Genomic DNA, 53,746 nt, shown 5'->3' with positions numbered 1-53,746 from the left:
GTTGGTGTGTTCTCCCTGTTCACCGTTCAGGTTGCCCTTTTGCTGGGCGAGCTCCGGGCAGCTCTGCGAGTTGAACGCCTGGGCGATCAGCCTGCTCGAGTTCGCCGTGGAGGGCGTGTGCATGGAGAAGTTCTCCAGCTTGTTCCCGTTCTGCTTGTTCGTCATGTCGCCGGTGACGGTCGCCATGGCGAAGGATGCCCCGAAGTGGAGCGTCCGGCCGGGGCGGACCTCGAACTTGTGCGTCATGGTTTCGCTCGCGGTCTTCGTCCAGGACTTGGAGAACGTCGCGCGGAAGGCGGCGGTGAAACTGGCGCGCGCTCCGACGAGGACGGTGTCCGTGGCGCCGACGTGCGCGGTGTTCTGGCCGGTGGCTGTCGCGCTGTACTGCGAGCTGGCCTTGCTCGTGCTGGACGAATTGGCCTTGGAGCTGTGCGGCGACCAGGTCTGGTGCGTACTTTCGGTCGCGTTCTGCTTGGTCGCCGAACCGGTCACCTGGGCGGTGTCGTCCATGGTGACCGAGGCGGTGTTGTTGATGGTCCCCTCGAACATGGCACTGCCGGAGATCTCGCCGCCGATGTTGTCGGTGGAGGACGAGGTCAGGGACGCCTCCTTGGTGACGATGATCGGGTCGTCCGTGCAGTTCTCCACGGCATTGCCCACCGACACCACGGCGGTGTTGTACTCCTTCTTCTCCTTCAGTTCGAAGACGCACGGCGACGGCTTGCCCTGTGGCGTCCGGCATTCCTGGAGGACCTTTCGGTAGTCCTTGATCGGCTTGCGCTTGCTGTCGTAGGCGCGGGCCTCGGGCAGTGACGGCAGTTCCACGGTGTCGCTGCTGATGGGGCCTGCGTGTGCCGGCGGGGCCAGCATGGTGAGGCTCAGGCAGGTGAGTGCTGCGAGGACGAGGCCGCGGCGGGCGGAGCGGGCCGCGGGTGGGTTCGATGTGGACACAGGGATCTCCAGTGGTAGTACGGGGGGAGGGGGCGGACCACCCGGGCGACCGGCACGAATCCCGTCACCGGAGATTCCCGTCGCCGTGGTCCTTGACCAACAGCACCTTAAACACGGTCTGTTGTGCTCTGCACCCGTAGGTGGCGATTATCCGCATTTTTAGTGCATTGGCGTGAGTTACGGTGGGGCCGGGCCGCAACGACCCGGCCCCACACGTCACTTCAGCCGCACGTATCCCAGCACCCGCCGTAGCTGTCCCAGTGCTCGTTCGGGTCCGACGGAACCGTCTTCTCCGCGATGACGCACATGTCCTCACCGCGATCGAAGTACCAGAGAGCTTCGTCCTCGGACACGCCACGCCTGGGGCTCTGCGGATCACACGGCGCCATGGCGATCACGTTTCGATGGACGGGGGCCGGCCGGGCGTGCGGCGCCGCGACGGCCTCACCTGTGAGGGCCGCCGAGGCGAGTGCCACGGAGGCCATGACTGCGAAGAAGGCACGCATTCGCGTTGGTCCTTTCGGAAGTTGGGCGGGGCAGGGCGAACAGGCGACGAGTGACCGTCTCTGTAGGCGGCCCCGCAAGGGAAGGAACGTTTCCGCAGCGAGCGTCACCCGCGGCCTGATGAGCCGCCAACTCTGCTTGCCGTTCGGGTAATTCGACGGTCCCGCAGTTCGCTTGCGGATGCGGCATCGTGAAAGTCGGCGCTAAATGAGGTCAAGGCCCGGGCAACTGCCCGCCGTTCATCCGACCAAGGAGCGACCATGCGCCTTTGCGCTGCCCTCACACTCGGCATAGCCCTTTCCGCCACCCTGCCATCGGCCGCTCATGCGGACACAGGGGAGAAGGCGCCCGTTCCCGCCTGCTCCACCCACAAGGCACCCCTGAAGGTCGAAGAGGAGAACAAGTCCTGGTATTCGCCGAACGGACAAGTGGCGCTCACCCTGACAGATGACAACTCCCTTGTTCTCAAGGGCCCTGACGGAAAGGAGGTGTTCAGCACGACGAGACAGGCCGACTCGAACCAGAACGGCTACGCTGAACTCACCCCACAGGGCGAGCTGACGACCTACTACTACGACGCCGTCGTCGGCGGTCTTGTTCGGGTATGGCACTCGGAGTCCGGTCACGCGATGTACAAGGACGCGGCTCTCCAGATCTGCGACGACTCCACGATGCGCATCGTCAGCGGCCCCAACCTGCTGTGGTCAGCCCCTTAGCCGCCCAGGCGGGCAGAAGCGCGCTTTCGTCACACCCTTCCGTCGCGCATGCGCGCATTCGGCTCCAACTGCTTTCCCCACAACCCGAAAAGGAGAAAAACGTGGACCCTCGCAAACTCGCTGCGATTGTCGCCCCCGTCATGCTGACAGCCGGAATCCTCGGTGCGTCAGTGGTGGCGGCCCCCAACTCCGGGGCGGTGGACCCGGCGCCCGGGGACACCTCGGCAAGCGCATCACCGAGCATCACCTATTCCCTCGCCCCGTCACCGATCAAGGCAGAGGCGGAACCGGCGGCCACTCCGACGGTGAGCCAGCCCTCGGTCTCGCAGAAGAACCCGTGTGACTCCAGCACGGGCGGCCAACCGCAGTCACCCGCGTGCAAGATGAAGAGCGGGGTCGAGGAACGCCTCAAGGCATGCCCGCCCGCCGCGACGGCGTCACCCTCGCCCGCGCTGCCGGCCGGGGGCGACACCGGGGCCAATCAGCCTCCCCGCTCGGATCTCCCCGCTTCCCCACGCGCCGCGGGAGACCCGCACATCTCCTCGTGCATGGACCAAGTGGCGGGAACCCAGGGGGCGCACACCCATCAGAAGGCCTTCCAGGACGGCCTTGAGTCCAAGGTGACGGGCTTCCAGGAAGCTCAGAAGGAACGCGACGCTCCGTTCAGCGCCGTGGTGTCGGACGTCTGCTCCATCCCCCTGTCGCTGCTTGCGAATGTCCCGTCCGACGTCACTCGTTTCGACCCGAAGGGGAAACTCTGCTGACCGTGCCGCAAGAACCGAGCCAGTTCGTGCATGCAGTGGCCGGCACTTCGGTGCCGTGAATGAAAGCGAGAGAGAAATGAGACAGAGAATGAGCCGTCGTGTGCTCCTGGCGGTCGGCGTGGTGATGGCCTGCCTGCCGGCAACTGCCGTCCAAGCGGCGGCCGCGGAACCGACGCCCCCGAAACTGGAAGAGAAGGAAGTGGCGGTACCGGTCGTCAATGGGTCCTTCAGCCAGCCCCGGGCCGAGCGCACAAGCAGCGCCAAGAGCTGGGAGCAGCTCTACGGAAGCGCGGAGAAGAAGCCGTGGTACTGGGGTGGCTCCGACCCGAATTCCGCGGCCGGTGTGATCGTCGCGGCCGGTGCGGACCGAGCGGGCCGCAGCGACAACAAGCAGGCCGTGCGGGTCGATGCGCTGCTCACCGCGGACGGCAAGGATCTCGAGGCGGGCAAGCATCTGAAGACGCGGCTGTGGGATGTGCGCAAGGGGTCCCGAGTGACCGTGCGCTTCGATTACTCGCCCACGATCGACAAGGCCTGCCCTGCGCCCGTAGCGGGAGCGGCCCCGCAGCGAAAGAAGCTCCGGCTGCAGATGCGCATCGACCGTGAGGTCGCGTGGGACGAGCAGGTCGACGAACCGACTTTCGTGGTCAAGGACTCGAACGGCACCAAAGTCGATGTGGGGAGGGCCAACTGGAAGACGGTCACTCACGAGTTCGAGGCCAAGAACGACCACCCTGAAGTGGCCTTCGCCCTGCCCGACGTGCAGATCAGTGAGAGCAACAAGTCGGCGGTGGCGCTGCCGTGCCACCCCATGATCGCCGCCGTGTCGGCACGCCAGCGACCCATTCAGGTCGACAAGAGCCGGCGCAAGACCGATCTGCCGCCCGCCAGGTCCTTCAAGGGCAATGACCCTTCCGGGACCAACAACGAAGCACTGGCGAAGTGCGGAGCGGACACCGGAGGCAACTGCAAATTCACCCTCAACCAGCGGTACTCCTACGGTTACTACGACCGGCCGAGGCCGGTCGGCGAGGTCTACGAGAACTGCACGTTCGGTGAGAACAGCGCCTCGGCCGCCCTGCGGGACAGGAGGAAGGTCGTCTACCGCGAGCGTTCCTTCGACAGTGCCACTCAGTCGGCGAACACACAGTTCCTCGACTCCGGTTCGCACGACGGACTGACCGCCACGGACCTGAGCCATGACGTCTCACACGCCGCGCCCAAGGAGCCGGGCGCCCAGCTGGACGCCGACCAGAAAGCCGCAGGGCAGGCGGCCGTGCACTTCGCGGCGGCCTACGAGAAGGTACGTGACCAGCCGTGGCAGTGGTCGCGCTCGGCGGAACGCGAGATCGACGTCGTCACCCCCAAGAGCCACGCGAGTTGGGTGGAGGTGTCCGCCGCCCGCGAACGGGCTGACGGCCACTACACCGTCACCAGCACGAGCACGGGCACGGGTGAGGAGACCGTCTACCGGCAGTTCATCACCTACGACGGCCCCTCCCGCATCACCTCCGACCGCGTCTTCCAGCGCCACGGCACGCTCTCACCCACGGAGATCGAGCGCTGCAAGACCCACCGGCCGCTGCCCTACACCCCGGCCGAGGAGCCGGTGGTGCCCTACGACCCGAAGGACAGGGACGTGGAGGATGAGTCCCTCACTCCGGGGACGGCTGTCGGTAACCGGATGCTGCCCGCCAAGAAGTGATCCCGGCCGTCGCACCCAGGAAACCCAACCCCCCGGCGCCCGCCCCACGAACACGTGGACGGGCGCCGGGTACCAGGACACGCTCGACATGATCCTCACCCACCACGCGTCCGCCTCCGTGACGGAGCCGACCCGGGTCAGGCCGGAAGGTGCTCCTCGATCGCGGCGACGAGCTCCGGGGAGTCGGGCTCGGTCTGCGGCGAGAAGCGGGCCACGACGTCACCGGACGGACTGATGACGAACTTCTCGAAGTTCCAACGGATGTCGCCGGTGTGGCCCTCCGCGTCCGCCGAGCCGACGAGCTTCGCGTACAGCGGATGGCGGCCCTCGCCGTTGACGTCGACCTTCTCCGTCATCGGGAAGGTCACGCCGTACGTCGCCGAGCAGAACTCGGCGATCTCCTGGGACGTGCCGGGCTCCTGGCCCATGAACTGGTTGCAGGGCACGCCGAGCACGCTGAAGCCGCGCGCCGCGTACTGCTCGTGGAGCCGTTCGAGACCCGCGTACTGCGGAGTGAGTCCGCACTTGGAGGCGACATTGACGACCAGGACGGCCTTGCCCTCGTACTGACGCAGGTCGGCGGGGCCGCCCTGCAGCGCGCCGATTTCTTCTTCGTAGACAGACATAGTGACCGACCCTACGCCCCGCGGTGCAGCCTGCCCCGGGCGACCAGCTCGACCGTGACGGCCACGGCGACCGACTGGACCGCCATCAGGGCGATCAGTACGAAGAGCTGCACCGCTCCGGCGAGCACCGGGGAGGCGCCGCCGAGCAGCATGCCGACGAAAGCGCCGGGCAGGGTGACGAGGCCGACGGTGCGGGTCTGGTCGAGTCCGGGCAGCAGCGCGTCCGACGCGGCCGGGCGGACGATCTCCAGGCGGGCCTCACGGTCGGCGAGGCCGAGGGCGATGCCGGCCTCGAACTCGCCGAACCGGGTGCGCAGTTCGTCGAGGGAGCGGCGGCCCGCCAGGACCGTCGCGGTCAGCGCCCCGCCGATGAGGATGCCCGTCACGGGGATCATCGCGACACCCCGTACGGGAACCAGCCCCGCCAGCGCGAGCCCGGTCACCACCGGCACGACGGGGCCCGCGATCGGCAGTGCCGCCCACACCCACGTGCCGTTGGGCGTGATGCGGCGCCCCGCGGTGCGCACGGCGACGGCGGTCATGAGGAGCAGGAAGCCGAACAGCGCCGGTGTGTGGTGCACGACCCAGCCGATCGCCAGGGAGACGGCGGCCAGCTGGGCGGTGGCGCGCACCCCGGCGATCACGATCTCGCGGCCCCTGCGGCGCGATCCGTCGGGGGCGAGCCGGACGACGGCCGCCGTCGTCGCGGCCACCAGGAGCAGTACGAGCAGAGCCACGGCGAGCGCGGTGTTGACCGGCAGCAGGGCCTGGGCGGCGAGGTTGCGCACGGCCTCACCCTAGGGTGCGGGGGCCGTCTCCCCGGCGCGCCGGGGCCATGGCTTTGCCGCGCGTCTGCGCCCAGGCACTCGTACAGGCCGGTGGCTGCTGTGCGAGGGGGCTCGACCTGCGACGATGTGACGGGTAAGACGTCGCGGAAACAGAAGGGCTGAACTCATGGCGCAGCAGGTGCGGGGCGTGGTCGCCCGCGCGAAGGGCGAGCCGGTGCGGATCGAGACGGTCATCGTTCCGGATCCGGGGCCGGGAGAGGCCGTGGTGAAGATCCAGGCGTGCGGTGTCTGCCACACCGACCTGCACTACCGCGAGGGCGGGATCAACGACGACTTCCCGTTCCTGCTCGGCCACGAGGCGGCGGGCGTCGTCGAGTCGGTCGGCGACGGCGTCACGGAGGTCGCGCCCGGCGACTTCGTGATCCTCAACTGGCGTGCGGTGTGCGGCCAGTGCCGCGCGTGTCTGCGCGGCCGCCCCCAGTACTGCTTCGACACGCACAACGCGAAGCAGAAGATGACGCTCACCGACGGCACCGAGCTCTCGCCCGCGCTCGGCATCGGCGCCTTCGCCGAGAAGACCCTGGTCGCCGCCGGGCAGTGCACCAAGGTCGACCCGGCCGCCTCGCCCGCCGCGGCCGGCCTCCTCGGCTGCGGAGTGATGGCAGGCATCGGCGCCGCCATCAACACCGGCAACGTCGGCCGGGGCGACTCGGTCGCGGTCATCGGCTGCGGTGGCGTCGGCAACGCCGCGGTCGTCGGCGCCCGTCTCGCGGGCGCCGCGCGGATCATCGCGGTGGACATCGACGACAAGAAGCTGGAGACGGCGAAGGGCCTCGGCGCCACGCACACCGTCAACTCCCGCTCCGCCGATCCCGTCGAGGCCGTGCGCGAGCTGACCGGGGGCAACGGCGCCGACGTCGTCATCGAGGCGGTCGGCCGCCCGGAAACGTACGAGCAGGCCTTCTACGCCCGCGACCTGGCAGGCACGGTCGTCCTGGTCGGCGTCCCGACCCCGGAAATGAAAATCGAGCTTCCGCTGCTCGACGTCTTCGGGCGCGGCGGCGCGCTCAAGTCGAGCTGGTACGGCGACTGCCTGCCGTCCCGCGATTTCCCGATGCTCATCGACCTGTACCAGCAGGGGCGCCTTGACCTGGACGCGTTCGTCACGGAGACCATCGCGCTCGAAGACGTGGAGAAGGCCTTCGAGCGCATGCACCACGGCGACGTCCTCCGCTCGGTGGTGGAGTTCTGATGGCGGCCGAGGCCACGAGCGACGCGTCCGGCGTGCGCATCGACCACCTCGTCACGTCCGGGACCTTCTCCCTGGACGGCGGCACCTGGGAGGTCGACAACAACGTATGGATCGTGGGTGACGACCGCGAGTGCCTCGTCATCGACGCCGCGCACGACGCGGACGCCATCGCGGCGGTGGTGGGGGAGCGCAGGCTCGTCGCGATCGTCTGCACGCACGCCCACGACGACCACATCGACGCGGCCCCCGCGCTCGCCGCCCGCACGGGTGCGCCCATCCTGCTGCACCCGGCCGACGCGGAGCTGTGGAAGCAGACACACCCCGACCGCGCCCCGGACGGCGAACTCGGTGACGGGCAGGAACTTGCGGTGGCCGGCACGGTCCTGAAGGTGCTGCACACGCCCGGCCACTGCCACGGCGCGGTCAGCCTGCACGCCCCCGGGCTCGGCACCGTCTTCACCGGCGACACGCTCTTCGCCGGCGGTCCCGGCGCGACGGGCCGCTCCTTCAGCGACTTCCCCACGATCGTCGAGTCCATCAGGGAACGGCTGCTGACGCTGCCGCCGGTGACGGTGGTCCGGACCGGGCACGGCGACAGCACCACGATCGGCGACGAGGCGCCGCACCTTCAGGAGTGGATCGCCAGGGGGCACTGACCGGTCGACCCGATTGACCTGCACCTCATGACACCTCATGGCCTCGCGTGGTTCGCCGCGCGGGGCCATGAGGCGTACTGGCCCTGTTCCGAGATCTCGGTTAAGTTAGGCAAGGCTTACCTAATGGAGGTTGAGGATGGGTGTCCGTCAGAGCAGCACGACCGTGCCCACGGCGGCGGCACGCGCTCGTTCCGTGCTCGCCAGCGCGTGGTCCTGCGCGGTGACCACAGAGATCGGCAGGGACGAACTCGTGGGCGCGCACAGCGTCACCGACGACGGCAGGATCCGGCTGTCACCGCCCGACGACAGCGCGCTCGCCGCCGCCCTGATCTGCGCGCCCCGCGGCGAACCGGCCACCCTGCTGGAGTTCGCCGACGTCGCGCCGGTGCCGCTCAGGGACCGGATCCGGGCCCGGCTCCGGCTGTCCGGGTCGTTGGCGTACGACGGGCAGGATCTGATCCTCGAGCCGACCAGCGCCGTGCTGCACGACTCCACGGGGGAGCGGCTGGGCATCGAGCCCGACGAACTCGCCCTGACCGTGCCCGACCCGCTCACCGAGGCGGAGCCGCGCCTGCTCACCCATCTCGCCGACGCCCACCCGGACGCCGTCGAGCAACTCACCCGCCTCATCAGCCCCGACAGCCTCCAGGGAGTGGTGCGGGTACGCCCCCTCGCCATCGACCGGCACGGCATCTCCCTGCGCCTCGAACGCGCCCGCGGGCAGGCGGACGTCCGCCTGCCGTTCCACCGGCTCGTCGAGGACGTCACGCAGGTGACGGAGTGCATGCACGCCCTCCTGATGAAGGCGCGCCTCTCAACCGCGCGGCGCGGACGGACCGTCGGGGGCTGACCGCATCGACCGCAGGGCCAGCACCAGTACCCCGATGTCGTCGAGGAAAATGGGGTCCGGCAACAGGTCGGTGGGCAGCACGAGATAGGCGACAGCGGCCCAGAAGACCCACTGCCGCTCGACGGGAAGCCCGGCTCTGCGCAGGGCGCGCCGGGTCCGGACGAGGCGTACGAGCAGTACGACGGCGACGGCGAGGGTCGCGGCGACCAGAAGGGCGGCGCCGACGAGAAGTGCGGTCAGGTCCGTGCTCATACTCATCTACGTTAGCCAGACCGAAGCCCTACGTCCGGTTTCCGCGCCCGCGGCGGTGGCGGCCTTCGGTGCTCACTGGCCGCCGCCGCGGATCATCACGATCAACCGCCCGTGGGTCTCCGCGTCGGCCGCCGCCACAAGACCGTGGCCCCCCGCTCCGACCGGAGCGCCGTCGACCCCGGTGACCACGCAGCCCGCGGCCCGGCACAGGGCGATGCCGGCGGCGAAGTGCACGCTCCCCGACAGGTCGCCGCCGTCGGTGACGTACGCCGCCCGCTTGCCGGCCGCCACCCAGGCCAGGGCCAGGGTCGTGGAGACGACCCTGGGCCGGAACCGTTCGACGAACTCGGGGTGGGCGAGCAGATCCACGCCCCGGAACCCGGGCGCGCCGGGGAACGGCGGATCCAGATTGACGTCCACCAGCCGGGTGGCTGCCGTCGGCGCCAGCGGCGCATCGCTTCCCTCGTGCCGCACCCCGGCGGTCTCGCCGTCGGTGAAGAACACCTCACCGCTGAACGGGTCGGCCACCGCCGCGGGCCCGTCGCGCAGCGCCACGTTGACGGCCACCAGCATGGCGCCGACGGCGTAGTTCAAGGTGCCGCACAGGGGATCCACCAGCCATTGGCGCGCGGTGTCGGCGGCACCCCGCTGCCCGCCCTCCTCGCCGAGCATCGCGTCATCGGGGCGGGCGGCACGGATCACGCCGAGGATCTCCTTCTCGGCCGTGACGTCGGCGGCGGTGGCGAAGTCTCCGGCGCCCTTGTCGATACGGGCGAGGTGGCGGCCGTACATGGCACGCACCACGTCCGCGCCCGCACGCGCGGCGGCTATCGCGATGTCCGTGTCGTTGTCGGCCGAGTCCGCGGATGAGTTGTTCGCGTAAGAGTTGATCACGTGCGGGAGGCTACCGGGGCGCGTACGCCCACGCGTTGGGGGCGAAGCGGACCCGTGCCGAACCTGTCGAGCGTGGGCGAACAACGCGGCGAACCCCTCCATTGTGGGAGATCTCATGATCATTGAGAGGTGCGGTCCCGGGCCGCAGCGGCTTTACTCACGTCATGACCGAAACGAATGGACTGCTGGCCGGCAAGGCCGTAATGATCACGGGTGCGTCGAGCGGGATCGGTGAGGCGGCGGCCCGCCTGTTCGCCGCCGAGGGGGCGGCGGTCCTGCTGATGGCCCGCCGCGAGGACGTACTGCGCAAACTCGCCCAGGAGATCAACGACTCCGGCGGCCGGGCGGCGGTCAGCGCGGGCGACGTCGCGGTCGCCGAGGACGTACAGCGTGCCGTCGACGCGACGCGCGAGCACTTCGGCGCTCTGGACGCGGCGTTCAACAACGCGGGTTACGCGGGCGAGGAACTGGCGCCGCTCCACGCGCTCGACCAGGCCGTCTTCGACCGCACGATGGACGTCAACGTACGCGGCACCTGGAACTGCCTGCGTTCACAGATCCCCGTGATGCTCGAAGCGGGGAAGGGTGCGATCGTCAACACGGCGAGCACCGCGGCCATGGTGGCCACCGGCGCCCCCGTGCCCTACGTCGCCGCGAAGCACGCGGTACTCGGCATGACCAGGGCCGCCGCGGCCGAGTACGCCGCGCACGACATCCGCATCAACACGCTCGTCGTCGGAACCACCCGCACGGAGATGATCAGCCAGGTGGTCGAGACGCGACCGGAGCTGGAAAAGGCCTTCGTCGCCCGCCAGATGCAGAAGCGCATGGCCGAGCCGGTCGAGATCGCCCAGGCGGCACTGTGGCTGTGCAGCGACCGCGCCTCGTTCTCCACGGGGTCGGCGCTCGCGGTGGACGGTGGCCTGACGTCCAACTGACGGGAGGCAGGCCCCTGTTGTTCTGCTTACGCAGTGCAACGGGGGCCTTTTCGCTCGCCGCCGCTCTACTGCCGGCTGTCGCCACTGTGTCCGCTCGGCCGACTAGGAATCGGAGTTCGGGGCACTCGGAGTTGCGTCACGCAATACGGGAATTCGATCTCAGGAATTCGATCTCCGAGAGGTGTGGTCATGTCGGCTTACGGCAGTTCGTCAGCGGCTTCTTCCGGTTCGCGGACTAATGGTCTTGCGGTAGCCGGTCTTGTCTGCGGCATCGTCGGCTTCTTCTTCCTCAGCTTCATCCTCGGTCCGCTCGCGATCGTCTTCGGTGTCGTCGCCCTGCGTCAGAAGGCGGGCAGCGGAGGCATGGCGAAGGCGTCCGTCATTCTGGGCGTCATCGACGTGGTCCTGTTCATCGTGCTGCTGGCCGTCGCCGCCTCCGGTGGGTTCAACTGGTACATCGGCGGGTGATCGCGCGTAACGAAAGACGAGTTGCGGGGGCGCGGTGAGCGGTTTGTCGCTGGAGCGCCGTGCATGACGCTCCGTCACAGCGGTAGCACGCACACCGCGACCGGCGCCGCGAACGGCTTCCCCGTGCGGCGGAGTTCACCGCTCCGCCCGTCGACGTGGAAGACGCTCACCGAATTCGACTTCTGATTCGCGGTGAACAGGAGTCGCTCGGACGGGGAGAGCGCCAGGTGCCGGGGGAAGTCCCCGCCGACGGAGACCGTGTCCAGGAACCGCAGCCCGGCGCCGTCCCGCTCGATCGCGTACCGGGCGATGCTGTTGTGCCCCCGATTGGCGAGGTAGGCGAAGCGTCCCTCGCGCGTCACCACGAACTGGGCCGGGTAGTTGGTGCCCTCGTCCGCACCCGTTGGCTGCGGCTCGCCAGGTGAGAGGCGGCCGGTGACGGGGTCGTACGCGCAGACCACGACCGTGTTGTCCAGCTCGTTGGCGAGGTAGGCGAAGCGGCCCGAGGGGTGGAAGGTGAGATGGCGCGGGCCCGCGCCCGGGCGCAGACTCGCGTGCGAGACGCGGCCGAGGGTGCCCGCCTTGTCGTCGAGGCGGTAGGTGTAGACGGTGTCGTTGCCGAGGTCGACGGCGAGGACGTGCCGGGCGTCCGGGGACGTACTGATCTGGTGGGCGTGCGCCCCCTGCTGGCTGGGGCCGGGCGACGGAGTGGAGTGCGTGACCAGATCGGTCCGTTCCCCCAGCGCGCCGGAGGCTCCGATGGGGTGGACGGCCACACTGCCGGAGGCGTAGTTGGCGCTGAGCAGCCAGCGCCCGCCCGGGTGCACGGAGAGGTGACAAGGGCCCGCGCCGCCGGTGTCGCGGGTGCCGAGTACCCGGTGCTCGCCGGTGGGGGAGAGCGCGACCGCTGTCACGCCGCCCTTCTCGCGCTCGTCGACGGCGTAGAGGGTGCGGCCCGAGGGGTGCAGCGCCAGGTATGAGGGGTCGGGGACGCCGGTGAGCGTGCCGGTGCCGGTGATCCGACCCGTCGTCTCGTCGTACGTCGCCAGGCCGATACCCCGTCCGCCGCCCTCCTGCGAGGTGTACGTCCCCAGGAACAACTGCCGCTCGCGACGCGGGCGGTGCGCGACGGAGGAGGCGGCGGCCCGGTGGGTGGGGGCAGGTCGCTCGCTGCCCCTCGAAGCCGACGAGGCGCAGCCCGACACGGAAGACACCGCGCCGACGGCCACCGCACTCATCAGCGCGCCGATGACCCGCCGCCGCCCCGGGCTGCCCCCGGAATCCGTTGCCGACCCTGATCCGCTGTTCATACCTACACCTCGTGTGTCGGTGGTGACGGATGTGGCAGACACAGTGTCCCGTACGCGTTGGAGCGGACAAGAGGTATGACCGCTCGTGTTCGATGCGCGGCAGACGGGGCGCGGCTCATGGCACAGGCCCGGGCGAGCCGTGAAGGTCCACCTGAGCCTCAGCCCAACCCTCACCCTAAAGCTGAGGTTGAGGCGGCTATCGACCCCGGCAAAGACAGGCTCTGCCCCTGCGGGGCACAGGTGTAGCCCGAGCGGCCGACTGGCGAGGTGGTCCCGCAGGTCACCGTGGAAGAGTTCCGGGCATGACCGAAGCGTATCTGTACATGGCAAACCCCCGGATCACGGTCCTCGGCGTCCAGCCCGGGCACCCGCCGTTCCGCATCGTGGAGATCGACGGAGAGGTCGTCGGCAAGGCGAAGACCGTCACCGACGTCCTGGACGCGGCCGCCATGGCGGGCATCACCGTGCACGACCTGGACGACCCTGACGCGGTGCGCTGGGTGGGCGGCGACCAGTTCACCTGGCGGGCGGTCGGGGACCGGGCACCGGGCCGGGCCGAGGAACCGCTCGCGGACCCGGGAGGCGCGGCCGGCTGACCCGGCGGGCCGGGCCTCGCCGGGACGAGCCGGGCCCCGCCGGGACGAGCCGGATGGAAGTCAGGGCGGGGAACTCAGGGCGCGGACATCAGGGCCGCCCGCTCGCGCCCACCTCCTCCCCGGCAGGAACACGCCCCGGCGGTGTGCCGTCGCCGAACGGCCGCCCGCCCAGCTCCTCCCGGTGGTGCGGTGTCAGCCACCCGGAGAGGTCCGGGCCCAGGGGCACGACGGCGGTCGGGTTGATGCCCGTGTGCACCTGGTAGTAGTGCCGCTTGATGTGGTCGAAGTCGATGGTGTCGCCGAAACCCGGGGTCTGGAAGAGATCCCGGGCGTACGCCCACAGCACCGGGTCCTCCGCCAGCTTGTGGCGGTTGCACTTGAAGTGGCCGTGGTAGACGGCGTCGAACCGCACCAGTGTGCTGAACAGGCGGATGTCCGCTTCGGTGAGGGTGTCCCCGACCAGATAGCGACGGGTCGCCAAGCGCTCGGAGGTTAGCTCCAGACGGCGGAACACATCGCGGTACGCCGCTTCGTACGTCGACTGGTCCGGGGCGAAGCCCGCCCGGTACACGCCGTTGTTGACGTCGCGGAAGATACCCTCCATGACGGTGTCGATCTCGTCGCGCAGCGGCTCGGGGTACAGATCGGGCGCGCCCTCGCGGTGCAGGGCCGTCCACTCCGTGGCGAGGTCGAGCGTGATCTGCTGGAAGTCGTTCGTGACCAGTTTGCCGCTGGGCACGTCCACGATCGCGGGCACGCTGACCCCGCCGGGGTAGCCGCTCTCACGCGCCTCGTACGCCTCGCTCAGGAAGCGGATGCCGAGGACCGGGTCGCGGTCGTCCGGATCCAGCGTGAACCGCCAGCTCCGGTCGTCCTGGATGGGGTCGGTGACGCCCAGTGAGAGGGCGCCCTCCAGACCGAGCAGCCGCCGCGCGACGAGCGCCCGGCCCGCCCAGGGGCAGGCCCGGCTCACCACCAGCCGGTAGCGCCCCTCCTCGACGGGCCAGCCGTCCCGGCCGTCCGCGGTGATGCGGTCCGCGAAGTGGCTCTTGGACCGCTTGAACTCCTTGTGGCCGTACGAGGCGTTGCCCTGGTCCTCGCTCATGACTGGCTCCCTTCGCGGGCGCACGAGCGAGTCATCGGCACCCGCTCGGCATGGGTGCCCCCGGCGGTGGCGCGCGGGGGCGGGGGCGGTGCGAGGTCGTAGATCCGGTCGATCAGGGCCGCTTCGTTGCCCGCGAGGCCCGCGCGGCGCAGCGCTTCGTCGGCTTCCGCGATCGGACCCGCAAGCAGCGTCGCCGCGGCCACGGGGGAGACCGACGCGGAGTCGGAGAGTGCGGCGCGCGCCGTGTGCAGCAGGCGCAAGCAGGCCTGGGCGGCGAGCAGTTCCTCGGACGTCGTGCCGGTCATGTCGAGCGACTCCTCTGCGCTGGGTGACGTACGGCATCGTGAGATGCCACCTCCACTCTCGCGCACGGGTCTGACAACGGCGCCCTACGCGGCCGGGGCGCGGCGGGTCAGCCGCAGCGTGAGGCCGTCCGGCATCAGGGTGAGACGCTCGGCGACGCGCAGCCGGTAGCCCGGATCGGCGTGCAGGTCGTAGCGGCGCAGCAGCAGGCCGAGCACCAAGGTCGCCTCGTGCAGCGCGAACTGACGTCCGATGCAGGCCCGGGCGCCGGTGCCGAACGGCTTGAAGACATGGGCGGGCCTGGCGCGTACGGCCGAAGGGGCGAACCGGTCGGGGTCGAACTCCTCGGGGCGCTCTCCCCACGCCGCCGGATCGCGGTGCAGCATCGTCGCGAGGACAAGCGCCCACGCGCCGCGGCGCATCGGATGGACGCCCCCGAGGACGGTGTCCTCGCGGGCCTCGCGGGCGAACCCCGGAGCGGTCGGCCACAGTCGCAGCGACTCGTCGAGGACCCGCCGCAGATAGCGCAACTTGGCGACCTGCTCGTACGCGGGTTCGTCCTCGGCGCCCCAGACCTCGTCGACCTCGGCCCGCGCGCGGGAGAGCACTTCCCGGTTGCGGGAGAGGTAGTGCAGCGCGAACGACAGGGCACCGGACGTCGTCTCGTGCCCGGCGACCAGGAACGTGATGACCTGGCGGCGGATGTTCTCCGCGGTGAGCCGCTCCCCGGTGTCGGGGTGGGCGACCTCCAGCATGCGGTCGAGCAGATCGCCCTGGCCGCCCCGCCCGGGCGCGGCACGGCGGGCGGCGACCACCGCGTCGACGGTGCGGTTGAGGTACGCCATGTCGGCGTCGTTGCGCCGGTCGGCGCCGCGCAGCAGCAGCGGGGACAGCAGGGGCGGGACCACGTTGCGCCGCTGCGCGTAGGAGAGGGTGCCGACCATCGCCGACACGAAGGGGTGCGGCGCGGAGCGTTCGAAGGAGCCGAAGTCGTGCCCGAAACCGGTGCGGGCGATCGTCTCCAGCGTCAGCTTCGTCATGTCGCCCGGCACGTCCACGGCCCGCCCCGCCGACTCCCGCTCGTCCCAGCGCGCCGTCAGCTGCCGCGCCACGTCCAGCATCAGCGGGTGGTAGCCCGCCATCGCCTCACGGCTGAAGCCGGGCGCGAGGATGTCGTGGGCCAGCTGCCAGTTGGGCTCGTGGTTGTACGCCGTGAAGAGCCCGTCGCCCGCCACCGGGCGGAGATTGGCGACCCCGAGGCCCACGTGCTTGGCGAACCGCGACTCGTCGGCCATGTCCGCGGCGAGTTCCGCGCCCCACACGAAGACGAACTCCTTGCCGAACGCCTTGCGCCGGAAGATGGGGCCCAGCCTGCGGGCCAGCTTCATCGAATCCTGGAGCGGGGTGCGGACGTCGGCGCCCAGGATGTCGCCGAGCAGCGGCAGCCGACGCGGCGGATGCGGTATCCGGTGCAGCTCGGGCCAGCCGAGCTCGGCGCTGCGGAACCCCTTCGGGGGAGGGGTGGGCGCGGCCTGCCCGTCAGGACCGTTCGCCGCCGCGGACCGCGTCGTCTGCGCCATGTGCCCATCTCCCTTGTCCGACGGGCCCGTTGGGCCTGTTGTACGTGGATTCAACAAGAGATCCCAGTCTGGTACCGCTATTGAATTCGCGTCAAGTAAGGTGCCTGCATGGCCGCGAATCCGCAGGAGCGCACGCGCCGCAGACTGAGCACCGAGGAGCGGCGTGAGCAGCTGCTTTCGGTCGGGGCGCGGCTCTTCGCGCAGAAGCCCTACGACGATGTGTGGATCGAGCGGGTCGCCGAGATCGCCGGTGTCTCGCGCGGCCTCCTGTACCACTACTTCCCGACCAAACGGGACTTCTTCGCCGCCGTCGTGCACCGTGAGAGCGAGCGCATGCTGCGCCTGACGGCGGCCGAACCGGGACTGCCGGTCCGGGAGCAGATCACTACCGGCCTCGACGCGTTCCTCGGCTACGTGGAGAGCCACGCCCAGGGATTCCGCGCCTTCCACCGGGCCGAGGCGGCGGGTGACCCGCTGGTCCGCGAGGTCTACCGCAACGGCCTCGCCGCCCAGGAGCGGCAGATCCTCGCCGCTCTCGCCGCGGACCCGGACGCCGCGGACGTCACCCAGGACCTGCCGGCGCTGCGCCTGGCCGTGCGGGGCTGGCTCGCGTTCATGGTGGCCGTCTGCCTGGAGTGGCTCGAGGCACCGGACCTGACGCGCGGGCAGGTACGCGACCTGTGCGCGAAGGCGCTGCTGGGCGCGATCACGCGCTGAGGCGGAGCGTTCCGCGCGTTGGGCGGAGCGTTCTGCGCGTTGGGCGGGTTCAGCGGCAGGCCCGGCAGGCCCGGCAGGCCCGGCAGGCTCTCAGACGACCGTGACCCGCACGCCGACCGCCCCGATCGCCGACAGCTCGGCCTCCGGTGCGTCCCCGTCGGTGATGAGGGTGTGCACGTCGGCCGCCGGGCAGATCTTCGCGAACGTGGTCCTGCCGATCTTGGAGTGATCGGCGACGACGACGGAGCGGCTGCTGTGGAAGGCGAAGGCGCGGTCGGTGGCCGCCTCCAGCTGGTCGTGGGTCGTGCAGCCGTGCGCCGCGCTGATGCCGTCGACGCCGAGGAACGCGATGTCCGTGTGGTGGTCGGCGAGGGTCTTCTCGGCGATGGGGCCGATCAGTTCGTAGCTCTGGCTGCGGGCGGTGCCGCCGACCACGATCAGGGTGACGGCCGGGCGCAGCACCAGGGCGGCGGCGATGTTGACGGCGTTGGTGACGATGGTGACGCGGCCCCGGTCGGCGAGCAGCCGGGCCACTTCCGTGGTGGTGGAGCCGCCCGTCAGGCCCACCACCGCGCCGTCGGGGACGAGGTCGGCGGCGGCCTGGGCGATGGCCTGCTTCTGCGGGGAGCGCTGGTCCGCGCGGTGTTGCAGCGGCAGCTCGATGCTCAGCCCGCCGGCCACCGCCCCTCCGTGGGTGCGTTCGAGCAGCCGCTGCTCGCTCAGGTGCTGCAAGTCGCGTCGCACGGTGGCCTGGGAGACCCCGAGGAGCCGGGACAGCTGCGTCACATCGGCGCTGCCCCGCGTGGCGACGTGGTCGAGTATCCGCACATGGCGGTCGCTTCTCAGCACGGGGTGAGCATAGTCCGGGCGAGCAGATCCGCTCACCGATTTCCAGCATCTGTGCGCACTTCTGCTTGAGTTGACGAGATTTCTGTCAATACCGATCCCTTGACATGGCTGAACACGCTCGATTTACTCCCTGGCAACGCCGATGCCGAGCACTCGGCGCAGAGGTACGCCCAGCCGGTATGTGGCTTGTGCCATGAGCCCGGACTGAGTCGCCAGGACCGCTCCCGGTCCGAGGCGGGGACGTGCCCTCCCACAGCTGGAGCTCACCGATGAGCCTCAATCGTGTTGTGCGCAGGTGTACGGCGGTGGCCGCGGCCTGTGCGGCCAGCGCCGCGGCCGGCCTGCTCGCGCCCTCCACGGCGTCGGCCGCTGCCGCCGCCCCCGCGCCGCCGCCGGCCCATGCCGGCTTCGACTACCAGATCGGCGGCGCCTACACCCCGCCCGCCGGCGTCGGAATCGTCAGCCGCGACCACGGGGCCGCCCCCGCGCCCGGCCTGTACAACCTCTGCTACGTCAACGCCTTCCAGGCCCAGCCCGGGGCCGAGAGCCAGTGGGCCCCGGACCTGCTGCTGCGCGACAGGAACGGCGACGTCGTGTACGACGGCACCTGGGGCGAGGCCGTCCTCGACATCCGCACCGCCGACAAGCGCAAGCGGATCGCCGCCAAGGTCGACAAATGGATCGACGGCTGCGCGACCAACGGGTTCCAGGCCGTCGAGCCGGACAACTACGACACGTACACCCGCTTCCCCGCCTACCTGAAGGCGAGCCACGCCAAGGCCTTCGTCTCGCTGCTCTCCGCGCGCGCCCACGCCAAGGGCCTGGCCATCGCGCAGAAGAACACCCCGGACCTCGCCGCCGCGCACAAGGAGACCGGGCTCGACTTCGCCGTCGCCGAGGAGTGCGGCGAGTGGGACGAGTGCGACAAGTACGCGGCCGCGTACGGCGATCACGTCCTGGTCATTGAGTACTCGGCCGCCGGACTGCGCAAGGCCTGCGCGGGCTGGGGCGACCGGCTGAGCGTCGTCCGCCGTGACGTCGGTGTCTCGCCCAAGGGCAACAGCGCGTACCTCCGCCGGACCTGCTGACGTACGGCCGGGTTCCGGGCGACCGGAACCCGGCCACCCCCCTCTTCACCGCACGGGCCCCCTCACACGAGCACGCTTCTTCCCCCTCGGCGGGGCGCGCCCGATCCTCCTGGAGGTAGTGATGACTGCAGTACCCGGCGCGCCAGGTGCGCCGTCGCGGCGCACCGTGCTGCGCGCCGGCGGCGCCGGGGCGCTCGTGGCGGCCGGTGGCGCGCTGTCCGGCTGCGCCACCGGAGCCGCCGACGGCGTCGGCTCCGACGGGCGCGTCACCATCCAGATGTGGCACGGGCAGACGGACATCGCCGCGAAGGTCGTCAAGGGCCTCGTCGCCGAGTTCGAGCGCACGCATCCCGGCATCCGTGTCGACCTGGGCGGCGGAGTCCTCGCGGACGCCATGCTCCAGAAGGTCACCGCGGCGCTCGCATCCGGGTCCTACCCCGACATCGCCTACGTCTTCGGCTCTGATTTGGCGAGCGTGGCCCGCAGCCCGCAGGTCGTCGACCTGACCGACCACGTCCGCGACGCCGCGACACCATGGCGGAACTACTGGGCGCCGGCCCGCGAAGCCGTCACGATCAACGGCCGGGTGCGTGCCCTGCCCGCGCTCCTGGACTGCCTGGCCGTGGTCTGCAACAAGAAGCTGTTCGCCGAGGCCGGACTCGACCTGCCAAAGGCGGGCTGGACCTGGCAGGAGTTCACCGACACCGCGCGCCGTCTCACCGACGCGGGCAAGGGCCGGTTCGGCACCGGCTGGCCCGGCACCGGCGACGAGGACACCGTATGGCGGCTGTGGCCGCTGGTATGGGACCTCGGCGGCGACATCATCGGCGACGACGGGCGCAGCATCGGCTTCGCGAAGGAAGGCGTACGCGCCCTGGAGATCGTCCAGGAGCTGGCCCGCGACAGAAGCGTCTACATCGACCCCAAACCGGGCAGCGAGCAGATGTACCAGGTCTTCCTGTCCGGGCGGATGGGCATGGTGGCGACCGCGCCGTGGCAGCTGCCGGACATCACGCAGGCCGAGATGGACTACCACGTCGTCCCGCTGCCCAGCTTCAGCCGCCGCCCGCTCACCATCTCGGGACCCGACACCTGGACCCTCTTCGACAACGGTGAAGCGCGCGCCAAGGCCGCCCGCACCTTCGTGACCTGGCTGATCCAGCCCTCCCAGGACAGCCGGTGGGACGTCGAGGCGGGCAGCCTCCCGCTGAGCCGGCGCAGCGAGGACCACCCGGCCTGGCGCGGGCACGCCGAGCGCACCCCGGGCCTCTCCGTCTTCACCGACGCGGTCGCCTCCGCCCGCGTACGCCCCGTGCACCCGGCCTACCCGCGGATCTCCCGTTCCGTGGGCCGGGCCGTCGTCTCGGTGCTGCTCGGCCGCACGAGCCCCGCCGACGCGGTGCGCTCCTGCGCCGAGGAGTCCAACGCCGCCCTGCTCATCCCGCGTTGAGGACCTGACATGCCCCGACTTCCCACCCCGCTGACCATGCCCCGGGACCGCTCCGGCTCGCGCGCCCTGCGCCGTCGGCGCCGCGGCGAGGCCGCCACCGCCTGGGCGTTCATCTCTCCCGCGGTGCTCGTCATCCTCGGCCTGAGCGTCCTGCCCGTCGTCTGGTCGCTGCTGCTGTCCTTCCAGGCCAACGACCTCGTCACACCCAGCCGCTGGGTGGGCCTCGACAACTACCGCGCCCTGCGGCAGGACCCCAACTTCCACCAGGCGGTGAAGAACACCGTCGTCTACACCGTCCTCTACGTACCGCTGAGCATCGCCCTGGGGCTCGCCCTCGCCCTCGTCCTGAACCAGCGCATCCGCTTCGTCGGCCTCTACCGGACGCTGTTCTTCGTGCCCTTCGTCATCTCCGCCACGGCGCAGGGCGTGCTGTTCTCCTTCATCCTCGACCCCGAGTTCGGGGCCGCCAACGCCGTCCTGCACCACCTGGGCATCTCACCCCAGGGCTTCCTCACCGACCCCTCGCAGGCGCTCCTCGTCCTGGTCGCCATCACCCTGTGGAGCGGTACGGGACTGTGCACCGTCATCTACCTGGCCGCGCTCCAGGACGTACAGCAGTCCCTAATCGAGGCGGCCCGCCTGGACGGCGCGGGCCCCTTCCAACTCCTGCGGCACGTGACGCTGCCCGCCCTCGCACCGGTGAGCGTGTTCCTGCTGCTGTGGCAGACCATCCAGGCCCTCCAGGTCTTCGACCTGGTCTACGTCACCACCAAGGGCGGCCCCCTGGGTTCCACCACCGTGATCGTCTACTTCATCTGGGAGCAGGCCTTCAAGGAATTCACCGCCGGGTACGGAGCCGCGGCCGCCTACGTGCTCGCGGTGGCGCTGCTCGTCATATCCGTCGTGCTGCGCGCGGTGCGCGGCCGCGAGCGCACCCCTCGTACGAAAGCAGCCGCCTCATGACAGCCACCACGACCGAGCCCTCCCCTCTCACCGCCCGCCCGGCCGCGGTGCCCGCCCGGCGCCGCCGCCCGCGCGTGCCGTTCAGCGCCTGGCACCTGCTCCTCACGCCGCTGGCCGCGCTGTTCGCGATACCGCTGGTGTGGCTGCTGCTCAGCTCGGTGATGTCCAACGCGGAGATCAACCGCTTCCCGCCGGCGCTGTGGCCCTCGAAGATCGACCTGGGTGGCTACCGCTACGTCCTCGGCAACGGCATGTTCCCGCGATGGCTGCTGAACTCCGTCATCGTCTCCGCGGTCGCGGTGACCTCGAACCTCGTCTTCGGCGCGCTCGGCGGATACGCGTTCGCCCGGATGCGGTTCGCCGGATCGCGGCTGCTGCTCGTGCTGATGCTGGCGACGATGGCGGTCCCGTTCCAGCTGACGATGATCCCCACCTTCCTGGTGATGAAGAAGCTCGGGCTCATCGACACCCTCGGCGCGCTCATCGTGCCCTCACTCGTCACGCCGTTCGCGGTGTTCCTGCTGCGACAGTTCTTCCTGTCGCTGCCCAGGGAGCTGGAGGAGGCCGCCTGGATCGACGGCTGTTCACGGCTGCGGGTCCTCTGGTCGATCGTCATGCCGCTCGCCCGCCCCGCCCTTGCGACCGTCGCCGTACTGACTTTCCTGACCACCTGGAACGACCTGACCTGGCCGCTCATCGCCATCAACCACGACACCCAGTACACGCTCCAGCTGGGCCTGACCACGTTCCAGGGACAGCACCACACCCGCTGGTCCGCGGTGATGGCGGGCAACGTGATCACGGTCCTTCCGGTGCTCCTCGCCTTCCTGTTCGCCCAGAAGGCGTTCATCAGGTCGGTCACCTCCAGCGGCCTCAAGGGCTGACCCCGCCCACCCCACCCACCATCCGTACGAATCCGAAGGACCGCGATGCCGCCCGCGTACGACCTCCTCGTCATCGGGGACGCCAATCCCGACGTGATACTCGGCCCGCTCACCGACCCGCTCGCGTTCGGCCAGCGCGAGCAGCTCGTCGGCTCCGGCGCACTCACCCTCGGGGGCTCCGCCGCGATCATGGCCTGCGGTGCCGCCCGGCTCGGCCTGAGCGTGGCGTTCGCCGGCCGCGTCGGTGACGACGACGCGGGCCGCTACGTCCGCGACGAGCTGACCGCCCGGGGCGTCGACACCCGCGCCCTCACCCTCGACCCCGCCCTGCCCACGCCCCTGACCGTCGTCCTCACCCGCGGCGACGACCGCGCCATCCTCACCTCACCCGGCACCCTCACCGCCGTCTCCGGCAAGGACGTGCCCGAGGACCTGCTCACCCGCAGCAGACACGTCCACGCCGCCTCCTACTTCCTCCAGCCGCGCCTCGCCGAAGACCTGCCCGGCCTCTTCGGCACCGCCCGCGCCCACGGCGCCACCACCTCCCTCGACACCCAGGACGACCCGTCCGGCGCCTGGGACCGGACCGCACTCGACGCCGTCCTCGCCGAGACCGGCCTCCTACTGCCCAACGCCCAGGAGGCCCGGAGCCTTGCCGGTCCCAAAGCCCGCACCCCTGAGCTGGCCGCCCGGCTCCTCGCCACCCGCGTCCCACTGGTCGCCGTCAAGAACGGTGCCGACGGCGCCCTGTGCCACGACGGGCAGCGCCTGACCAGCGCGCCCGGCCTCACCCTGACCCCCCGGGACACGGTCGGCGCCGGAGACAGCTTCGACGCCGGCTTCGTCGCCGCCACGCTCCACGGCCACCCTCCGTACCAGGCCCTGCGGTTCGCTGCCGTGTGCGGAGCCCTCTCCACCCGGGCCCACGGCGGCACCCGGGCCCAGCCCACGTGGGACGAACTCCTCGCCCACACCACCCTCAGCGGAGCACACGCCTCATGAATCGTCCCAAGATCGCCTTCATCGGTGCCGGCAGCGTCGTCTTCACCCAGGGCCTGCTCGCCGACCTGTTCGCCTTCCCCGAGCTCAAGCACGCCCGCATAGCCCTGCACGACATCGACGCCGAACGGCTCGCCACCGCCGAGGCCGCGGCCCACTACATCGCCCGCGAGCTCGGCGCCGACGCCTCCATCACCGCGCACGCCGACCGCCGCGCCGCCCTTACCGGCGCCGACTTCGTCATCAACATCGTGCAGATCGGCATGGGCGACGCCACCCGCACCGACTTCGACGTCCCGGCCGGTTACGGCCTGCGCCAGACCATCGGCGACACCCTCGGCGTCGGCGGCATCTTCCGCGCCCTGCGCACCTTCCCGTTCCTGAAGCGCCTCGGCGAGGACATCGCCGAGCTCTGCCCCGACGCATGGCTGCTCAACTACACCAACCCGATGGCCATGAACGTCCAGTACCTCACCGAGGCGACCGGCCTGACCCGGGTCGTCGGCCTGTGCCACTCCGTGTACTGGACCATGCAGGACCTGGCCAAGCTCGTCGACGTCCCGTACGAGGAGATCACCTACCGGGCCGCCGGCGTCAACCACCAGGCCTGGGTGCTCCGCTTCGAGCACCGCGGCAGCGACCTCTACCCCCGCCTCGACGAACTGATCGCCAAGGACGAGCAGTTGCGGCGTCGCGTCCGCGTCGACATGTACCGGCGGCTCGGCTACTACCCGACCGAGACCAGCGAGCACTCCTCCGAGTACGTGCCCTGGTACCTCCACCACGACAGCGAGATCGACCGCCTGCGGCTGCCCGTCGGCGCCTACCTCGGCATCGTGGAGGAGAACGTCGCCGAGTACCACAAGACCCGCGACGCTCTGGCCGAGGGGGCACCGCTCACCGTCGAGGGCACCATGGAGTACGCGCCGCAGATCATCCACAGCATGGTCACCGGCACCCCGCGCACCGTCTACGGCAACGTCCCCAACCGAGGCCTGATCGACAACCTTCCGGCCCACGGCGTGGTCGAGGTGCCGTGCCTGGTCGACGCGGCAGGCATCCAGCCCACCCGCGCCGGAGCCCTGCCCCCGCAACTCGCCGCCCTCAACCGCACCTACCTCAGCATGAACGACCTGGTGGTACGCGCCGCCCTCGACGACGAGCCGCGGCACGTCCGGCAGGCGGCCATGACCGACCCGGCCACCGCCGCCACCCTCACCGTGGACCAGATCTGGCGGCTCTGCGACGACATGGTGCGGGCCCACGGGGAGCTGCTCCAGCCGTCCCTGCGCGTCACGCTGGTCGACCCGGCGGGCGGCCCGGGAACCACCTACGTCGGCTGAACCGAAGATCCCACCCTCACCAAGGAACGGAACACAGCGCTTCATGTCACTCACGAGCCAGGAGATCGCCAGCCAGCCGCAGTGCTGGGAGACCGTGCTGAGCCAGTCGCTCGACCACGAGAAGGCGTTGCCCACGAAGGGCGAGCACGTCGCCGTGATCGGCTGCGGAACCTCGCTGTTCATGGCCCAGGCCTATGCCCAACTGCGCGAGGACAGCGGGCACGGCGCGACCGACGCCTACCCCGCGTCGGTGGCCCGCCTCAACCGCCGCTACGACCGGATCATCGCCCTGACCCGCTCAGGCACCACCACCGAGATCCTCACCGCGCTCGCCGAAGCCGATCCGGCCACCCGCGTCACCACGATCACCGCGGTGCCCGACTCCCCGGCGGCCCGCGCGGCCCACGACGTGATCGTGCTCGACGGGGCCGATGAGCGGTCCGTGGTCCAGACCCGCTACCCCACCACCCAACTCATCCTGCTCCTGGCCCATTTGGGCCACTCCGTCGAGCGGGCCCGCAGCGACGTCGCCACCGCGCTCGGCGCGCCCCTCGACCCCGTGCTGCTGCGGGCGGAGCAGATCACCTTCCTCGGCGAGGGCTGGCACGTCGGGCTCGCCCACGAGGCTGCGCTCAAGGTGCGGGAGGCAGCGGCGCGGTGGACCGAGTCGTACCTGGTCAAGGAGTACCGGCACGGGCCCATCGCGGTGGCGGGACCCGGCCGCGCCGTATGGAGCTTCTCCCCGCTGCCCGCCGAACTCGCCGACCGCGTCGAGGCCACCGGCGCATATCTGCGGCGGCCCCGGCTCGATCCGCTCGCCGAGCTGGTCCTCGCGCAGCGGGTCGCGGTGCGCCTCGCCGAGGACGCGGGCCGGGACCCCGACCGGCCCCAGCATCTGACGCGGTCCGTCGTCCTCGCCTGAGACCGGTCTCCGCCGTCCTCGGCCGAAAGGCCCCCCGGCCCGTCGTCCGCACCGACGGGCCGGGCCCCTGCCTGCCCGAACGCCCCGCCGACCCCTGGAACCCACCGCCATGCCCCTGGTCACCCCGTACGAGATGCTCCGCACCACGACCTCCGCGGTCGGCGCCTTCAACATCGCTCTCATCGAACAGACGGAGGCCGTCCTGACCGGAGCCGAGCGCGCCGGACTGCCCGTCATCCTCCAGATCAGTGAGAACGCCGTCGCCCACCACGGCGCCCTGGCCCCCATCGCGGCGGCCTCCCGCACCGCCGCCGCGTCCGCCGCCGTCCCCGTCGCCCTCCACCTGGACCACGCCACGCGCCCCGACCTGATCGAGGAGGCCGTCGACCTCGGCTTCACCTCCGTGATGTACGACGGCGCCGAGCTGCCCTGGGAGGAGAACGTCGCCCGGACGCGGCGGATCGCGCAGCACTGCCGGACGCGGGGCGTGTTCGTCGAGGCGGAACTCGGCGAGATCGGCGGCAAGAACGGCGCGCACGCTCCCGGTGTGCGTACGGACCCCGGGGAAGCGGCGCGTTTCGTGGCGGACACCGGCGTCGACGCGCTCGCCGTCGCCGTCGGCACCTCCCACCACATGACCGAGCGCACCGCCCGCATCGACCTGGACCTCGTCGGCGCCCTGCGTGCCGCCGTACCGGTGCCCCTGGTCCTGCACGGTTCGTCGGGGGCCGACGACGCCACGCTGGCCGCCGCCGCGACCGCCGGAATCCGGAAGATCAACATCGCGACGCACCTCAACACCGTCTTCACCGCGGCCGTGCGAGCCGTGCTCGACGCCGACCCCGGCGTGGTCGACCCGAGGCGCTACACGAGCCGGGGGCGGGACGCGATGGCCGCCGAAGTGGCACGGCTGCTGCGCCTGTTCGCGGCGGCCGAGCCCACTGCGGCAAGCAACGTGGCCTGACGGGCGAGGGAGGTCGCGGCGACCCGCCGTCGCAAGCCCGTGCGAAGATCGAATGCATGGAATGTGAACCCGGCGGCAAGACGAGGAGGCGCTGCTGACATGGCGACTCTCGCGCGCTCCTCCCTTCTGATGGCCTTCGGCACCGTGGTCTCCCGCGCCACGGGCCTGATCCGGCAGACCCTCCAGGGGGCCGCCCTCGGCACCGGCCTGCTCGCCGGCACGTACAACACCGCGAACACCGTGCCCACCAGCCTCTACACCCTGCTCATCGGCGGCGCCCTGAACGCCGTCCTGGTGCCCCAGCTGGTGCGCGCCCGCGCCGTCGACGCCGACGGCGGGAAGGCCTTCGAGCAGCGCCTCATCACTCTCGTCGTCTGCGTCCTCGGCGCCGGCACGGCCCTCGCAGTATGGGCGGCCCCGCAGATCGTCGCCCTCTACATGCGCGACACCGCGAGTAACCACGAGGCATTCGAACTCACCGTGGTCTTCGCCCGGTTCCTGCTGCCGCAGATCTTCTTCTACGGGCTCTTCGGCATCCTCGGACAGGTCCTGAACGCCCGCGAAAAGTTCGGCGCGATGATGTGGACCCCGGTCCTGAACAACATCGTGCTCGTCACGGTCTTCGGCGCCTACCTGGGCCTGATGACCGTGCCCGACGACGTGCACGAGATCACCGCCGCCCAGGTCAGGCTCCTCGGCATCGGCACCACCCTCGGCATCGCCCTCCAGGCCCTCGCCCTCCTGCCGTACGTGCGGGCCGCGGGCCTGCGCTTCCGGCCGCGCTTCGACTGGCGCGGCACGGGCCTCGGCAAGAGCGCCCGCGCCGCCCGCTGGACGCTGCTGCTCGTCCTCGCCAACCAGGTCGCGCTGACCGTCGTCACGAACTACGCCAACGCCGCCGACCGTAGCCTGCCGAAGGAAGGCGTCGGCTACACGGCGTACACGTACGCACAGACGATCTGGCTCCTGCCGCAGTCCATCGTCACCGTTACCCTGGTGACCGCGCTGCTGCCCCGGATGAGCAAGGCCGCGGCGGAGGGCCGCACCGCCGACCTGCGCGCGGAGCTGTCCCGCGCCCTGCGCGTCACCGGCACCGTGATCGTGCCCGCGGGGTTCTTCTTCCTCGCCTTCGGTCCGCAGACCGCCGAACTGCTCTTCGCCCACGGCGCGTCCGACGCGGCCGCCACCGAGCCCCTCGGCCACATGCTCCAGGCCTTCGGCCTCGGCCTGATCCCGTTCTCCGCCCAGTACCTCCTGCTCCGCGGCTTCTACGCCTACGAAGACACCCGCACCCCGTTCTGGATGGCGGTCTGCGTCGCGGGCCTCAACATCGGACTGGCCAGCGCCTGCCACCTGCTGCTGCCCGCGCGCTGGGCCGTCACCGGCATGGCCGCCGCCTACACCCTGTCGTACGCGGCGGGTCTGCTGCTCACCGCGCGGCTGCTGCGCCGACGCCTCGGCGGCTACCTCGACGGACGCCGACTGGCCCGCACCTACGGCAAGTTGATCCTCGCCTCCACCCTGGCCGGGGCCCTCGGCTGGGCGGCCGCCCGCGCGGGCGCGAAGGTGGCACAGGACGGGACGGCGGCGACCGCCCTCGCGCTGGCGGCCGGTGCGCTGACGATGACCGTGGGCTACCTCGCCCTCGCGCGCCTGCTCCGGATAGCGGAGGTGCGGATGCTGCCCGGTCTGCGGCGCTGAGAGCCTGAGACCGCTCGAACGTGCTCGCGCACGGGTATGTTGCCGAGCGGGGAGGAGCCCACATGGCCGAGCGGAGCAGTCGAACGGTGCGTGACCTGCGCGTGGGCAACCGCGCCTCGGTGCTGCGACGGTTGTATTTCGGCGGGCCGATGAGCCGCCAGGCGCTCGGACCCGCGACCGGCCTCAGCTCCGGTTCCGTGAGCAACGTCGTCGCCGAGCTCACCGCGGACGGCCTCCTGGAGGAGGCGGGCAGCGTCGAGTCCGACGGCGGACGCCCGCGCACCCTGCTGCGCGTCGCGCCGTCGAGCGGCCGTCTCATCGGCGTGGACGTCGGGGAGACGCGGGTCCGCGTGGCGGCCTTCGACCTGACTCTTGCCGAACTCGCTTGCGCGGAGCGGCTGTTGGCCGACTCCGGACACGACGTGGAGACCGTCGTCCGCCACATCGGCGAGGGCGTGGCAGAGGTGACGGCGCAGGCGGGCACCCTGTCCGGCCCCCTGATCGGCGTGGGCGTCGGCGTCCCCGGCATCGTCGACCGCGACGACGAGGGCGCCACCGTGGTGCACGGCCAGACCATCGGCTGGGACGCCGTCCCGCTGGAGCGCATGCTGCGCGAGACGGTCGAACTGCCCTCTGACACCGCCTACTTCGTCGACAACGGCGCCCGGGCGCTCGGGCAGGCGGAGATGTGGTTCGGCGGTGGTCGCGGGGTGCGCGACGCGGCGATCGTGCTGATCGGCTCGGGCGTCGGCGCCTGCGTCGTCACCGGCGGCGTCATCCACGGCGGCGCACGGGGCGCCCCCGCCGAGTGGGGCCACCTGACCGTCAGCGTCCGGGGCCGCCGCTGCCGCTGCGGGGCGCGAGGGTGCCTTGAGGCGTACGCGGGGGCCGAGGCGCTCCTGGCGCGCTGGCAGGAAGCGGGCGGCGGGCCTCCGCCCGGCGCCGGCCAGGAGACCGGTGTGCGCGCACTCCTGTCGGCCGCCCATCCGCAGGACGGCACGGCGCCGGACCCGGTCGCCGCGGCCGTGCTCGACGAGACCGCCGAGTACCTCGGCGCGGGCATCTCCGGCCTCGTCAACCTCTTCGGCCCCGAACGCGTCCTGATCGGCGGCTGGGCGGGCCTCCAGCTGGGCCCCTACCTGCTGCCCGCCGTCCGGGAGCACGCCGACGCCTACGCGCTGCGCCACCCCGCGGCCCGTGTCACGGTCGACCTCGGCCAACTCGGCCCGGACGCGGTCACGGTGGGTGCGGCGACGCTGCCCCTCGCCGACTTCTTCACCCGGGGCGGCCGCCGCCGCGCGACGCCGCCCCGGACGGAGTCCTCGACGCAGACCGCGCCGGGCCGGCAGACGGTGCTGGAGGGGCGAGGGGCGCGGGGGCCGCGGTGAGCGCTTCCCCCGCCACCTCCGGGCGGCGCGGCTTCTCTTCGTCCGCTCGGGCCGGCGCGGACGGGCTGCGGCGCACGGCACGGCAGTCAGGTGGATCTCGCCGTACCGCGTCCTGCAAGGCGTGACCGACGCAGCTCCCACCCCAAGACCCGCGCCCGCAAGCACCGAATCCACCGGCAAGGGCACACAGAAGGCCGAGCGGCTTCCCGCGAAGGAGACCTGGCGCGCCCTCTACCGGCACTTCCGGCCGCACCGCGCAGCCGTCGCGCTCGGCGCCTTCCTGACGCTGATCGGCTCAGTGACCGGGCTCGCGCAGCCATTGGCCGCCAAGTCACTGGTGGACCGGCTCGGCAGCGACGACTCCATCGCCGGCGTCCTGCTCCTCCTCATCGCGCTGGTGGTGCTCGGCACCGCGATCGAGTCCGTCGGCGCGTACGTTCTGGAACGCACCGCGGAGTCCGTGGTCCTCGCGGCGCGGCGCACCCTGATCCGGCGGCTGCTGCGGTTGCGTCTCGCGGAGGTCGAACGCACCCAGCCGGGCGATCTGATGTCCCGCGTCACCTCGGACACGACACTGCTGCGGCAGGTGACGACCCAGTCCGTGGTGTCCGCCGCCTCCGGCGGGCTCACCTTCCTCGCGACGGTCGTGATGATGGGCCTCATGGACCCGGTGCTGCTCGGCGTGACGCTGGGCGTGATCGTGCTGATCGGCGGCGCGGTGGCCCTGGTCATGCCGAAGATCGCCCGGGCGACGCAGCACGCGCAGGAGGCGGTCGGCACGATCTCGACCGCACTGGAGCGTGCCTTCGGCGCCTTCCGCACCCTGAAGGCCTCCGGCGCGGAGCAGCGCGAGGCGGCCGCGGTGGAGGCGGCGGCGGTCGACGCGTGGCGGCACGGGGTGCGCTCGGCGAAGTGGCAGTCGATCGCGTGGAGTTCGGTCGGGTTCGCGGTGCAGGTGTCGTTCCTCGCGGTGCTCGGGATCGGCGGCGCGCGGGTCGCGTCCGGTGCGATATCCGTCTCGACGCTGGTCGCGTTCCTGCTCTTCCTCTTCTACCTGATCGACCCGGTGTCGCGCATGGTCGAGGCGGCCTCGCAGTACCAGGTGGGGTCGGCGGCGATCGCCCGCATCGTGCAGGCGGAACGCCTGGAGACGGAGCGGACGGACCATGCCGACACGTCCCGTACAGGGGAGCGCCCGGCGGATGCGGGACGGCCCGCGCAAGGCCTCCCGTCCACCCAGGGCCCAACTTCGGTGACCTTCGACGACGTGACCTTCCGCTACCGCGACGACCTCCCGTACGTGCACCACGGCGTGAGCTTCGACGTGCCCGGCCCGGGCATGACGGCGTTCGTCGGACCGTCGGGCGCGGGCAAGACCACGGTGTTCGGCCTGATCGAGCGGTTCTACGAGGCGACGGGCGGCCGGGTCCTGGTGGACGGCGTCGACGTGCGGGAGTGGCCGCTCGCCGAACTGCGCGCCGCCATCGGATACGTGGAGCAGGATGCCCCCGTGCTCGCGGGCACCCTGCGCGAGAACCTCCTCTTCGCGGCGCCGGACGCCACCGACGCCGAGGTGCGGGAGGTGCTGGTACGTGCCCGGCTCGACGCCGTGGTCGAACGGCTGCCCGAAGGCCTGGACACGGTGGTGGGGCACCGCGGTTCCAAGCTGTCCGGCGGCGAGCGGCAGCGGGTGGCGATCGCGCGGGCACTGCTCAGGAAGCCCCGCCTGCTGCTGCTCGACGAGGCGACCTCACAGCTGGACGCGGTCAACGAACTGGCGCTGCGGGACGTGGTGGCCGAGGTGTCCCGAGAGGTCACGGTCCTCGTGGTGGCACACCGCCTGTCGACGGTGACACTGGCCGACCGGATCGTGGTGATGGACGCGGGAAGGGTACGCGCGGTGGGCACGCACGCCGAACTGGTGGCGGCGGACCCGCTGTACGGGGAACTGGCGGCGACCCAGTTCCTGGCGACGTCGGCATGACGGCCGAGGCGGGGCGCGGCCCAGCCGCAGAGCCTGTCTTTGCACCCCGACGTCCGCGCGGGGCGCAGGCGGGGGTGCAAGGACAGGCCCTCAGCTCGCGCAGGTATTTTTCCGCCCGGCATCCGCGACCCGTGGTCTACCGTGACGGCATGACGAGTCCGAGCCCCAGCGCGGTCCACGACCGCTATGCCGACCGAATCATCGACCAGACAGCCCAGTTGGCCGCTGCCGTCGTCGGCGCGAAGGCCACCGTGCCGGTGCCCGGGTGCCCCGGCTGGACCCTCGCCCACCTGCTGCGCCACGTCGGCGGCGCGCACCGCTGGGCCGAGACCGTCGTCCGGACCCGGGCCACAGGACCCGTCTCCGACGAGCAGGTCAACCTCGTCACGCCCGAGGCGGACGACGACATCCCCGCACTCTCCGCTTGGCTCACGGACGGGGCGGCCCGGTTCGCGGACACGCTCCGCGAGGCGGGTCCGGAGGCCGAGGTGTGGACGGTGGCCCCGGGCGGCACCCCCCTCTTCTGGGCCCGCCGCATGACGTACGAAACCGTCGTCCACCGCTTCGACGCGACAGCGGCCGTCGGCGGCACCTACACCCTCGACGCGGACATCGCCATCGACGGCCTCGACGAGTGGATGGAGTTCGGCGCGCTGCCCCAGGCGTACGAGTCGGCGGACGCGCGGCGCGCGCTCCTGGGCCCCGGCCGCACACTCCACTTCCACGCGACGGACGCCCCCGGGGGGACGGGGGAGTGGCTGATCGACCTCACCGAGGAACCGATCACCTGGAGCCACGCGCACGAGAAGGCGACCACCGCCGTGCGCGGCCCGCTCACCGACCTCCTGCTGCTCCTGTACCAGCGCCGCAGGCCGGCCGCCGCGGACGGCATCGAGGTCCTGGGGGACGAGGCGCTGCTCACCGACTGGGTATGGGGAGCGGGGCACTGGCTGAGGAAGTGACCCGTCCGGCGGCTGAGGAGGTGACCCGCCCGGCGGAGGCGGAGAGCCCGCCCTACGCGCCCTCCATGATCTGGATCAGGTTTCCGCAGGTGTCGTCCAGGACCGCGACGGTGACCTGGTCCATCTCCACCGGTTCCTGGGTGAAGCGCACACCGAGCCCGCTCAGCCGGTCGAACTCGGCCCGCACGTCGTCCACGGTGAACGCGGCGGCCGGGATGCCGTCCTCGATCAGCGCCGTCTTGTACGGCTTCACCGCGGGGTGCCCGTCCGGCTCGAGCAGCAGCTCGGTCCCGTCGGGCTCCTCCGGTGAGACCACGGTCAGCCAGCGGTCCTCGCCCATCGGGACCTCGGCCTTCTTCTCGAAGCCCAGCACGTCCGTGTAGAAGCGCAGGGCTTTCTCCTGGTCGTCGACGAAGACGCTGGTCAGACGGATCTTCATGGGGTCCTCCGGTGCATGGTAACCCTGCCTCGAAGACATGATCCGGCACGACCCGCACCGTGGGCAAGCAGCGACTTGCCCATCAAGGTGGGGTTCTCCGCACCCCCTGCCAGGGGGTCTCCTCCATGGTCGGCCGTGTCCCTCCCATGGGTCAATGATCTTGGCAAGGGCGCACCGCCCAGCCGCTGTACGGCACCCCAACTCCGGTCACCTGCGCAGCCGTTGGTGGTAGCCGTACGCTTCCCGGCGACGTGAGGTCACCCCCATGACACAGCTGCGAGACTCCGCACGCGACACCCGCATTGCTACCGGCACCGCCACTGCTACCGGCACCGCCACCGCCGCGGCCGACCGCTCCCGGCCCGTCCGTGGCCGCCGCAGGGCCGCCCTCGGCTCGGTAGCGGCGATCGCCGTCACGGCGACGCTGGCGATTCCGGTCTCCACCGCGTGGGCCCAGCCCGACCCCGGCCGAGCCGGCTACGGACGGGCGGACCTCCAGCGGGGCCTGGACGACGTCGTCCGCGAGGACGGCGTGGTGGGCGCCGAGGCCACCCTGGTGGACGGAGAGCGCCGCAGCTCGGTGCGGAGCGGCACTGCCGAGCTCGGCTCAGACCGGCCGGTTCCGCGTCAGGGCTACTTCCGGATGGGAAGCAACACCAAGACCTTCGTCTCCACCGTGGTCCTGCAACTGGTCGCCGAAGGGCGCGTACGCCTCGACGACACCGTCGAGCGATGGCTGCCCGGAGTGGTCGACGCCAACGGCAACGACGGCAGCCGGATCACCGTACGGCAGCTGCTCCAGCACACCAGCGGGCTGCCCGACTACGACGACAGCCTGCCCATCACCGATGAGGACGCATTCGAGAAGCACCGCTTCGACCGCTACGAGCCGCGCGACCTGGTCGACATGGCCCTGCGCCACCGGCCCCTCTTCGAGCCCGGCAAGGGCTGGAGCTACTCCAACACCGGCTACATATTGGTCGGAATGATCATCCAGAAGGTGACGGGGCACCACTGGAGCGACGAGGTCCGCGACCGGATCATCGGACCTCTCGGTCTGCGGCACACGTTCTCCGCGGGAGCGCGCACGGGCCTGCCCGAGCCGCACGCCAAGGCGTACCAGCAGTTCAAGCCCGGGGGCCGGCTGGTCGAAAGCACCGAGTTGAGCATGACCTGGGGCGGCGCGGCGGGCGACCTCGTCACCACGTCCAACGACCTCACACGCTTCTGGCAGGGCCTCCTCGGCGGCAAGCTCCTGGGGCCGCGCCAGATGGCGCAGATGCTCAGGACGGTGCCGGCCACCGAACCGGGCGACAAGGTGGTCAGGGAGATGGGCCTCGGCATCTTCCGGACGCGGCTGAGCTGCGGCGGCGGGTACTGGGGCCACGGCGGGACCACTCTCGGCCACCTGAACGCCAACGGCTTCGTCGACAAGGGCAGGAAGGGCGTCATCGTGATGCGGTCGACCAACATGGCGGCGGAGGACCGCGACGACCGCACCGACCGGCTCGTCGACGACGCGTTGTGCGGGAAGCGCTGACCGTTCGTTGCGCCGACCGCTCGTTGCGCCGACCGGGGGGACGGGCGGACCGCCCAAGGCCCCCGGTCGGCCGTCTGGGCGGGCGGCGCCAGGGAGCGCGGGCCACAGTGGACTAAGCCGCGTGACCTGGAGGAGGCCCCATGCAGCACGTCACCCTGAACAACGGTGTCGAGATGCCGATCCTCGGGTTCGGTGTCTACCAGATCCCGCCGGACCAGACGGAGCAGGCCGTCTCCGACGCGCTGGCCGCCGGATACCGGCTGCTCGACACCGCCGCCGCCTACGGCAACGAGGAGGCCGTGGGCTGGGCCATCAAGAGCAGTGGCGTCCCGCGCGAGGACCTGTTCGTCACCACCAAGCTGTGGGTCCAGGACGCGCCCGCCGAGGAGAACACGGAACGCGCCTTCGAGACGTCGCTGACCAGGCTCGGCCTGGACTACGTCGACCTCTACCTGATGCACCAGCCCTACGGCGACGTGTACGGGCAGTGGCGTGCCATGGAGGCCCTGTACCTCGGGGGTCGCGCCAGGGCGATCGGTGTCGCCAACTTCTACCCCGACCGGCTCACCGACCTCATCATCAACAACGACGTCACGCCCGCGGTCGACCAGATCGAGACGCACCCGTTCTTCCAGCGCGCCGCCGACCACGAGGTCATGCGCGAGCACGGCGTCCAGCTCCAGTCCTGGGGCGGTTTCGCCGAGGGCAGGAACGACCTGTTCACCACCCCTTTACTGCGAGAGATCGGCAAGCAGTACGGCAAGTCCGTGGCGCAGGTCGTGCTGCGCTGGCTGATCCAGCGCGGCATCGTCGCGATCCCCAAGTCGGTCCACGCCGAACACATGGCGGAGAACATCGACGTCTTCGACTTTGAACTCTCCGATCATCAGATGGCCCAGATCACCACGCTGGACACCGGGGAGACGCACTTCTTCGACCACCACGACCCGGAGATCGTCACCTGGCTCGCCCAGCGACGCCTGGAGCCCTGAGAGCCACGCGCCCGCAGGCCGCCGTGTACTCCGGGGTGCGCCCGGGCAGGTAGCACCGGGACGGCCGCGGCAGGAGAGGGACCGCGGCGCGGGACGGCGGGAGGGGTCGGCATCATGGCACGAGACACGGTCCAGAACTGGGAGTTCACCGACGACCGGGGCCACCTGGTGCGGACCGCACACCGCCCGTCCCGCCTGATCGCCTACGTCCCGACCGGCGCCGCGCTGTACGACCACGGGATATGCCCCACCGGTCTCTTCGGGTCCGCGCACGACGACCCGGACCTGCCGGACCCGGCCAAGGCGGGCAGCCTCCCCCTGATGGACCTCCCCTACTTCGGCGCGGGGCCCGCCCTCGACCTCGACGCCCTGCTCGCCGCCGCACCCGACCTCGTCGTGGCGCTGACCTACGGCGGCGGCCAGGTCTACGGCATGGCCCCGGAGGCCGCCAAGCACCTGGAGGAGCAGGTCCCGCTCGTCGTGCTCGACGTCGGAAGCGGTCGCAGCCTCGCGGGAATCAGGGACCGCCTCACCGCGCTCGCGCACGGCCTCGGCGCCGCGCCACAGCCCGAGGCGAACGCCGAACTCGCGGCGGCGGAGCGCTGGTTGGCGTCCGCGGCGGCCGGCCCCGCACGTCCGCGCGTACTCGCCCTCTCCCCGGCGGGGCCCGGCTCCGTCCACCTGGCAAGGCCGCACGCCTGGCCCGACCTCGCGGCGCTCGCCGAACGCGGCGTCGGCCTCGTGGACCCGGCTCCGGGGAAGGGTGCCAACTGGTCCACGACGACCTGGGCCGAGGCGACCGCGCTGGAGCCGGACCTCGTCCTCACCGACGTGCGGGGCAACGCCACGCCGCTGGGCGACGCCTTCGGCCCCGGCGTCCCCGTCCTGCCCTGGAACCCCGAACTCCCGCCCAGCGCGAAGGAACACGCCGCCTTCCACACCGCGCTCGCGGCAGCCCTTCAGGCCGTGCGGCCCTGAGAGCCTGTCTTTGAACCCCCGCCTGCGCCTCGACGCCCGGCACGCGCCCTCGGCGCACGGAACGCCGCAGCGCCCGCGCTTCGCGCGGACGACGGGAGTTCAAAGACAGGCTCTCACCGTGCCGCGCCGTGGTGCGGCCCGGTCAGTCGGCGATGCCCCCGAAGGCGACGACGCGATCGACGCGGGCCCGCACCAGGTACTCGCCCGGCACGGAGTTCCGCTTCCCGTACGCGTCCGCGTGCTCGGCACCCATGTAACGGCCGCCGATCCGGGCCGCCCAGTCGCGCAGGGCGCCGGGGTCGTCGGTGAAGTCCGCGGTGCACTCCAGCATCACGTACGAGAAGGGTGGCCGCTGGTCGTCCACGCAGAGCGAGAAGCGCGGTTCGCGGCGCAGCGCCTTGTACTTGAGGGACTCGTGCCAGGTGGTGAAGAAGAGCTCGTCCCCGTCGAGCAGGAACCACACCGGCGTGACATGCGGGCGCCCGTCCACCCGGTTCGTCGCGAGCTTCCCGGTCCGTGTCCCCTCAAGGACGAAGGACCGCCACTCGCTGTCGCTCATGGATCGCATGCGTCTGCTCCTCTCACCGGCGGCTCGCCGGGCAGCGTCGAAGGCCCGTGGAGCGTACATGGATCCTCGCCGTCGCTCGCGGACATTCCGGCCGCGGCGGACCGGCCGCCACGTACCGTTGATCCATGACGCGACTGCTGCACATCACCGAGCGCGCCCTGTGGGATGCCGCCCGGGAGACCGGAACGTACGAGATGTCGACCCGGGGCAGGACTCTGGGGGAGGAGGGCTTCATCCACTGCTCACTCCCGGACCAGTTGCGCGGCGTGGCGGATTTCCTCTACGGGAATGACGAGGGCCCCGACGAACTGGTGATCCTCACCATCGACAGCGAACGCCTGTCCGTGCCCGTACGCTTCGAGGCCGCGAAACCCGGTGGCGAGGAATTTCCGCACATCTACGGCCCGCTGCCCGTGGACGCGGTGACCGAGGTCTCCCCATGGCCGACGGCGTGACCATGCCGACGCGAACCGACCGCTACCACTCCGTGAGGTAGCGGTGCAGGTGGGCCGCGCCCTCCAGCATGGAACGTGCCCGCCCGCCCAGCGCCGCCCCGCGCTGGGCCAGGGCCGAGCGGAGCGCGCCGACGCCACCGCTGCGGCGCAGCTCGTCGAGGATCGGGCGGATCTGCGGCAGAAGGTAGTGGCTCTGGCGGAGCGGATGGACGACGCGGGCGTCGCGGACGTCCGTGGGGAGGTACGAGCGGTAGTGCGTGCCCGGGGCCCGTGACGGTGTCAGAAGTCCGGCGCTCTCCCAGACCCGCAGGGCCGAGGCGCGCACGCCCAGGTGGGCGGCCACCTCGCCGATGCGCAGCCGCGAGCGCGGCAGAGCGGGAGCATTGGGCCCGGCCCTCTAGACTCGCGGCATGGCCGACACCCTGCTGACGCAGCTCAGCGCCGGAAAGTACCTGCTGGTCAGCAGCTATAAGAAGGACGGCACGCCGGTGCCGACCCCCGTCTGGGTCGTCGAGGACGAGGACGCGCTCGGCGTCTGGACGCCCCGGGACTCCTGGAAGGTGAAGCGGATCCGCAGGCGCGCGGACGTCATGGTCGGCCCGTGCGACCGGCGGGGCAACCCCACGGGCGAACAGGTGCCCGCCACCGCCGAGATCTGCGCCCCGGACGTCACCGCCCGCTACCGGACCCGCATCCTGCACAAGTACGGCGTCGTCGGCTTCCTCACCCTGTCCGGCAGCAGGATCCGCCGCGGCCTGTCGGGCACGGTGGGAATCCGCATCACGCTCAAAGGTTGACGGCGGCCGCCGTCTCGGCCCGGAAGGCGACGACCATGTCACGGGCGTGCCGCAGCCCCATGCGGCCGAAGTCGGCCTCCAGTACGGCCAGTTCGGCCAGCGTCGCCTGCCGGTCGCGCCCGAGCCGCGCCCGGCACTTGGCCAGGCCGAGCCGGGACAGCGCGGAACCGCGCGGTTCGCGCATCGTGTCGAACTCTTCGAGGGCGACGGCGTACGTTTTTGCCGCTTCCGCATAACGCCCCGCGCGGTACAGGACGTTGCCCCGCATCTTGTGGTTGTAGGCGAGCGCGCTCGCCAGATCCATGGACCGGCACACCGCCTCGGCCTCGGACAGCAGCGCCAGCGCCCGGTCCGGCTCGCCCCGGAGCGACAGCACGTCGGCCACGCCCCGCAGCGACCAGGCGCGCCCCCGCGCGTCGTCCGCCTCGGTGGAGATCCGTATCGACTCCTCGAAGAGCTCGAGCGCCTTCTCGTGCTGACCGGAGTTGCGGTGCATCTGCGCGATCCCCGTCATCGCCCAGACCATGTGCCGCGCCTCGCCGCGCGCCCGCCCCTGTTCGAGCAACTCCTCGTGGAGCGCGGCGACGGCCGCGTAATCGCCCTGTATGCGTCCCGTCTCGGCGAGGCCCGCGAGCGCGTAACCGTGCGCGAGGGCGTCGCCGCTGCCCGACGCCAGCTCCACGGAGAGCGTGAGCAGCCTGCGGGCGAGCGGCAGCGCCCCGCACTGGCGCGCGAGGGTGCCGCCGCTCCACAGTGCCCAGGCCATGGCCCCGCGGTCCCCGGTGGCACGGGCGCTGCGGTAGCTCTGCCGCCAGGCGGCGCCCGCGTCGTCGACCCGGCCGAGCCGCCGGCTGGCCTCGGCGAGCGCGAGGGCGGCCCGCGCCCGCTCCACCGGGCCGTCCGCCCGGGCGAGCGCGCGGCCGGCCGTGGCGCGGACGTCCTCGTAGGAGGAGTTGACGGTCAGCTCCGAGCGCAGCTCGCCCTGGTACTCCGGGGCGAATGCCTTGACGTGCATGGATCCGAGGCCTCTCGATCGTTCATCGACGTGACGTGATCAAGAAGCTACGAGCCGGGGGCGGGCCGGCGAATCCGTCCCCGTACGGGTCATCGCGTACGACTCGAGTGCTACGGGCGCGAGCGTGATCACCCTCGGGACGTACGGGACGGGTCCGGGACGGGTCCGGGCCGACGAGGGCGGAAACCGTCAGGAAGAGCTCTGCTCCTGCTGAGCGGTCGCCGCCCTGAGAGCGGACAGGCACGCGCCGATGGCCTGCTGGAGGTCTTCGAGCCGCCGCACCATGTCGTCCTCGTAGATGTCGTCGATGTCGTCCACGTCGTCGAACGTCAGCTCCTCGAACACCTTCGTGGCCTTCTGCAGGCTGCTGTAGAACTTCGCGCGCCGCTCCTGCACCCGCAGGTCCGGGTCGCTCTGCACGGTCTGCGCGACCATGTCGCGCACCGTGTCGTACGCCTCGCGCGCCCACTCGCCGGAGTCCTCGCCGTCCTCCAGCTCGTCGATGAGGGAGAGATGGCGCTCAGCCTCCTCGCGCAGCTCGGCCGGTGCGTCGATCATCTGCCCGGCAGGCGTTTTGACCTGGCCCTTCTCCACGATCTGGCGGACGTAGTCGACCCGGTCGCCCGCCTTCGCCTCGGCCGCCACGGCCTTCTTGAGGTCGTCGGCGCGGACGATGTCACGGACCAGTCCGGTGCGCAGCGCCGGGTCCTCGTCCAGGCGGTCCATCAGGGCCTTGCGGGCCGCTTCGGCGGTGCCGGGGTCGGCGAGGATCGCGGCACGCAGCGCGGTGGGGTTCTCCGCGACCTCCAGGGCCTTGGTGGGCCGGATGCCCTCCGCCTCGGCCGCCTCCGTGATCGCCTCGCCGCGCGGGGTGTGGGCGCTGGAGCGGGCGGTGTAGTACGACAGCCAGACGTCGGCGTCCGGGAGCTCGACGTCCATGCCGGGGGAGAGCGCCTCGAAGTGGGGCACCATTCCGTCGTCCGCGGCCTTGTCCCAGGCCTTGTAGTAGCGCATGACGCGCTCGGCCGAACAGCCGGCCAGCTCGGCGAACTCCTTGGCCGAGACCTTCGGCGTCTCGCCTGCGCTCTGCCCGCCGGGCCGCACGCTGCGGGCGACCTTGAGGCCGAAGGTCCAGCCTCCGGTGCGCGCGTAGGCCCCGAAGTCACGGGCGTCCTCGATGACCAGGGCCGCAGCGTCGGCGGCCGGGGCGTCGGCCTCTCCGTCGGCGCCGGCTTCCGAAGAGGAAGGGGCACTGGGCTCCGGCGGCTCGGTGGGCTCCGCGGACCAGAAGGCTCCCTCGGGGGCGGCGGTCTCCTCCAGGACACTGGCATCCTCAGAGATGGTGGCGTCCTCGGACGGGGAGAAGGCTACGGTCACGGGAGTTCTCCTGGGTGTCACGGGCGTACGAAGGTTGACGCAACACCTTATCGCTCCTATTGGGATGTTTTGTACGCGAGTTGAGACGCTGCCGACGGCGCCGCCGGAGGCGTGCCCCGGAGCCCCGGGGCGAAGCGGTGAGGAGCCGGGGCCCCACCCGCCCACGGTCGGGGCGACCGCTCGCATAGGCTGCCCGGATGAGCATTCTGGATGACGCCCGCCCGGGCATGAACCACGAGATCCGGCCGCAGGACGACCTCTTCGGACACGTCAACGGCGCCTGGCTGGACACCGAGAAGATTCCCGAGGACCGCTCCAGCTGGGGCCCCTTCGTGCAGCTGGCCGACACCGCGGAGCAGCAGGTCAAGACGATCATCCAGGAGCTGGCGGAGAAGGCGTCGGCCGACCCCGGCGCGACCTCCGAGGACGCCCGCAAGATCGCCGCCCTGTACGCCTCCTTCATGGACGAGGAGACCATCGCCGCCCGTGGCCTCGCCCCGGCCCAGCCCCTGATCGACGAGGTCGCGGCCCTGCGGGACACCCGGGAGCTGGCGTCCTTCCTCGGCCGTTTCGAGCGGATCGGCGGTTCCGGTCTCTTCGGCTCGTACATCGACTCGGACGACCGCGATTCCGACCGCTACCTCTTCAACATCCTCCAGGGCGGACTCGGTCTGCCCGACGAGTCGTACTACCGCGAGGAGAAGTTCGCCGAGATCCGCGAGAAGTACCTCGCCCACCTCACCGAACTCCTCACCCTCGGCAAGCACGCGGACCCGGCGGGCGCCGCGCGGACCGTCCTCGACCTGGAGACCAGGCTCGCGCAGGGGCACTGGGAGCGGGCCGAGACCCGCGACGTGCTGAAGACGTACAACCTCACCACGCTGGACGAACTGACCGCGCTCGCGCCGGAGTTCGACTGGCGCGGCTACGTCACCGGGCTCGGCGGCTCCGACGCCACCATCGCCGAGACCTGCGTCCGCCAGCCGTCCTACCTCACCCACCTCTCCACGGTCCTCGCCGAGACGCCGGTCGAGCAGTGGCGGGACTGGGCCATGACGCGCGTGCTGCGCGCCTGCGCGCCGTACCTGCCGGACGAGTTCGTGCGCAACAACTTCGAGTTCTACGGCCGCACCCTCAACGGCACCCCGGAACTGCGCGCCCGCTGGAAGCGCGCCGTCGCCCTCGTCGAGGGAGCCATGGGAGAGGCCGTCGGCAAGGAGTACGTCGCCCGGCACTTCCCGCCGTCGTCCAAGGCGATGATGGACGACCTCGTGGCCAACCTGCTCGAGGCGTACCGGCAGTCGATCGCCCGCCTGGACTGGATGACCGACGACACGAAGGAACGGGCGTACGAGAAGCTCGCCACGTTCCGTCCCAAGATCGGCTACCCCGACACCTTCCGCGACTACTCGGCCCTTGAGGTCTCGGCCGACGACCTGCTCGCCAACGCCCAGGCGGCGGCCGCGTTCGAGTCCGACCGCGAACTCGCCAAGATCGGCTCGCCGGTCGACCGCGACGAGTGGTTCATGCTGCCGCAGACCGTCAACGCGTACTACAACCCGGGCACCAACGAGATCTGCTTCCCCGCGGGCATCCTGCAGAAGCCGTTCTTCTCGCCCGACGCCGACCCGGCGGAGAACTACGGTGGCATCGGCGCGGTCATCGGCCACGAGATCGGCCACGGCTTCGACGACCAGGGCGCCCAGTACGACGGTGCGGGCAACCTCAACGACTGGTGGACCGCCGCCGACAAGACCGCCTTCGAGGCGAAGTCGAAGGCGCTCATCAAGCAGTACGACGCGTTCTCGCCCCGCAACCTCCCCGGTGAGTTCGTCAACGGCTCGCTGACCGTCGGCGAGAACATCGGCGACCTGGGCGGCCTGACCATCGGGCACACCGCGTACCTCATCTCGCTCGACGGGGCGCCGATGCCCGAGAACGACGGACTGACCGGCTCGCAGCGGCTCTTCATGAACTGGGCGTACTGCTGGCGCACCATGCGCCGCAAGGAGCAAGAGCAGCAGTACCTGACCATCGACCCGCACTCGCCCCCGGAGTTCCGCGCCAACATCGTCCGCAACCTCGACGAGTTCCACGAGGCGTTCGGCACGGTGGAGGGCGACGGTCTCTGGCTCGACCCCGCGGAGCGCGTACGGATCTGGTGACGTGCTCAGGTACTCAGGTACTCAGGTGCTGACGCGTTGACGCGCACGCCGGGGCGCCGCGGGACCGTTGTCCTGCGGCGCCCCGGCGGTGTGCCACACGTGGACGTCGTACGGCCGGGTTGTTCAGTGCGCGGTGAGCCCGCCGTCGACCACCAACTCCGTGCCGGTGACGAACGAGGAGTCGTCGCAGGCCAGGAAGAGGATGGCGGGGGCGACCTCGTCGGCGCGGCCGGCCCGGCGCATGGGTGTGCGCCGGATGTCCGGCTGCTGGTCACCCTGGTCGTCCAGGAGGTCCTGGATCATCGGTGTGGCGATCACCCCTGGATGCACCGAGTTGATCCGTACTCCCTGCCGGGCGTACTCGACCGCGGCGGTCTTGCTCAACAGGCGCACGGCCCCCTTGGATGCCTGGTAGGCCGCGGCCGCACCGCTTCCCACCAGGCCGAGTACGGATGACGTATTGATCACCGAGGCGTTGCCGCTCGCCCGCAGGAGCGGCATCGCCGCCTTCATGCCGAGCCAGGTGCCTTTCTGGTTCACGTCAATGACGCGGTCCCACGCCTCTTCCCGAGTGTCCTCGATACCCGGCCAGTCCAGGATGCCGGCGAGGTTCACCAGCACGTCCAGCGTGGCGAACCGGTCGCGTACGACGGTGATCACTTCGTCCCACTTTAGCGCGGAGGAGACATCGAGCCGGGCGGCGACGACCTCCGCACCGCGTGCCTCCAGCCGGTGGGACAGCTCCCGCAGGGGCCCCTCGGCGACATCGGTGATCACCAGCCGGGCGCCTTCGCGGGCGAAGAGCTCGGCGGTCGCTGTGCCGAGGCCGCCAGTCGCGCCGGTGATCAGCGCGACCTTGCCGTCAAGTCGTTGTCCTGTCATTTGATGTGGTCCTTGATCCTCGTTGCTGTCGAGTGACTGTTGGGCCGGGACTTCCGGGACGTCCTGGTAGCCCCGGTACCAGGGCGGCCACGGACCCGGCCCTTCCCGCCCCACCGAGTCTGGGCAGGCCACCGGCCATCAACCAGGACGCGTGCTGCCTGGGCATGGCACACCCAGGCTGCACACCGAACGTTCGCCTAGCCTGCTCACATGGACGACAACCACTTGGGAGACTTTCTGCGCATACGCCGCGACGGTCTGCGGCCGGAAGACGTCGGCATGGCGAGTCACGGGGTCCGCAGAGTCGCCGGACTGCGCCGCGAGGAGGTCGCCGTCCTGGCCGGAGTCAACGTCGACTACTACACCCGCCTGGAACAGGGCCGCGAGCGCAACCCCTCACCCCAGGTGGTCGACGCACTGAGCCGCGCACTGCGCCTCGACACGGACGCCCGCGCGCACCTGTACCGACTGGCCGGGGCCGCGCCGAACGACCGGCCCTCCGTCCATGCCGTCGAGCAGGTGAGCCCGGCGCTGCGACAGCTGATGGACGGCTACCCCAACACTCCGGCGTTCGTCATGAGCCGGACCCTGGACCTCCTCGCCGTCAACGCTCTGGCCGATGCCCTCTACGCCCCGTTCGAGCCCGCGGACAACTTGGCCCGCATGACCTTCCTCGATCCCGCGGGCCGCAACTTCTACACGGACTGGGACCGGGCAGCCCAGGCCACCGTCGCCAACCTTCGCGAGGCGACCGGATTCGACCCGGACCACCCACGGCTGCGCGAGCTGGTCCGCACCCTCACCGAACACAGCGCGGACTTCACCCGTCTGTGGAACGCCCACACCGTGCGCGGCAAGACCCAGGACGCCAAACACCTCCTCCACCCGGACGTCGGCCCCCTCACCCTCACCTACCAGGCTTTCGACGTACGCGACGCCCCCGGCCAGCAGCTCGTCATCTACCACGCCGAACCAGGCAGCCCCAGCGCCCACTCCCTCAACCTGCTCGGTTCCATCCACGCCACCCGCCACCGGCCCGACCTCCGGTCCCACCGCTGATCAGTCCCTCCATTGTGCGCGTCGGGGCCTACCGGTGCTGGCTCGCCGGGACCACGGGGGAGTGCGACGGCGTCGTGTCGGCGGGTGCCTTGCTCTCGCCTGACCCGCTGACAAGGGTAAACAGGACCACGATCAGGACGAGGAATCCGCTCCCAGCACCCGCTGCGGCGACGGCGGTGCGGGGGGATATCGACCGGTGGTGACCGCGCACGCGGGTGCCGTCGGCGCGGGAGTAGGGGGCGACGTAGGTGGTCGGTCCGGTGCGGGTCGGCCGCTGCGCGGGAGCGCGGCGGGGAGTGGCGCGTCGGGGTGCCGCGTACGACTGCGCGGCGCGCGGCCGGTTGCGGCGGTTGTGGCCTTTGACGAAGGTGCCGTCGCGGCGGCGATGGGGACGGACGTAGGTCATGGGCGGTCCTGAGAGATGAGGGGGCAGGAGCCCGGGCGGGGCCGGGGTTTCCCGGCGTAACTCACAACGGTAGCGGCGCCCACTGACAACGCCGGGCAGCCAACTGGTCCATGACGTAATGCCATTGGGGTTCGCGCAGCGATTTCCGGTCGGTGCTCTCCACGCCGGGGTCGCTGTCAGTGCCGGGTGCTCTCATGAAAGCGGCGGGAAGTTGCGGACGAGGGGGGCCTGTGCGTGGGAACAGGGGTTACGACGGAACCGTGCACGCCGGACAGGATGTGCACCAGGCGCGGCGTGCCGTGCGGGCGGAGGTGCTCCGGTGAGCCCGCGCCGACGTCGGCGCAAGAGCGACGAGGACCTGCTCGCCGCGCTTGGCGTGCTCGTCGTCGTCGGATTGGTGCTGGTGAAAGCAGGGCAGTGGGTGTGGGCGCACTGGTGGGTGCTGGTCGTCCTCGGTTTCCTGGCCCTGCTCGTGCTCGCGGCCTGGATCTACCGGCAGGTGGACCAGGTGCGGTCCGCGCGGTTGAGGGTCGAGGGCCTGACGTACTCGCTCGCCCAGCTGGACGCGATGCACCACACCGCTTTCGAGGTCGCCGTGCGCGATCTGCTCGCCCGGGACGGATCACGCGACGCCCTGCGCTGCGGAGGCCGGGGAGACCTGGGCGCCGACGTGAAGGGCCACGACCCCCACGGCCGGTACTGGGTGCTTCAGTGCAAGCATCGCAGGAAAGGACTCGATGGCGCGGCCGTCGGCACTCCGGAACTGCAGACGCTCAACGGCACCGGCCGGCCCGTACATGGCGGCGACGTCGTCGTGATGGTGACCAACGGCAAGATCTCGCAGCCTGCCCGGCACTTCGCCCGGCAGCAGAGTCTGCACGTGGTCGACCGGCACCTGCTCCAACAGTGGGCCCGCGGCCGACGGCCCCTGTGGGAGATCCTGCCGGCCATCCCTCCGCCCCGGAAACCACCGCGCGTACGGTGACCCCACCTTCGAGACGCCACGCACGACGAAGGGCCCCGTCACAACCAACGGGGTTCCTTCAACCTGCGCATCTCGAGGACCAGTGACCGTGAACGGGCGGCGGCCAGCGCCCCCCGGCGGCTCCGGATGACGCGTCCCGGCTACTCATGAGTGCGAGAGGCAGGGAGATCCTCGAAGCGCAGCAGCGCTCGAACCGGGCCCAGCTCGCGTGCCTGATCCTCACCGAGCTGGTCGATGATGACGCTGCAGCCGGCCCAGTCGCCCCCGCACTCCGAGACCATGTCCCTGACCGCGGTGGCCTGGCTGCCGGTCTCGATCCAGTCGTCGACCAGCAGCACCTTGTCACTCCGCCCCAAGGAGGACCGCTGAAGCCGAAGGCGATGCTCGTGACCCCGATAGTCCGGCGTGCTTCGGCGTTCGACCTTGTCACCGGGAAACAGGCCCTGTCCCTTACGAACCGCCACGAAACCGACCCCCAACTCGACAGCGGCAGCACCGCCGAGCAGGAAGCCGCGCGATTCAATGCCACAAACGGCGGTGACTTGCGCCTCCCGGAACGGCTCGACCAGACCTGCCACGACGGCGGCAAAGGCTCTGGCATCGCGGAAGACGGACCAGACATCGGCATGCCCGCCCACCCATCGGAAGTGCTCAAGGACGAGGTCACGCGCAGCTCCGGTCACGGCCGGGAGTCTGCCCGTCCGCCCACGGGGGATCAACTACGTATCCGGATGCGGACGGCCGTCCAAGGTCACAAGCTACGGTCGTGGGCCGCACGTCCGAACTGAACACCTGGCGGTGCGCGAACGTTAGGGTCGCCGCATGCGACGAAGGACAGGACTGGCGATGGCTGGGGCTGTGGCTCTGGCCTGGGGCGAGTGGCTGAACTGGCGCTGGTCTCGCGCGCTGGTAGGGGGCAGCGGGGGCGCGTCCGAAGCTGTGGTCGTGTTGGGTTACCGGAATCCCCAACCGACGGTGAACTTCATCAACCGCTGGCGTGTCCGTGCTGGCATCCGCTCCATCGCCGCTGACAACGCGCGAGTCACTCGCGTGATCTTCAGCGGTGGTGGGACCAGCAGCTGTGCTGCGGAAGCCCAGCTGATGGCTGACTACGCGAAGTCGGCACTGGAGTTCGACGGCACCGTTCTCCTCGAAGACCAAAGTGCGACGACATGGGAGAACGTCACGAACGTGATCCCCTTGCTTGAGGACGTCGATCGCATCAAAATCGCCTCCCAACCGGCACACGCGCTCAAGGCCCGCGCGTACTTGCGGCGCCAGCGCCCTGATCTGGCTGAGAAGCTCGTGCGCGCGGCTGACTACCGACCTGGCGAGTGGATGGCCGCCAAACCCCTGCTGGCTCTGTACGGACTCTGGACACTCCGTGGGCTCAAGGCCCACGAGCGGAAGACGCGTCTGTAAACGGGAGGGCGAGCCCAAGCCGCCGCAACCCCGGGGGCGGAAGAAGGGGCAGCGGTTCATGATCGGGTCACCGGCCGGTAACTGGTCTGGCCTCGACACCTCACCAACGCGCTCTAGCGTCGCGGGAGTTCCCCGCCGGGCGGCACGCCCCGCAAGCCCGGCCAGAGGCAAGGACCCCCGTGAGACGCACTTCCTTCGTCAGACGTACAGCCGGCGCGACCCGCGCCCCCTTCGTGCAACGCATCCCCTTCGTCGCCGCCACCGCGTCCCTGGCGATGCTGCTCCCGGCCGCCGCCCAGGCATCCGCCCCGACGGCGGAGGCGCCGACCCGCACCGCGCACACCCCGCACACCCCGCACACCGCCCCCGACGCCCCGGCCTTCAGCAGCGCCGGCGGCCGTTACGAGCGCCCCGTCTCCCTCACGCTGCGGGCCGAGCGCGGCACCACGATCCGCTACACGCTGGACGGTACGACGCCCACGCGCGCGAGCCGCCTCTTCGTGCCGGGCCGCCCGCTCCGCATCAGCGGGGACACCAACGTCACCGCCGTCGCCTTCCGCGGCGGCCGGGCGAGCGTCGCGAGATCCGTCGGCTACCTCGTGAAGACGGCGGAGAAGCCCCTCGCGCGCCTGGCCGTCATGTCCGACGTGCACATCGGGGACCACGAGAACAACGACAAGAAGTACGAGAGCTTCTTCGACACCATCGCGTCGGTGTTCCCGCGGCCCGACGCGATCCTCTCCAACGGCGACATGATCAACGACAATGGCGACGGCCGCGGCGCCGACCACCGCATCGTCTCCGAGATCTTCCGCGACAACCTGAAGCGCAAGCGCATGGACGACACCCAGGTCCTGCTCTCCAACGGCAACCACGACGCGAGCCTCGCCGACATCCGCGCCCACTACCCCCGCCCCTGGTTCCCCGACTCGGGCGGCGGCTACTACGAGTCGACGGTCAGCGGCCTGCACGTGTTCACCGTGAACACGGAGACGTACAACGGGAGCACCGCGCAGCGCACATGGCTCAAGAAGCGGCTCGCCGAGCTCACCGCGGACCCGGCGAACGCGCGCACGCCCATCCTCGTGCAGGGGCACCGCCCCGCCCCCGGCACCGCGATGGACGGCCAGCAGGCGTCGAACCCGAGGCTCACCGAGGATCTCAAGGACTTCCCGCAGGTCATCTACTTCTCCGGCCACTCGCACCTGAACATCAACGACGAACGCTCCGTCCACCAGCGGGACTTCACCGCCGTCAACGACGGATCGATGTCGTACGTCGAGATGGACCACGGCTACCAGGCGGTCACGGAGACGGGCCTGGCGGACCGCTTCGAGGCGCCGACCGCGCAGGCGCTGTTCGTCGAGGTGTACCGCGACCGCACGGAGATCGCGCGCGTCAACATGGCCGCCGACAGGCACGACATCTACACCGGAGGCCAGTGGTCGGCGAACTGGCAGCCCCCGTACGCCAGCGCGGGCACGCTCGCCGGACCGACGTGGACCGTACGCCTGAAGGGCAACAGCCCGCAGCAGATCAAGGACGGCTTCACGTACACGGATGCCCGGCGCAACACGACCGCGCCCCGGTTCACCGACCGCCACCCCCTCGGCCTGATCAAGACGGACCGCACCGGCAAGGGCGCCGCCCTCCGCATCCGGCAGGCCCGCGACGACCAGATGGTGCACCACTACCGCGTCGACATCGAGGAGACGAGGACGGGCGCGAAGCTGCTCTCGACGAAGGTCCTCGCCGAGTACTACTTCATGCCGCGCCCCGGCTCCCTGGACATCCCGTTGCCGTCCACGAAGAGCGGCACACGTTATGCGGCCCACGTGAGCGCCGTGGACGCGTACGGCAACGCGTCGCCGGGAGCGTCGCTCAGGTTCTCCGGCTAGAGGCTAGGGCGTTTCCTCCGCATCGCCTCGCGGGCCGGATGAAGTTGGCGGCGAGGTGGAATCCGGCGAGGTGGCTTCGCCCCGCAGTGCCGCCCGGGCCAGCGCCGCCACGCCCTCGTGGATCTGCCGCGGCGGGGTGCCGTTCGTGCGCAGGTGCTCGATGAGGTCGCTGCGTACGGCGGCGAGGAGTGCGTGCGCGAGGAAGCTCGCGTCCTGCTCGCCGCGGACCTCGGTGAGCAGCGCGGTGAGTTCCGCGTGCCACAGGGCGTAGGTGTCGTTGTCGTAGGGGCTGCCGCTGCCCGCGCTCTCCAGGGCGAGCATGAGTGGCCGGACGGCCAGTTTCAGATGGAGTAGGGCGTCCAGGAGGGCGAGGACGCGTTCGTCGGCGTGGGCCCCGGGGCCCAGGGGCGGGGGACCGGAGACGACATCGGCCCGCAGTTGTTCGGTGCGCTGCTCGACGAGTGCCTTGACCAGGCCGACGCGGTCGCCGAAGCGGCGGAAGAGGGTGCCCTTGCCGACCCCCGCGGCGGCCGCGATGTCGTCCATGGACACGCGGTCGGGGTCCCCGCGCTCGATGAACAGGCGCTCGGCGGCGGCCAGTACGGCCTCGCGGTTGCGTTGGGCGTCGGCACGTTCCTTGCGCGGGGGAGGAGGGGGCATGGTGGCTCCACTAGGTAAACGGACCAGCGGTCCGTATAGTTGATGCGGACCGCTGGTCCGCATCGTAGCGCGGGCCGGGCCATGGCTGTGAAAGGGCACCACCATGTCGCATGCGACAACGAAGGACGGCACGCCCGAGGCCGTCTTCCGGCGAGGCCTCGAACTGCTCCTCGCCAAGGACATCGAAGGATGGGTCGGCCTCTGGGCCGAGGACGGGGTCTGCGAATTCCCGTTCGCCCCGCCCGGCGCCCCGCGCCGCCTGGACGGCAAGTCCGCCGTCCGCGCCTACATGGCGGCGTACCCGGACCACATCGACCTGACCGCCATCCCGTACGTACGAGTCCACCGGACCGCGGACCCCGACATCGTCATCGTCGAGAAGCGCGCCGAGGGGCGTTCGGTGAGCACGGGGCGGGACTTCGAGATGTCGTACGTGGTCGTCGTCACCGTCAAGGACGGGCTGTTCACCCACTATCGCGACTACTGGAACCCGCTGACCGCCCTGGAGATCGCCGGCGGCACCGACGCTCCGTTCGTGGGCGGTGCGGCATGACCCGTAGTGGCGAGACGATTCTCGTGACCGGCGGCACCGGCAAGACCGGGCGCCGCGTCGCCGCCCGGCTGGCCTCGGCGGGTCACCGCGTCCGGACGGCGAGCCGTCACCCGGCCCCCGGGCCCGGCCTTGAGGCGGCCCGCTTCGACTGGGCCGACACCGCGACCCACGGCCCGGCCCTCGACGGCGTGCGCCGCCTCTACCTCGCGGCGCCCGACGCCGGACCGGACTCCGCCGCGCGTCTGCTTCCCTTCCTGGAACTGGCGCGCGGTGCCGGAGTCGACCGGGTGGTGCTGCTCGGTTCTTCGGCCATCGCGGAGGCGGACGGCGGGTTCGGTGAGGTGTACCGGGCGGTCCGCGAGCGGTTCCCGCAGTGGGCGGTGCTCCGGCCCTCCTGGTTCATGCAGAACTTCACCGACGACCACCCCCACGCCGCCGGCGTCCGCGCGAGCGGCGAGATCGTGACGGCCACCGGCGACGGCCGTGTCGCCTTCGTCGACGCCGACGACATCGCCGAGGTCGGGGTGCGGGCCCTGACGGACGAGCGCCCGCACAACACGGCCCACCTCATCACCGGCCCCGAGGCGCTGAGTTACGCAGAGGTCGCCGCGGTGCTCTCCCGCGTCACGGGACGGCCGGTCCGGCACCGGCCCGTCTCCCGCGAGGCGATGCGGGGCCGGCTGGTCGCGGAGGGTCTGCCGGTGGGCGTCGCCGAACAGCTTGCCGGCCTGGACGAGGCGATCGCGGCGGGTGCGGAGGACCGGACGAGTCCGGTGGTGGAACGCGTGACGGGACACGCGCCCCGCTCGTTCGAGGACTTCACCAAGGCCCACGGGGCCGATCTGATACGGCCGAGGGCCAGCCATTGAGGGTTCGGGCGGCCGGTCACTACGTCACCTCGCGGTGAACGAGAGGATCTCGCGCGTCACGGCCTCCGGGTTCTCCTCGGCGAGCCAGTGCCCGGCCTCGGGAATCTCGACTCCGCGTACGACCCTGCGCGGCATCGGCGTCAGGGTCGGCCGGGTGGCGGCGAGTGAACCCGTCGCCGTCAGGAGGAGCGTGGGGGTGTCCGACGGGGTGGCCGCGGTGTTGTCGCGCTCGTCCTCGTCCAGGCTCCGGTAGAGCTCGAATCCGGCGTGCAGCGCGTCCGGGCGGCTGTAGGTGCGGAGCGCGTACACGGTGTGCCGCTTCGCGAGAGCAGGCATCACCTTCCGCCACTCGAACCAGGTCTGCGGCCAGCCGTGCAGCAGCACCAGTGCCGGACCCCTGCCGCCCGTGACGTAGTGCATGCGCACCCCGCGCACCTTCGCGAACTTGCGCTCGAACGTGGCGTTGAACTCCGCGCCGTGCTTCCTCGCCGCGTCGTACGACGCGGCCGGGGCGGTCGTCGCGGCGGTGGCAGGAGGGGGCGCCGCCGCGGCGGATCCGTCGAGCGCGTTCCATCCGACGGCGCTGCCGACGGTGAGGGAGAGCGCCAGTGCGCCGGCTCCCAGGAGCCGGCGTCGGGGGAGAGGGCGTTCCTTGGTCCGGGTCGGTTTCATGGTGCGATGTTCACGGGAGCCCTTGCGGAACCGGGCGGCTTTTTGCAGGGTTGCAAAAGAGCGGGCCCCGAGTCGATCTCCCGTGAAAGTGTCCGTGTGTGACGGAAGACCAAGCGGTACTGCGGAACGTCGGCCCGAGGCTGCGCGGCTTCCGCAAGGCCCTCGGTCTCACCCTCGCCGACCTGGCGGAGCGCACAGGACTGACCCAGAGCACCATCTCCCGGCTCGAACGCGGGCTGGTCCACCCGACCCTGGAGCAGCTCCTGCCGCTGGCGCGCGCCTACGCCGTGCCGATCGACGAACTCGTCGCCGCACCGGCCACCGGCGACCCGCGGGTGCACTTGCGTCCCCTTCGTAAGGGCGGCCTGACGTTCGTGCCGCTGGGCGTGAAGACGGGCGGCATGCGGGCGTACAAGGTGATCTACCCGCCACTGTCGAAACTCCCGCCCCCGCAGTTCCACACGCACCCCGGCCGGGAGTGGTTCTACGTGCTCTCCGGGTCGGTCCAACTCGTCCTGACCGGCACCCGGACGGAACTGGCGGCGGGTGAGGCGGCGGAATTCGACACCGAGGCCCCGCACTGGATCGGCAACGCCCGGGACGACATGCCGGCCGAGACCATCGCCATCTACGGGCAGCAGGGCGAACGCATGCATGTGACGGACGTCTGACACGCCGTCCCGGGCTTGCCTTCCGGCGGCCTTCCGCGCCGCTACAGGACGCAGCCCGCCACCACGACCACCAGCGCCAGGGCGAGCGCGAGGCCGAGCAGGTTCCGGGCGAGGAGGCGCCGTCGCAGGACGCGGTACGTCTCCTCGTACTCGGCGCGCAGTTCGTGCCCGCGGCGGGCGATGTGCTGCCAGCCGTGCCGGGTGAGCGACAGGTGGTCCTCGGTGTAGAGCCGTTCCACCTCGGCGCGTTGCGTGTCGGTCAGCCAGGGCAGGCGCCGCGTGAAGCGCTCCGCCGCAGTGCGGCCGTCGGCGCGGGCGGCCTCGACGAGGAGAAGCCCTTCGACCCCGTTGATGAAGTCCCGCACGTCCACGGCGTGCTCGTCCATCGCCGTCATCGCAGGGCCCGCTGCTCGGCCGCCGCGGTCTCGGGGTGGTGCAGGTCGAAGGCCGGGGACTCCGAGCGGATGCGCGGCAGGGACTCGAAGTTGTGCCGGGGCGGCGGGCAGGAGGTCGTCCACTCCAGCGAGCGGCCGTACCCCCACGGGTCGTCGACCTCGACCTTCTTGCCGTACTTGGCGGTCTTCCAGATGTTGTAGAAGAACGGCAGGAACGAGAGGCCGAGCAGGAAGGAGAAGATCGTCGAAACGGTGTTGAGCGTGGTGAAGCCCTCCACCGCCAGGTAGTCGGGGACCCGGCGGAGCATTCCGCCCGCCCCGAGCCAGTGCTGGACGAGGAAGGTGCCGTGGAAGCCGATGAACAGCGTCCAGAAGGTGATTTTGCCAAGGCGCTCGTCGAGCATCTTGCCGGTGAACTTCGGCCACCAGAAGTGGAAGCCGGAGAACATCGCGAAGACGACGGTGCCGAACACGAC

Annotated in this window: 58 protein-coding genes (1 of these 58 cut by a window edge); 35 read left to right on the top strand and 23 right to left on the bottom strand. The window is 70.9% G+C overall.

The genetic code is table 11. The annotated features are described in order from the left end of the window. Together ACFVYR_RS33870 and ACFVYR_RS33865 are read right to left on the bottom strand one after the other, a co-directional pair. Positions 1–951, bottom strand: the 5' portion of a protein-coding gene (locus ACFVYR_RS33870) for a hypothetical protein (protein WP_384259734.1). The gene continues 189 nt to the left of window position 1, outside the view; only the first 951 of its 1,140 coding nucleotides appear in the window; it begins with the start codon at positions 949–951; its stop codon lies off the left edge, out of view. A 221-nt stretch (positions 952–1,172) separates the two neighbouring features. Next, entirely contained in the window at positions 1,173–1,457 is a 285-nt protein-coding gene (locus ACFVYR_RS33865; RefSeq protein WP_384259736.1) for a hypothetical protein, read from the bottom strand. 258 nt (positions 1,458–1,715) lie between these two features. Between ACFVYR_RS33865 and ACFVYR_RS33860 the strand changes: the two genes are divergently transcribed. The 3 genes from ACFVYR_RS33860 to ACFVYR_RS33850 all read left to right on the top strand — a co-directional run bounded on the left by ACFVYR_RS33860 (position 1,716) and on the right by ACFVYR_RS33850 (position 4,640). Beyond that, positions 1,716–2,171, top strand: coding sequence for a hypothetical protein (locus ACFVYR_RS33860; RefSeq protein ID WP_384259739.1), 456 nt, complete (start codon positions 1,716–1,718; stop codon positions 2,169–2,171). Between the two features lie 101 nt (positions 2,172–2,272). Then, positions 2,273–2,935: a hypothetical protein gene (locus ACFVYR_RS33855; protein WP_384259741.1), complete on the top strand. Its 663-nt coding sequence runs from the start codon at positions 2,273–2,275 to the stop codon at positions 2,933–2,935. An 88-nt stretch (positions 2,936–3,023) separates the two neighbouring features. Next, positions 3,024–4,640, top strand: a complete 1,617-nt coding sequence (locus tag ACFVYR_RS33850; protein WP_384259743.1) for a hypothetical protein — start codon at positions 3,024–3,026, stop codon at positions 4,638–4,640. Between the two features lie 137 nt (positions 4,641–4,777). On the opposite strand, the gene ACFVYR_RS33845 is transcribed toward ACFVYR_RS33850, so the two are convergent. Together ACFVYR_RS33845 and ACFVYR_RS33840 are read right to left on the bottom strand one after the other, a co-directional pair. Continuing rightward, positions 4,778–5,266, bottom strand: coding sequence for a glutathione peroxidase (locus ACFVYR_RS33845; protein ID WP_384259746.1), 489 nt, complete (start codon positions 5,264–5,266; stop codon positions 4,778–4,780). 11 nt (positions 5,267–5,277) lie between these two features. Beyond that, positions 5,278–6,054, bottom strand: coding sequence for an ABC transporter permease (locus ACFVYR_RS33840; protein WP_384259748.1), 777 nt, complete (start codon positions 6,052–6,054; stop codon positions 5,278–5,280). A 166-nt stretch (positions 6,055–6,220) separates the two neighbouring features. On the opposite strand from ACFVYR_RS33840, the gene ACFVYR_RS33835 reads away from it, so the two are divergent. From ACFVYR_RS33835 to ACFVYR_RS33825, 3 genes are all read left to right on the top strand, one after another. Then, positions 6,221–7,306, top strand: a complete 1,086-nt coding sequence (locus ACFVYR_RS33835) for an S-(hydroxymethyl)mycothiol dehydrogenase (protein ID WP_384259751.1) — start codon at positions 6,221–6,223, stop codon at positions 7,304–7,306. Continuing rightward, entirely contained in the window at positions 7,306–7,962 is a 657-nt protein-coding gene (locus ACFVYR_RS33830) for an MBL fold metallo-hydrolase (RefSeq protein ID WP_384259753.1), read from the top strand. The genes ACFVYR_RS33835 and ACFVYR_RS33830 overlap by 1 nt, the downstream gene beginning before the upstream one ends. Before the next feature lie 136 nt (positions 7,963–8,098). Further along, positions 8,099–8,812: a DUF2470 domain-containing protein gene (locus tag ACFVYR_RS33825; RefSeq protein ID WP_384259755.1), complete on the top strand. Its 714-nt coding sequence runs from the start codon at positions 8,099–8,101 to the stop codon at positions 8,810–8,812. On the opposite strand, the gene ACFVYR_RS33820 is transcribed toward ACFVYR_RS33825, so the two are convergent. Next, on the bottom strand, positions 8,777–9,064 hold the full coding sequence (locus tag ACFVYR_RS33820; protein ID WP_384259758.1) for a DUF1232 domain-containing protein: 288 nt from the start codon (positions 9,062–9,064) through the stop codon (positions 8,777–8,779). The genes ACFVYR_RS33825 and ACFVYR_RS33820 overlap by 36 nt on opposite strands. A 72-nt stretch (positions 9,065–9,136) precedes the next feature. Next, the gene (locus tag ACFVYR_RS33815) at positions 9,137–9,958 is read right to left on the bottom strand and encodes an inositol monophosphatase family protein (RefSeq protein ID WP_384259760.1); all 822 of its coding nucleotides are present in this window, start codon (positions 9,956–9,958) and stop codon (positions 9,137–9,139) included. Positions 9,959–10,122: 164 nt separating this feature from the next. Between ACFVYR_RS33815 and ACFVYR_RS33810 the strand changes: the two genes are divergently transcribed. Beyond that, positions 10,123–10,896: an SDR family NAD(P)-dependent oxidoreductase gene (locus ACFVYR_RS33810; RefSeq protein WP_384259762.1), complete on the top strand. Its 774-nt coding sequence runs from the start codon at positions 10,123–10,125 to the stop codon at positions 10,894–10,896. A gap of 189 nt (positions 10,897–11,085) precedes the next feature. Beyond that, positions 11,086–11,364, top strand: a complete 279-nt coding sequence (locus tag ACFVYR_RS33805; protein ID WP_384259764.1) for a DUF4190 domain-containing protein — start codon at positions 11,086–11,088, stop codon at positions 11,362–11,364. 74 nt (positions 11,365–11,438) lie between these two features. Here ACFVYR_RS33805 and ACFVYR_RS33800 read toward each other — a convergent pair whose 3' ends face one another. Continuing rightward, on the bottom strand, positions 11,439–12,674 hold the full coding sequence (locus tag ACFVYR_RS33800) for a lactonase family protein (RefSeq protein WP_384259766.1): 1,236 nt from the start codon (positions 12,672–12,674) through the stop codon (positions 11,439–11,441). A 302-nt stretch (positions 12,675–12,976) separates the two neighbouring features. Between ACFVYR_RS33800 and ACFVYR_RS33795 the strand changes: the two genes are divergently transcribed. Beyond that, complete coding sequence (locus tag ACFVYR_RS33795) at positions 12,977–13,270, top strand: hypothetical protein (RefSeq protein WP_384259769.1); 294 nt, start codon at positions 12,977–12,979, stop codon at positions 13,268–13,270. Between the two features lie 88 nt (positions 13,271–13,358). Here the strand turns inward: ACFVYR_RS33795 and ACFVYR_RS33790 are convergent, their stop codons facing one another. From ACFVYR_RS33790 to ACFVYR_RS33780, 3 genes are all read right to left on the bottom strand, one after another. Next, on the bottom strand, positions 13,359–14,375 hold the full coding sequence (locus ACFVYR_RS33790) for a glutathione S-transferase family protein (RefSeq protein WP_384259772.1): 1,017 nt from the start codon (positions 14,373–14,375) through the stop codon (positions 13,359–13,361). Further along, positions 14,372–14,680 carry a hypothetical protein gene (locus ACFVYR_RS33785; RefSeq protein WP_384259774.1) on the bottom strand — a complete coding sequence of 103 codons (309 nt, stop codon included), beginning with the start codon at positions 14,678–14,680 and terminating at the stop codon, positions 14,372–14,374. The genes ACFVYR_RS33790 and ACFVYR_RS33785 overlap by 4 nt, the downstream gene beginning before the upstream one ends. Positions 14,681–14,764: 84 nt before the next feature. Continuing rightward, a complete protein-coding gene (locus ACFVYR_RS33780; RefSeq protein ID WP_384259776.1) occupies positions 14,765–16,258 on the bottom strand; it encodes a cytochrome P450 in 1,494 nt (497 codons plus the stop codon). A gap of 108 nt (positions 16,259–16,366) precedes the next feature. On the opposite strand from ACFVYR_RS33780, the gene ACFVYR_RS33775 reads away from it, so the two are divergent. Beyond that, positions 16,367–16,975, top strand: coding sequence for a TetR/AcrR family transcriptional regulator (locus ACFVYR_RS33775; protein ID WP_384259778.1), 609 nt, complete (start codon positions 16,367–16,369; stop codon positions 16,973–16,975). A gap of 90 nt (positions 16,976–17,065) precedes the next feature. Here ACFVYR_RS33775 and ACFVYR_RS33770 read toward each other — a convergent pair whose 3' ends face one another. Then, entirely contained in the window at positions 17,066–17,824 is a 759-nt protein-coding gene (locus tag ACFVYR_RS33770; protein ID WP_384259781.1) for a DeoR/GlpR family DNA-binding transcription regulator, read from the bottom strand. A 269-nt stretch (positions 17,825–18,093) separates the two neighbouring features. On the opposite strand from ACFVYR_RS33770, the gene ACFVYR_RS33765 reads away from it, so the two are divergent. The 12 genes from ACFVYR_RS33765 (at position 18,094) to ACFVYR_RS33710 (ending at position 32,472) form a co-directional block, all read left to right on the top strand. Then, entirely contained in the window at positions 18,094–18,912 is an 819-nt protein-coding gene (locus tag ACFVYR_RS33765) for an endo alpha-1,4 polygalactosaminidase (protein ID WP_384259783.1), read from the top strand. Positions 18,913–19,033: 121 nt separating this feature from the next. Further along, positions 19,034–20,362: an ABC transporter substrate-binding protein gene (locus tag ACFVYR_RS33760; protein ID WP_384259785.1), complete on the top strand. Its 1,329-nt coding sequence runs from the start codon at positions 19,034–19,036 to the stop codon at positions 20,360–20,362. A 9-nt stretch (positions 20,363–20,371) separates the two neighbouring features. After that, entirely contained in the window at positions 20,372–21,325 is a 954-nt protein-coding gene (locus ACFVYR_RS33755; RefSeq protein ID WP_384259788.1) for a carbohydrate ABC transporter permease, read from the top strand. Then, positions 21,322–22,209 carry a carbohydrate ABC transporter permease gene (locus tag ACFVYR_RS33750; protein WP_384259791.1) on the top strand — a complete coding sequence of 296 codons (888 nt, stop codon included), beginning with the start codon at positions 21,322–21,324 and terminating at the stop codon, positions 22,207–22,209. The genes ACFVYR_RS33755 and ACFVYR_RS33750 overlap by 4 nt, the downstream gene beginning before the upstream one ends. A gap of 45 nt (positions 22,210–22,254) precedes the next feature. Beyond that, positions 22,255–23,211, top strand: a complete 957-nt coding sequence (locus ACFVYR_RS33745) for a carbohydrate kinase family protein (protein ID WP_384259793.1) — start codon at positions 22,255–22,257, stop codon at positions 23,209–23,211. Then, positions 23,208–24,551, top strand: coding sequence for an alpha-glucosidase/alpha-galactosidase (locus ACFVYR_RS33740; protein ID WP_384259795.1), 1,344 nt, complete (start codon positions 23,208–23,210; stop codon positions 24,549–24,551). Before ACFVYR_RS33745 ends, ACFVYR_RS33740 begins: the two co-directional genes overlap by 4 nt. A 43-nt stretch (positions 24,552–24,594) precedes the next feature. After that, positions 24,595–25,473, top strand: coding sequence for an SIS domain-containing protein (locus ACFVYR_RS33735; protein WP_384259798.1), 879 nt, complete (start codon positions 24,595–24,597; stop codon positions 25,471–25,473). 109 nt (positions 25,474–25,582) lie between these two features. Then, a complete protein-coding gene (locus ACFVYR_RS33730; RefSeq protein WP_384259800.1) occupies positions 25,583–26,437 on the top strand; it encodes a class II fructose-bisphosphate aldolase in 855 nt (284 codons plus the stop codon). 99 nt (positions 26,438–26,536) lie between these two features. After that, positions 26,537–28,138 (top strand): murein biosynthesis integral membrane protein MurJ, encoded by a 1,602-nt coding sequence (gene murJ / locus ACFVYR_RS33725; protein ID WP_384259802.1) that lies wholly within the window; start codon positions 26,537–26,539, stop codon positions 28,136–28,138. A gap of 62 nt (positions 28,139–28,200) precedes the next feature. After that, positions 28,201–29,526 (top strand): ROK family protein, encoded by a 1,326-nt coding sequence (locus tag ACFVYR_RS33720; protein ID WP_384259804.1) that lies wholly within the window; start codon positions 28,201–28,203, stop codon positions 29,524–29,526. Between the two features lie 121 nt (positions 29,527–29,647). Beyond that, positions 29,648–31,510 carry an ABC transporter ATP-binding protein gene (locus tag ACFVYR_RS33715; RefSeq protein WP_384259806.1) on the top strand — a complete coding sequence of 621 codons (1,863 nt, stop codon included), beginning with the start codon at positions 29,648–29,650 and terminating at the stop codon, positions 31,508–31,510. 149 nt (positions 31,511–31,659) lie between these two features. Further along, entirely contained in the window at positions 31,660–32,472 is an 813-nt protein-coding gene (locus tag ACFVYR_RS33710) for a maleylpyruvate isomerase family mycothiol-dependent enzyme (protein WP_384259808.1), read from the top strand. Positions 32,473–32,524: 52 nt separating this feature from the next. Here ACFVYR_RS33710 and ACFVYR_RS33705 read toward each other — a convergent pair whose 3' ends face one another. Next, complete coding sequence (locus ACFVYR_RS33705; protein ID WP_384259810.1) at positions 32,525–32,911, bottom strand: VOC family protein; 387 nt, start codon at positions 32,909–32,911, stop codon at positions 32,525–32,527. A gap of 265 nt (positions 32,912–33,176) precedes the next feature. On the opposite strand from ACFVYR_RS33705, the gene ACFVYR_RS33700 reads away from it, so the two are divergent. The 3 genes from ACFVYR_RS33700 (at position 33,177) to ACFVYR_RS33690 (ending at position 36,421) form a co-directional block, all read left to right on the top strand. Beyond that, on the top strand, positions 33,177–34,451 hold the full coding sequence (locus ACFVYR_RS33700) for a serine hydrolase domain-containing protein (protein WP_384259813.1): 1,275 nt from the start codon (positions 33,177–33,179) through the stop codon (positions 34,449–34,451). Between the two features lie 140 nt (positions 34,452–34,591). Next, positions 34,592–35,443 (top strand): aldo/keto reductase, encoded by an 852-nt coding sequence (locus ACFVYR_RS33695; protein ID WP_384259815.1) that lies wholly within the window; start codon positions 34,592–34,594, stop codon positions 35,441–35,443. 114 nt (positions 35,444–35,557) lie between these two features. Further along, the gene (locus ACFVYR_RS33690) at positions 35,558–36,421 is read left to right on the top strand and encodes an ABC transporter substrate-binding protein (protein WP_384259817.1); all 864 of its coding nucleotides are present in this window, start codon (positions 35,558–35,560) and stop codon (positions 36,419–36,421) included. Positions 36,422–36,563: 142 nt separating this feature from the next. Here the strand turns inward: ACFVYR_RS33690 and ACFVYR_RS33685 are convergent, their stop codons facing one another. Next, positions 36,564–36,980: a PPOX class F420-dependent oxidoreductase gene (locus ACFVYR_RS33685; RefSeq protein WP_384259866.1), complete on the bottom strand. Its 417-nt coding sequence runs from the start codon at positions 36,978–36,980 to the stop codon at positions 36,564–36,566. A gap of 134 nt (positions 36,981–37,114) precedes the next feature. On the opposite strand from ACFVYR_RS33685, the gene ACFVYR_RS33680 reads away from it, so the two are divergent. Next, positions 37,115–37,444, top strand: a complete 330-nt coding sequence (locus ACFVYR_RS33680) for a DUF952 domain-containing protein (RefSeq protein WP_384259819.1) — start codon at positions 37,115–37,117, stop codon at positions 37,442–37,444. 22 nt (positions 37,445–37,466) lie between these two features. Here ACFVYR_RS33680 and ACFVYR_RS33675 read toward each other — a convergent pair whose 3' ends face one another. Next, positions 37,467–37,787 carry a MerR family transcriptional regulator gene (locus tag ACFVYR_RS33675; protein ID WP_384259822.1) on the bottom strand — a complete coding sequence of 107 codons (321 nt, stop codon included), beginning with the start codon at positions 37,785–37,787 and terminating at the stop codon, positions 37,467–37,469. Between the two features lie 67 nt (positions 37,788–37,854). On the opposite strand from ACFVYR_RS33675, the gene ACFVYR_RS33670 reads away from it, so the two are divergent. Beyond that, entirely contained in the window at positions 37,855–38,241 is a 387-nt protein-coding gene (locus tag ACFVYR_RS33670) for a PPOX class F420-dependent oxidoreductase (protein WP_384259824.1), read from the top strand. Here ACFVYR_RS33670 and ACFVYR_RS33665 read toward each other — a convergent pair. Beyond that, the gene (locus ACFVYR_RS33665; RefSeq protein ID WP_384259826.1) at positions 38,231–39,256 is read right to left on the bottom strand and encodes a tetratricopeptide repeat protein; all 1,026 of its coding nucleotides are present in this window, start codon (positions 39,254–39,256) and stop codon (positions 38,231–38,233) included. The genes ACFVYR_RS33670 and ACFVYR_RS33665 overlap by 11 nt on opposite strands. Positions 39,257–39,445: 189 nt before the next feature. Then, a complete protein-coding gene (locus tag ACFVYR_RS33660) occupies positions 39,446–40,633 on the bottom strand; it encodes a hypothetical protein (RefSeq protein WP_384259828.1) in 1,188 nt (395 codons plus the stop codon). A 197-nt stretch (positions 40,634–40,830) separates the two neighbouring features. On the opposite strand from ACFVYR_RS33660, the gene ACFVYR_RS33655 reads away from it, so the two are divergent. After that, entirely contained in the window at positions 40,831–42,798 is a 1,968-nt protein-coding gene (locus tag ACFVYR_RS33655) for a M13 family metallopeptidase (protein ID WP_384259831.1), read from the top strand. A 123-nt stretch (positions 42,799–42,921) separates the two neighbouring features. Here the strand turns inward: ACFVYR_RS33655 and ACFVYR_RS33650 are convergent, their stop codons facing one another. Next, entirely contained in the window at positions 42,922–43,680 is a 759-nt protein-coding gene (locus ACFVYR_RS33650; protein WP_384259833.1) for an SDR family NAD(P)-dependent oxidoreductase, read from the bottom strand. A gap of 210 nt (positions 43,681–43,890) precedes the next feature. Here ACFVYR_RS33650 and ACFVYR_RS33645 point away from each other — a divergent pair, with 210 nt between their 5' ends. Then, on the top strand, positions 43,891–44,739 hold the full coding sequence (locus ACFVYR_RS33645) for a helix-turn-helix transcriptional regulator (RefSeq protein WP_384259835.1): 849 nt from the start codon (positions 43,891–43,893) through the stop codon (positions 44,737–44,739). A gap of 28 nt (positions 44,740–44,767) precedes the next feature. On the opposite strand, the gene ACFVYR_RS33640 is transcribed toward ACFVYR_RS33645, so the two are convergent. After that, positions 44,768–45,145 (bottom strand): hypothetical protein, encoded by a 378-nt coding sequence (locus ACFVYR_RS33640; RefSeq protein WP_384259838.1) that lies wholly within the window; start codon positions 45,143–45,145, stop codon positions 44,768–44,770. Between the two features lie 319 nt (positions 45,146–45,464). Between ACFVYR_RS33640 and ACFVYR_RS33635 the strand changes: the two genes are divergently transcribed. Then, positions 45,465–46,130: a restriction endonuclease gene (locus ACFVYR_RS33635; RefSeq protein ID WP_384259840.1), complete on the top strand. Its 666-nt coding sequence runs from the start codon at positions 45,465–45,467 to the stop codon at positions 46,128–46,130. Between the two features lie 140 nt (positions 46,131–46,270). Here the strand turns inward: ACFVYR_RS33635 and ACFVYR_RS33630 are convergent, their stop codons facing one another. After that, a complete protein-coding gene (locus ACFVYR_RS33630; protein WP_384259842.1) occupies positions 46,271–46,813 on the bottom strand; it encodes a phosphoribosyltransferase family protein in 543 nt (180 codons plus the stop codon). 139 nt (positions 46,814–46,952) lie between these two features. Here ACFVYR_RS33630 and ACFVYR_RS33625 point away from each other — a divergent pair, with 139 nt between their 5' ends. Both ACFVYR_RS33625 and ACFVYR_RS33620 read left to right on the top strand, forming a co-directional pair. Then, positions 46,953–47,552, top strand: a complete 600-nt coding sequence (locus tag ACFVYR_RS33625; protein ID WP_384259844.1) for a YdcF family protein — start codon at positions 46,953–46,955, stop codon at positions 47,550–47,552. Between the two features lie 179 nt (positions 47,553–47,731). Next, entirely contained in the window at positions 47,732–49,450 is a 1,719-nt protein-coding gene (locus ACFVYR_RS33620) for a metallophosphoesterase (protein WP_384259847.1), read from the top strand. A gap of 3 nt (positions 49,451–49,453) precedes the next feature. Here ACFVYR_RS33620 and ACFVYR_RS33615 read toward each other — a convergent pair whose 3' ends face one another. After that, positions 49,454–50,110, bottom strand: coding sequence for a TetR/AcrR family transcriptional regulator (locus tag ACFVYR_RS33615; RefSeq protein ID WP_384259849.1), 657 nt, complete (start codon positions 50,108–50,110; stop codon positions 49,454–49,456). Positions 50,111–50,213: 103 nt separating this feature from the next. On the opposite strand from ACFVYR_RS33615, the gene ACFVYR_RS33610 reads away from it, so the two are divergent. Next, complete coding sequence (locus ACFVYR_RS33610; protein ID WP_384259852.1) at positions 50,214–50,663, top strand: nuclear transport factor 2 family protein; 450 nt, start codon at positions 50,214–50,216, stop codon at positions 50,661–50,663. Beyond that, positions 50,660–51,532, top strand: coding sequence for an NmrA family NAD(P)-binding protein (locus ACFVYR_RS33605; RefSeq protein ID WP_384259854.1), 873 nt, complete (start codon positions 50,660–50,662; stop codon positions 51,530–51,532). The genes ACFVYR_RS33610 and ACFVYR_RS33605 overlap by 4 nt, the downstream gene beginning before the upstream one ends. A gap of 24 nt (positions 51,533–51,556) precedes the next feature. Here ACFVYR_RS33605 and ACFVYR_RS33600 read toward each other — a convergent pair whose 3' ends face one another. Beyond that, the gene (locus tag ACFVYR_RS33600; RefSeq protein WP_384259856.1) at positions 51,557–52,204 is read right to left on the bottom strand and encodes an alpha/beta fold hydrolase; all 648 of its coding nucleotides are present in this window, start codon (positions 52,202–52,204) and stop codon (positions 51,557–51,559) included. Between the two features lie 98 nt (positions 52,205–52,302). Between ACFVYR_RS33600 and ACFVYR_RS33595 the strand changes: the two genes are divergently transcribed. Next, positions 52,303–52,875, top strand: coding sequence for a helix-turn-helix domain-containing protein (locus ACFVYR_RS33595; protein WP_384259859.1), 573 nt, complete (start codon positions 52,303–52,305; stop codon positions 52,873–52,875). A gap of 41 nt (positions 52,876–52,916) precedes the next feature. Here ACFVYR_RS33595 and ACFVYR_RS33590 read toward each other — a convergent pair whose 3' ends face one another. Continuing rightward, positions 52,917–53,261, bottom strand: a complete 345-nt coding sequence (locus tag ACFVYR_RS33590) for a hypothetical protein (protein WP_384259861.1) — start codon at positions 53,259–53,261, stop codon at positions 52,917–52,919. A 5-nt stretch (positions 53,262–53,266) separates the two neighbouring features. Further along, positions 53,267–53,746: cbb3-type cytochrome c oxidase subunit I (locus tag ACFVYR_RS33585; protein ID WP_389613516.1), on the bottom strand; the 480-nt coding region annotated here is incomplete at its 5' end.

Origin of the sequence: Streptomyces sp. NPDC058284 (assembly GCF_042881135.1) — a bacterium.
Taxonomy (GTDB): Bacteria; Actinomycetota; Actinomycetes; order Streptomycetales; family Streptomycetaceae; genus Streptomyces.
The sequence above is the reverse complement of the archived record's forward strand: the minus strand, read 5'-3'. Positions and strand labels throughout refer to the sequence as shown.

Excerpts from the sequence above, each read along its gene's own strand:
- ACFVYR_RS33865 (WP_384259736.1), bottom strand. The coding sequence starts at position 1,457 with ATGCGTGCCTTCTTCGCAGTCATGGCCTCCGTGGCACTCGCCTCGGCG.
- ACFVYR_RS33860 (WP_384259739.1), top strand. The coding sequence starts at position 1,716 with ATGCGCCTTTGCGCTGCCCTCACACTCGGCATAGCCCTTTCCGCCACC.
- ACFVYR_RS33850 (WP_384259743.1), top strand. The coding sequence starts at position 3,024 with ATGAGCCGTCGTGTGCTCCTGGCGGTCGGCGTGGTGATGGCCTGCCTG.
- ACFVYR_RS33845 (WP_384259746.1), bottom strand. The coding sequence starts at position 5,266 with ATGTCTGTCTACGAAGAAGAAATCGGCGCGCTGCAGGGCGGCCCCGCC.
- ACFVYR_RS33835 (WP_384259751.1), top strand. The coding sequence starts at position 6,221 with ATGGCGCAGCAGGTGCGGGGCGTGGTCGCCCGCGCGAAGGGCGAGCCG.
- ACFVYR_RS33830 (WP_384259753.1), top strand. The coding sequence starts at position 7,306 with ATGGCGGCCGAGGCCACGAGCGACGCGTCCGGCGTGCGCATCGACCAC.
- ACFVYR_RS33825 (WP_384259755.1), top strand. The coding sequence starts at position 8,099 with ATGGGTGTCCGTCAGAGCAGCACGACCGTGCCCACGGCGGCGGCACGC.
- ACFVYR_RS33820 (WP_384259758.1), bottom strand. The coding sequence starts at position 9,064 with ATGAGCACGGACCTGACCGCACTTCTCGTCGGCGCCGCCCTTCTGGTC.
- ACFVYR_RS33810 (WP_384259762.1), top strand. The coding sequence starts at position 10,123 with ATGACCGAAACGAATGGACTGCTGGCCGGCAAGGCCGTAATGATCACG.
- ACFVYR_RS33805 (WP_384259764.1), top strand. The coding sequence starts at position 11,086 with ATGTCGGCTTACGGCAGTTCGTCAGCGGCTTCTTCCGGTTCGCGGACT.
- ACFVYR_RS33800 (WP_384259766.1), bottom strand. The coding sequence starts at position 12,674 with ATGAACAGCGGATCAGGGTCGGCAACGGATTCCGGGGGCAGCCCGGGG.
- ACFVYR_RS33795 (WP_384259769.1), top strand. The coding sequence starts at position 12,977 with ATGACCGAAGCGTATCTGTACATGGCAAACCCCCGGATCACGGTCCTC.
- ACFVYR_RS33790 (WP_384259772.1), bottom strand. The coding sequence starts at position 14,375 with ATGAGCGAGGACCAGGGCAACGCCTCGTACGGCCACAAGGAGTTCAAG.
- ACFVYR_RS33785 (WP_384259774.1), bottom strand. The coding sequence starts at position 14,680 with ATGACCGGCACGACGTCCGAGGAACTGCTCGCCGCCCAGGCCTGCTTG.
- ACFVYR_RS33780 (WP_384259776.1), bottom strand. The coding sequence starts at position 16,258 with ATGGCGCAGACGACGCGGTCCGCGGCGGCGAACGGTCCTGACGGGCAG.
- ACFVYR_RS33775 (WP_384259778.1), top strand. The coding sequence starts at position 16,367 with ATGGCCGCGAATCCGCAGGAGCGCACGCGCCGCAGACTGAGCACCGAG.
- ACFVYR_RS33765 (WP_384259783.1), top strand. The coding sequence starts at position 18,094 with ATGAGCCTCAATCGTGTTGTGCGCAGGTGTACGGCGGTGGCCGCGGCC.
- ACFVYR_RS33760 (WP_384259785.1), top strand. The coding sequence starts at position 19,034 with ATGACTGCAGTACCCGGCGCGCCAGGTGCGCCGTCGCGGCGCACCGTG.
- ACFVYR_RS33755 (WP_384259788.1), top strand. The coding sequence starts at position 20,372 with ATGCCCCGACTTCCCACCCCGCTGACCATGCCCCGGGACCGCTCCGGC.
- ACFVYR_RS33750 (WP_384259791.1), top strand. The coding sequence starts at position 21,322 with ATGACAGCCACCACGACCGAGCCCTCCCCTCTCACCGCCCGCCCGGCC.
- ACFVYR_RS33745 (WP_384259793.1), top strand. The coding sequence starts at position 22,255 with ATGCCGCCCGCGTACGACCTCCTCGTCATCGGGGACGCCAATCCCGAC.
- ACFVYR_RS33740 (WP_384259795.1), top strand. The coding sequence starts at position 23,208 with ATGAATCGTCCCAAGATCGCCTTCATCGGTGCCGGCAGCGTCGTCTTC.
- ACFVYR_RS33735 (WP_384259798.1), top strand. The coding sequence starts at position 24,595 with ATGTCACTCACGAGCCAGGAGATCGCCAGCCAGCCGCAGTGCTGGGAG.
- ACFVYR_RS33730 (WP_384259800.1), top strand. The coding sequence starts at position 25,583 with ATGCCCCTGGTCACCCCGTACGAGATGCTCCGCACCACGACCTCCGCG.
- murJ (WP_384259802.1), top strand. The coding sequence starts at position 26,537 with ATGGCGACTCTCGCGCGCTCCTCCCTTCTGATGGCCTTCGGCACCGTG.
- ACFVYR_RS33720 (WP_384259804.1), top strand. The coding sequence starts at position 28,201 with ATGGCCGAGCGGAGCAGTCGAACGGTGCGTGACCTGCGCGTGGGCAAC.
- ACFVYR_RS33710 (WP_384259808.1), top strand. The coding sequence starts at position 31,660 with ATGACGAGTCCGAGCCCCAGCGCGGTCCACGACCGCTATGCCGACCGA.
- ACFVYR_RS33705 (WP_384259810.1), bottom strand. The coding sequence starts at position 32,911 with ATGAAGATCCGTCTGACCAGCGTCTTCGTCGACGACCAGGAGAAAGCC.
- ACFVYR_RS33700 (WP_384259813.1), top strand. The coding sequence starts at position 33,177 with ATGACACAGCTGCGAGACTCCGCACGCGACACCCGCATTGCTACCGGC.
- ACFVYR_RS33695 (WP_384259815.1), top strand. The coding sequence starts at position 34,592 with ATGCAGCACGTCACCCTGAACAACGGTGTCGAGATGCCGATCCTCGGG.
- ACFVYR_RS33690 (WP_384259817.1), top strand. The coding sequence starts at position 35,558 with ATGGCACGAGACACGGTCCAGAACTGGGAGTTCACCGACGACCGGGGC.
- ACFVYR_RS33685 (WP_384259866.1), bottom strand. The coding sequence starts at position 36,980 with ATGAGCGACAGCGAGTGGCGGTCCTTCGTCCTTGAGGGGACACGGACC.
- ACFVYR_RS33680 (WP_384259819.1), top strand. The coding sequence starts at position 37,115 with ATGACGCGACTGCTGCACATCACCGAGCGCGCCCTGTGGGATGCCGCC.
- ACFVYR_RS33670 (WP_384259824.1), top strand. The coding sequence starts at position 37,855 with ATGGCCGACACCCTGCTGACGCAGCTCAGCGCCGGAAAGTACCTGCTG.
- ACFVYR_RS33665 (WP_384259826.1), bottom strand. The coding sequence starts at position 39,256 with ATGCACGTCAAGGCATTCGCCCCGGAGTACCAGGGCGAGCTGCGCTCG.
- ACFVYR_RS33655 (WP_384259831.1), top strand. The coding sequence starts at position 40,831 with ATGAGCATTCTGGATGACGCCCGCCCGGGCATGAACCACGAGATCCGG.
- ACFVYR_RS33650 (WP_384259833.1), bottom strand. The coding sequence starts at position 43,680 with ATGACAGGACAACGACTTGACGGCAAGGTCGCGCTGATCACCGGCGCG.
- ACFVYR_RS33645 (WP_384259835.1), top strand. The coding sequence starts at position 43,891 with ATGGACGACAACCACTTGGGAGACTTTCTGCGCATACGCCGCGACGGT.
- ACFVYR_RS33640 (WP_384259838.1), bottom strand. The coding sequence starts at position 45,145 with ATGACCTACGTCCGTCCCCATCGCCGCCGCGACGGCACCTTCGTCAAA.
- ACFVYR_RS33625 (WP_384259844.1), top strand. The coding sequence starts at position 46,953 with ATGCGACGAAGGACAGGACTGGCGATGGCTGGGGCTGTGGCTCTGGCC.
- ACFVYR_RS33615 (WP_384259849.1), bottom strand. The coding sequence starts at position 50,110 with ATGCCCCCTCCTCCCCCGCGCAAGGAACGTGCCGACGCCCAACGCAAC.
- ACFVYR_RS33610 (WP_384259852.1), top strand. The coding sequence starts at position 50,214 with ATGTCGCATGCGACAACGAAGGACGGCACGCCCGAGGCCGTCTTCCGG.
- ACFVYR_RS33605 (WP_384259854.1), top strand. The coding sequence starts at position 50,660 with ATGACCCGTAGTGGCGAGACGATTCTCGTGACCGGCGGCACCGGCAAG.
- ACFVYR_RS33600 (WP_384259856.1), bottom strand. The coding sequence starts at position 52,204 with ATGAAACCGACCCGGACCAAGGAACGCCCTCTCCCCCGACGCCGGCTC.
- ACFVYR_RS33590 (WP_384259861.1), bottom strand. The coding sequence starts at position 53,261 with ATGGACGAGCACGCCGTGGACGTGCGGGACTTCATCAACGGGGTCGAA.